Here is a 56,464-nt window from a genome sequence, read left to right on the forward strand (position 1 = left end):
TCAACACCTCCGGCCCTCTGACCGCTATGAAGTTCGCTTGGCTTTCGGTGGCCGCTGCCTTGGCTAGCAAGGTCTTGCCGGTCCCGGGCGGCCCGAAGAGGAGTATCCCCTTGGGGGGCTCTATGCCCATCTCTGTGAAGAACTCTGGGTGTTTTAACGGCCAGACGACCGCCTCTTTCAGTTGTTGTTTGACTTCCTCTAAGCCACCTATATCTTCCCAGTGTACTTCTGGTACCTCTATGTAGACCTCCCTCATTAGTGTTGGTTGGACCACTTTCATGGCAGCTAGGAAGTCGCGGAACGTGACCTTCAACTTCTCCAGCTCGCTGGCCGGCACCTTCTCTACCTTAGTTAGGTCTATTCCCTTCTCCTTGAAGAATCTCCTTAGTGCATTCATAGCGGCTTCCTTTACAAGCGCCGCTAAGTCAGCCCCGGTGTAGCCGTGAGTCATTTCGGCGAGCTTCTCCAAGTCTACGTCTTCCGCCAAGGGGACGTTCCTCGTGTGAACTTCTAAGATGGCCTTTCTGGCTCTCTTGTCCGGCGGCGGTATCTCTATCTCCCTGTCGAACCTTCCGGGCCTCCTCAAGGCGGGGTCTATGGCGTCCGGCCGGTTGGTCGCGCCTATTACGACCACCCTCCCCCTCTCTTGGAGGCCGTCCATCAAGGTCAACAACTGGGCGACTACCCTCTTTTCGACCTCTCCGGTGACCTCATCCCTCTTGGGGGCTATCGCGTCTATCTCGTCTATGAATATTATGCTTGGGGCGTTTTTGCGAGCCTCCTCGAATATCTCCCTGAGCCTCTGCTCGCTCTCTCCGTAATACTTGCTCATTATCTCTGGTCCATTTATGGCAATGAAGTAAGCACCTATTTCGTTGGCCAGCGCCTTAGCTAACATAGTTTTGCCCGTGCCAGGGGGGCCGTAGAGGAGCACCCCCTTGGGGGGCTCTATGCCCAAGTGCCTGAATATCTCTGGGTGTTTCATGGGTAGTTCTACTATTTCTCTCAACCTTTCTTTTGCCTCCTCGAGGTCGCCTATGTCCTCCCACGTTACTTTGGGCACGCCCCGAACGGCCTCTTCCTTGACTGGTTTCTTGCTTATTTCAATTTCCGTCTTATCGGTCACGTATACTTTCGCGCCGGGCTGGGTGGCAGTAACTATTAGTTCTATGGTGCTCCCGAAGAACGGGATCTGTACCTTCTCTCCCCTCATCAGGGGCTTACCCATCAGTATCCTCTTCACATAGTCGACGAAATCGGGGCCGAACTCTAAGGGCTCCGTCGGAGCCAGGACCACTCTGGCGGCCTCTTCTACTTTAGTCTTCCTTACAGTTACGTAATCTCCCACGCTGACGCCTATCTGGTTTCTGGCGTAACCGTCCATCCTGATTATGTCCTTACCCTCGTCTTGGGGGTAGGCTGGCCAAACTTGGAGTACTACGCTTCCCTTAGGGCCCTCTACCTCGACGAAATCGCCAGTGACTACATCCAGTTCCTTCATGTTCTTCCTACTGATCCTAGCTATCTTCCTCCCCACATCCCTTTGTTTCGCCTCAGCGACTCTCAGCCGGAGTTCTTTCGCCAAGACTCTTACCGAGAGTGGGGCCAAAAGGTGAAGTTAAGAGTTAGGACACTGTCTTAGCTCCTCTCTAGCTATGAGGAGGCGACCTACTCTCGACAGCGCCCGTTCAATTTTGGTGAAAACGGGGTCTAAGTTACCAGGAGCCCCTGGAGCTCTCCTGGCGGCCACTGCCTCCCTCTCAACGGACTTCCACTCGTCCCCAACCAACTCCTCTGCTGTGGCCGTCAAGTCGTCTCCATGCTTCTTTAGAGTCTTTGCCACAGCAGCGTAGGCATCTCTAAAGGTAAACCCTTTGTTCTTAGCTAAGTATTCAGCGAGGTCTGCCGCGAGTAACGGATACTTTAAGAATTCCCTCGCGCGCGTTTCGTTCACTTCCATTTTCCACACGAAGTCTGCTATCACCATTATTGATTTTCTAAAAGTCTTGAAGGCTGGCCATAGCAGCGGCGTGAGTTGCTGCAAGTCGAGGTTATAACCAGAAGTCAGTCCTTTCAATACACTAAAGGTGGAAACGTAATACCCTATGAGCTTCGACAGCTCGGCTCTAGCTACTTCGAGCGTCGCTGGGTTCTTCTTATGAGGCATGATCGATGAAGTTCCGGCGTGTTCCAATGGAACCATTATTAAGCTGAAGGGAGGGGTTGTATAGACGAACATGTCTTCTACGAAGCGTAGCAAAGGCGTGGAAAGACTTACCAACGCGCCCAGCGAGGCTAACGCGAAGTTCCTCGTGGTCGTTGCGTAAAGCGTGTTGAACGCCAAGTCTTTAAAACAGAGTTCCTTACACCTCTCATAACGGCCTAGATCCACCGTACTTCCGGCAGCAGCCGCAGCCCCTAGGGGACACTTGTCGGCGATCTCTAATGCAGATTCCAATAGCTCTAGACCGTCTACAAACTCTTCGGCGAAACTAGTCAAGAACAGTCCGAAGTTGGCGGGTTGTGCTGGCTGTAGGTGGGTGAAGGTAGGGAAGAAGACATCTTTGTGAAGTCTGGCCTTCACGTACAGAGCCTTTAAGAGGTGGTACACGGCTGCAGCAGTCTCAAGTAGCTCCTCTCTGACCCTCAGCCTTATGGCGGTCGCAACTTGGTCATTCCTGCTCTTACCGAGGTTTATCTGTTTTGCAGCATCAATCTTTCCGATTAGGTAATATTCGATGACCTCGTGAACGTCTTCGTAACCGCTGTAAGTAGCTGAGCAGTCGAAGCTGTGCAGCATTTCCTTCAACGCTTCGGCATCCTTATGAGAGACGTAACCCTTCTTTTCCAATTCATTAATGTGAACCACCAACACGTCTACGACGTAAGGACAAATCTCCTTATCAAACTTAAGAGAGCTGATAAAGTCGTTGAGCCACTGGGGCTGCGAACCCAAGGCGTAGCCTCGATACCCCAAGCCTTCACTCCTCGGGCAGAGTTTTTGGGTACCTAATGTCGGCAACTAAAGGGGTGTGTAGATCAAGTGAACCCTTGGATCAAGTCGGCTGAAGACTTCTTGTGGACTGCAGAAATACTAATGACAATGGGACGTTATGCACAAGCACTCGTGTTAGCGTGTCACGCCTTAAACTTGTGTAAGAAGGGAAAGACTCCCTTTGAAAAGACCCCCAAAGAGTGTGTCGAACTGATATTCCCGCAAGACGACAGCACGCCGGAAGACTTAGTGACGCAAGAACTCGTCGAGAAGATAATAAACGAAGTAAAAAGGTGTCTAGGTCTATGAAGAGGAATCCGGGAGCCGAGCGGCCAAAGGCCGCAGTGAAGATTTGTGCTCGCATCTGAGCGTGGAAGCTTTGGTATCGGGGATAATCATAGAGGCCTCGTTCGTTATATTCATACCCTTGGTAATCTTCTTCGATTATTTGTACCTCGTCGGGCTCAGGGCGTGGTTGGAGGGGCTCGGCAAGGGAGCACGACTGGCGGTGTTGAGCGGGGTTGCGTTGTTCTGGATAGCCTTCGTCCCCGGTCCCCTAACCTTCGTCGGGGCGTTCGTCGTATCACTAGTATTGGGCATTTTAGCCTTCTTCCGGAACGTAAAGGACGGAATAAAGACCCTACTAGCTATGATCTCGCTTACGAGCTTGCGTACTATTCTTACTGAGGGCTGCGAGAGCGAACGAGGGTGTTTTGCTAGGTACTTGTTCGCGTGGCCGGCTTTAGCTGCCTTGGCTGCGACTGCTGAGGCCGTGATGGGTCCTATTACAATGTTCGTTATAGGATTAATGACTAAGCCCCCGTCTCTGAAAGGGAAGTTAGCTGTACTTAACAAATTCATATCAATAGTTATGGTTATAATAGCTTGGATATATGCGCTCATAAATATAATCAAGAACATGATCTTGCCCCACTGGTTGTTGATTCAAGAATACGCCGTGACCGGAGAGACGTCAAAGTTACCTCTCACCGCTCGCTTATTAGCTAAGGTCTTAGGAAAGGAGGCTGCATACGTCTACATAGCGATGTTGGTAGCCCTAGCTGCCTATACGGCGTTAAGAGTACACAGTGTCTTAGACCCCAGGCTTAGGAGGGAAGTAATGGCGGCCGCGTCCCCTTTCGTAGCCTACGCAGTATCAATGAACAAGCTGGGGGAACCCCTGACCTCCGTTGCCTACGCAATGGGCGTTACTTTGGCACATTTTATGAAATCTAGAGATATAGATATCCCAGTAAAGGTGATTGACAAGGTCCTACTGGTCTTCGCCAAACTTGGGAGGGCCATCCTTGATTATTCGGTGCCGTTAGGGCCTCTGCGGAGGCTGTTGGCTTGAACGAAGAGGAACTAAGGGCGTTAGAGAGGGTTGCCGAAATACTCAGGGAGATCAGCTCGTGTCGCAACTCTTACTTGGCCAAGGCCCTAACTGCCTTAACGCTCTCTTTGGGAGGAACGCTGACGGCTTTTACTACTGCGTTTTTTTCTAAAATTTTAATTACTGATTTCAAACTCGGCTCTGTTTTTACGATGTTGTTTATCTTGACGTACAGTATAATCATGTTCTACACATTTAAGAAGACGTTCAAGTACACTTTTAAGATAGTTACACTTAGAGAGGAGAACTCTCGAGCTCCGGACTTCTTGTTGTTTCCCGTGTTGGTAGTGATTACGCTAGCAATGCCCAAATGGCCAGTCCCTGTCAACGTGGCTATGGCCTTTCCGTTTCTTATACTTTCTTTAATTAAGATATTCATGTTTAGGCGCGAAAAACTCGTGAGCGGGGTTGTGTTGGCGAGCTTGAGCATGTTAAGTGCGGCGACTCACCCCATCGTTGTACCGTTTGTACTTTCTGTTTCATATAGTATAAGTACACTCATCGAAGTGTTGATAAACCTAGAGGAGGCTGAAAAATGTGTCGAAAGTAAAGGACATAGACATAATTAAGGAATTAGTTAACAAGAAGTTGAATTTGACCAAGATAGCTATAATGGCATATTTACTTAGTAGAGGATCAGTGACTTTCAAGGAGTTGTACGAAGACTTGGGACTAACTGCGGGCAACGCGTGGTCGCATTTGGAAAAGTTAAGGAAGGACGGGTTGGTAAGTATAAAGAAGGAGTTAGGGGAGAAAAGGCCAAGAGTAGTAGTGGAGCTCACACCGAAGGGCCTCAAGGAGATAGAGTCTCTCTTAGAGGTTTTTGACGTACTTTCCGGGCTTAGGAAGCTTCTCCCGAGCGCTCGCGAGGGTTCCGAAAGCTCTGAGTGAGATGAGGTTAACCTTGGTTTTGCATGCTTCTTCAACGTAGAGTAGTGAGGACGAAAGTATCTTGACCCCTTCCAAGCTCGTCCTAAATATAGCTACCTTAAGGTCTGGATCGAAGTAGACTAGCTTGGGGTCAGCAACGGCTAACCCAACGACCCCGTAAGCTCTCTTCACGGATTCCAAGGCGGCGTCTTCTATACACTTTTCTCCGACCTTATCGGGGTCTTCAGACAAGACCAAAACGACGACATATCTCCTCATTTTCTTTCTAATTTTTTTGGCGAGCTTCATATCTATTACTTCTATTTCTAAGCTATTCGTCTTGTAAAGGGCCACGAGAGATACGACCAGCGCTGCGGCTGCTAGGACCTCGCAGATCAAGGCTCTTCCTCGACACACACGGGCGGAGGGGCTTCAAGACCTAGGAGCTCACGCGCCTTTACGAAGTATTCTTCGGGTCTACTTGCCCTTTCTGTACAGAACTTTACAAAAATGGCCTCCCCCATAATCGATTGAACTTCAGCGCCCTCCAGCCGCTCTAACAAAAGGTTTGGGGGTCCTCGGAGAACAAGTTCGCCATCGCTATCCCTTTTATAAACGTCGACCACTACTAGGTCACACTCCTCGCCCTCTAAAATGAGGACTCTCCAATGGCCGTTGCATAAAAACTTCTTCAAAGCTATCACTCGTTGAGGGATATCACTGGGACTAGCTTGCTCCTACAGTAGGGGCATCGTCCGCCCAGCTCTCTGTACTCCTCGGCGCAGAAGTAGACGTTGTACTTGGGGGTACACTTGGGACACTTGTACACCGGTTCTTTGCTTACGTCCGCGTAGCGGGCGTGGATTGCGCACCTAACCGTTATCCAGCCCTTGTGGCCTTGGGCATTAACTCCGTGCATTCCGCCGTACGACAATGTGCTCCCCGACTGCCGCGAGCCTCAAAAGACTTTATAACAATTAGGAGGTGGGCCTGGAACTGCAATGAAGAACGCTAGATGTAGTGTCTCTACTTCTGACGAGAGGACGACCGTATGTCTGATAGCTAAGAATTCTGATAATCCGAGAATTCTGCCTTTGTTAGCGGTGAAGGTCTCTACGGGAAAGGCTCAAGAGAAGGGAATAGAGCATTACCTCACGGGCGAGTGGAAAGAGGGCTGGAGCGACTGGCTCAAAGAGGCTAAGAAAAGTTTCCCGAGCGTGCTGGAACACGCAGTCTTCACTTTTTTCATTGAAGGGTGCTCCAGAGTCTGTTCCCATCAGTTGGTAAGGCACCGCTTGCTGAGCGTGACTCAAGAGAGTCAACGCTACTCAGAGACGAGGATACTCAAGGCGTTCGAAAGAGCTTTCGGAAAGGTGCTCGGCTGGGATGAAATAATTAAGTTGTTAAACGTAGGGTCACAAGACTTAAACGAATTTGAAGAGAGGTTAATTATAAAAGACTTAGAGGAAAGGGGCATAGGTTGCAGGGAGCTATCTAAAAAACTCGAGGAAGTCGTAAGCGAGCTCTTCGTTGTGCCTAAAAGCGTGAATAAGACGACTGCTGCACTTTCAATGATGCATTCCCTCTACTCATACGCGCTGTGCCGCTCCTCGGCGCCCATGGAAGACTGTCGCTTCTTGCTTCCACAAGCCATAAGGACGTCGATGTTGGTAACGGCGAACTTGAGAGAGTGGCTTCACATAATAGAGTTGAGGGATAATCCAAAGGCTCAGTGGGAAATAAGGGGGGTCGCTAGGGCGATAAGAGAGCTCTTGAGAGGAGAGGTTCCAGAGGTGTTCTGAGCGTTTTAGGGATGCAGGAAGCCGAAGTTTACTGCAGTTAAGTAGATCGACGTCAGCAGAGACACTGTGGCCAGAGGAAGCACCACCCTCTTAGGATCTACTACGACTCCGCGGTCGAGCATGACGAACACCGCGCTCGGCACGGTAGCGTATATTGCCGCGTACGCAGCCCACACGCTTAGGTTGCTGCCCGCCAGCGAAGCGGCGCTCAAGAACGCTCCCAACACGCACGGCGACGTTCCCACGCTCCCCGCCAAGAGGCCTAGAATGATGGGCGATGTCCTCTTGACGACAAGGGAGCTGATCACAGTAGATGCCCAACTAGTTAATAATTTGAGTTTTCTACTTGGCCTTACAAGGGATATAATAACCATCGAGCTCACGAAAATTCCAACAACCGGGTAGTAAGGTGAGGCAGGCAGTAATGAGAGCGACATGCCTAGTGCCACGTGTGCAAAGGTATAGGCAACTATGAACGAGGCCGCGTTGCGGACGCAGTTCTTCTTAATATTTTTGCAGCTCAATATATAGAACGTGAAGACGGTCAATCCTATTGGGTTTAGAGAATCGATTAAGGCCAAGACGAATATGTGGTATTCAAGTGGACCGGGCGAGGACCTCCACGCCCCCAAGAATTTTTGACCTTTGAAGACTTGGGTCTCATTAGTACATCTCATAACTTCGTCTAACCAAAAGGTCTCGTTCTCGACGTCACCCACCACCACGGCGACCAGTCTGTTCCTACAGTAGACGCCAGTTATCGGCACGTATGACAAGCCGAAGGCCTCGGCTACCCTTACTGCAGTAGCGTTCCGCGGCGTCCCCCCGCGCAAGGGAACCCAGACCACCTTGAAACCGTACAAGCTTGAAAGGTACTCGAGGAACGACCTTAGCTTAGCACAAGGAATCCCCTCGTTGATGCCATATATAATTAGAGTGTAATTAGAGTAATCCTTCAGCAGGGTTTGTACGAACGGCGAAGGGAGGCCCGACGGTACAGTTATGTTGCTGCACGTCAGAGCCAGGAACAACTCTATCATACCGTCCCCCGGAGGCGCCTTAACGCGTAGGTGATATAATTAACCAACCAGACAATAAAGTGTAAGTCTACGAAGAGTGATAGGATGAACGTGAGAGCAAAGGATAAATGCATCGCCAATATTAAACCATCCTTGACATAGTGGTAAACTATACCAGATATAAATGAACACAACATCAAAAATTTCCTTAAGCCGAAGCCAAAAATGATGGAAATAAGGGCTGCGACTAACGCAAACGTTCCCCATACGATGTCTTCCTTAGCTAGGTAGTTTGGCAACGCAAGGATCCAATTGTTAAATGTCAGTGATGTAGTTGTGAAGTAATAGAGGAGGAACGCAAAGTAATAGTTCTCATATCGCTTGGGGATCAAGCTCGAGAGCGCTGCAAACGCTAGTAACTCTAGCAAGTGCGAGCCTAAGACGTACGGGTTCGTCTTGTGGATAACGTGGAATATTATGAACGAAACCATGATGATGTGTGTCACGGCCCATGCAGCTAACTTACTGACCAAACAGTACCCCTTAGGTCGTAGTACGTCGCACTTTCTACTTTAACTGTTATTTCCTCCCCTAGAGAACTTTCCTCCTTCAGAACCACTGGCATGTAGTTCCATAGCCTCGCAATGAAAGTTTTATGTTTGGGGTCGTATTCGTCTACAAATGCTTTGAACTTTCCACCCACGTACCTCTTATGGACTTCGACACCTATGGCCTCTATCACCCTCATTGCTTCCTTAACGCGCCTCGACTTCACGTCCTCTCTAACTTGGGACATCCGAGCCCCCAATGTCAAAGGCCTCGGGGTATAGGCAGCTAAGTGTACCCTCTCGAATGCCAACTCTTTCAATGACTCTATAGTCTTCTTGAAGTCTTCATTTTCTTCGCCAGGAAAACCAATCATTATGTCTGTAGCTATCGTAGGGTCATTGAATACCTTTCGCACCTTATGGACTATTTCCACGTACTCGGAATAGGTGTACCTCCTTCCCATCATTTTTAACACCTTGTCGCTTGCACTCTGAAGCGGTAGGTGGAAGAACTTAAAGATTCTCGGATCTCTCATAATGTCTAACATTCTATCTATTATTTCGTTGAACGTGTCGGGACTCATCATGCCTATCCTGACGCGTACATCTTCTGGCAAGACGTTCAACAACCTTTCTAGCAAATCGGGCAATTCTAAGCCTATGTCCTTACCGTAAGCCGCTGCGTCGGGTGCGGTCAACCAGATCTCTCTGGCGCCCCTCTTAACGCCTTTGAGAGCGTATTCTACTATCGACTCTGGGTACTGACTCACCAGCCGTGGTCTGGCCACCTTGGTTATACAGAATGTACAATTACCTAGGCATCCGTCAGCTATAGGTATTATAACCTTAAACCCCTTGGGAGGGGCGGCGTTCAGCCAATCCCTTGGCCTGCGTCCTTTAAGCAAGTATTTCTTCTCTCCTTTCAGAGCCGATTCTATCTCATGTAGGGACGAGTTGGAGACCACCGCTGCCCTGGGACAAACCATCTTCACTAATCCCGGCTGAGCGCTGGCGAGACAGCCCGCCACGACGAGCCTCTTGCTAGTCTTACAAAGCTCCTTTATGCGCCACGTCATTCTTTGTTCTGTTTCGGACCTCACGGTACACGTAAATATTATGGAGGCGTCCGCGTCCTCAGTGCTCTTCACAATCTCGTGTCCTTTGCTCTTGAGCTCTTCTACTGTTCTCTCAGCCTCGCCGAGCATTACTGCACAGCCGTAGGTTTCGTAGTATATTTTCATTGCACGCCTACAAAATAAGGTTGTAATTAAAAGTTAGCGTACGGAGAGCTCCGGTCTCGCCTCGACGCCTATAGTCAGCGGGATCTTTCCCTTCAAAACCTTCACGTTCTCTACGACCTCTAGAACGAGCTTATATCCTCTGGTGTTCCACTGCTTCTCCGAAATAAAGCTTACACACACCTTGAATGGTAACCTATTTATCACGAAGTTCTTTTTCGCCACAACCTCGTCGGGGGCAAAGCTCAAGTCTTCTACTACTTTTAACGAGGCTTCGAGCGGGGGAACCTTCGTCCTGGGCACGATGTCGGGCAACACAACGCATCCGGTGACAGTTTCGCCTTTACCCACCGCCTTGACCGCCCTACCGTTAGAATACCACGATGCTTTGACGTTTGGTTTTATATAATAAGTAAAGTAATCATACACTGGGATGTAGTATATCGTAGTCCCGTTTGCAGACACGTAGAGACCGCGAACCGCCACGGTCGGACCGCCGAAGAGGCCCAATAGATTCACGGCCACCAACTTGGGGACGGCAACTTCAATTTCTTTTCTTCCACCTTGACTTAGAACCAACTTCGCGAGTTCGAAGTCCGCAAAGTTCTCGATATCTGCCTTAATTTCAATAATCAGAGGAGCAGTGCAAGAGTTGGAAGCCGAGAACTTCACGCGCTCTCCTATGAACGGATGCGTGACGTTGGAGGTAACTTTTACGCAGCCGCCTAGATTAGAGCCTTTGGAACCCAGCACTCTCAAGTAGCCTAGTTTCTCCAGCTTTACACCGTTTACCTCTATGTCTGCGTATATTCCGTTAGTATTCTTGGCATTTATAATGATGTCGTACGACCTTTCGGTATTGATATGTTTCTTATCAAAGTAGATTAGTACGTCCTTACAAACGCGACCGTGAGTAATCCTCAGAATAGTTTCGTAGTATTTAGGTGTGCCAAAGGAGTCGCCTCTTAAGGTCAAGTGGGCTAATACGTCGCTCGAGCTCGACAAGCATAGCTTGAGCGGATAGTAACCTTTCGAGTTATCTACAAATGTTACTGTGTCGTTCTCATTGTCTGTCCAGTAAACGTGGAGAGTCGTGACCGCGTTTAGTACGGTTACGAGAGTTAAGAGTGAAACTAAGATGTACCTCAAGCCCTCCATCTCCTGGAGTCCTCGTTACAAAAATGGTGTATTAGTATTAACGCAAAACTTTAAAAGAGGCATCAGCCCTCCGAGACCTCGGGGTTGTTTGGGGGGCCGTCGTCTAGCCCGGAAGGACGCCGCCCTCACACGGCGGTAGTCCGGGGTTCAAATCCCCGCGGCCCCACCACGCGTCCCCCTCGTGCACCTTACCCTCCATTGAGCATTATCTAAGGCTTTACGTGTGAGCCTCCGAGAGCTCCGACAGATGGGCCCTTGGAGTTTTTATACCATAAGTCACATCGCTGCGGGGGCTAGAAAGGGCATGCCAATTGAGGTCGTTAACGTTTACGAGCACCCCCAATACAAGAACGTATACGTAGTAGAGTTGGAGGACGGCAGCGTACGTCTTGCGACGAAAAACCTGACGCCCGGACACAGAGTCTATGGCGAGAAGCTCTTCCAGTGGCAGGGCGAAGAGTATCGTGAGTGGAACGTGCAGCGATCCAAGTTGGCAGCAGCTTTGGTTAAAGGAATAGAAGAACTTCCAATAAAGCCCGGGGACTCAATACTCTACTTGGGCGCGGCCACCGGCACAACTCCGAGCCACGTTTCCGACATTATAGGTGAAAAGGGCAGGTTGTACGGAGTCGAGTTCGCCCCCAGAGTCATGAGGGAGTTCGTTAACTTAGCTGAGATAAGGAAAAACATATTCCCAATATTGGGCGACGCGAGGAAGCCGCGCGAATATCGCCACCTAGTGGAGCTGGTCGACGGCTTGTACGCGGACGTGGCCCAGCCCAACCAGGCGGAGATCGTCGCGGACAATGCCGATTTCTTCTTGAAGGAAGGAGGTTACATGTTAATGGCAATAAAGGCCAGGAGCGTAGACGTGACAAAGAGTCCGGAAGAGGTGTTCAGGAGGGAAATAGGCGTGTTGAAGTCTAGAGGTTTCGAAATTCTCGACATAGTCCACCTAGACCCATTTGACAAGGACCACGCCATGATATACGCGAGGTTCCACAAGAGGAGTGGTGAAGGCAAAGAGGCGATCCCTCAAGCCCACCGTGCCTAACACTTGGTTACTTTTAGGAACCCGGCTGCCCTCCTCACCTTCTCCAATGCTTCTTCCACTGTGGAACCAGTTGCCAGTAGAACCCCCATCCTCCTCTCTTTGTAACTGCGCGGTTTGGCAAACCACCTCAATTGGACTCCCTTCACCTTGAGGGCTTCGTTTACCCCCCTTAAGCAAGGGGGCTCCAAGGCCTCATTGGCCAGTATGACTCGGGAGGCCGCGGACGTCAACAGCTCGGGCTGCGGGACTGGGAGGCCCATGACTGCACGGGCATGGATGGCGAACTCGCTCAGCTCCATGCTAGCTAAGGTAACCAAGCCCGTATCGTGAGGACGGGGGGATACCTCGCTGAACAAGACTCTCCCATCCTTCGTAACTAGTATTTCGACTCCGAAGATACCTAACCCGCCTAGCTCGTCTACTACTTTTACCGCCATGTCTTTGGCCTTTTCCACGATTTTGTCATTGATCGTGGCTGGATGCCAAGACTCGTAGTAATAGTATATACCCTTAGGTCTCTTATGCTCCACGGGAGGAAGGGGGACTGTTTCTATTCCATTACCTGTTTCATGTCTGTACGTTAAGACGGTTAGTTCTCTGTCTATCTCCACGAATTCCTCGACTATAACCTTTTCGCTCTTGCCGCGCGCTTCAGTTAAGGCATTCTTGAACCCCTTCTGGGCCTCTTCTGGAGTAGAAGCTAAAGTGTGACCGTGGCCCGAGGAGCTCATCTCCGGCTTTATCAAACAAGGATAACCGACCTTTTCACATGCTTCTACTGCTTCGTCTTCATTACTAGCGAACGCGTAGCGGGTGGTGGGAACGCCTACTTTTTCCGCTGCGAGCTTCCTAAGCTCAATCCTATTCATCGTTATTTTTACTGATCTCGCGTTGGGGGCTACGAAGTAGCCTTCCCTTTCTAGGTCCATGAGGGCATCGGTGTTTATTGCTTCAACCTCTGGTATTATCACGTCTGGGTTTTCCCTACGAACTACGTCGACCACTTGGTCGTAGTCCAACATATTGATGACATATCTCCTGTGGGCTACGTGCATCGCTGGAGCGCGGTCGTAGCGGTCGACCGCTACGACCTCCACGCCCAGCCTCTGAAGCTCTATGACGACTTCCTTACCGAGCTCTCCCGAACCTAACAATAAGGCCTTCTGGGAGGACGAGGTGAGGGCCGTACCCAAGATATCTCTCAAGGTTCTCCGACGAGGAAGGCAACCATAAGGATAATATTTTCCCTCACTTCGACTCTGCGTCCTTTTTCACTTCCTCTTAGACTTCTCGGACCCCTTCGCTTGAACAACGACTTTTACTATCTTACTCTTTCCAGGCACCCTCTCCATGATTTCCTCTTCTCTGAGACCCTCTATAGTTCCCTTGAGCTTCGGGTCCCTCAGCTTGCTGATCCATTGCTTCTTTAGTTTCTGGGCAACCTTCCTCTTATCAGATTCTCCCGGAACTAAGACAGCATATGCGAAGCTCCTCTCCCTTACTAGTTCTTCGGGCCCTACGATCACGCGCGGTCCTCCTTCCGTTAGTTCTACGCCCAACGCCAACCTCAAGGGGACATCTTTGATGTAGCCTCTTTTACCCTTTATTATAAAGGCTCCTTTAGCCACGTACTGACCCGGAGGAGGGCTTTTGCTCACTTGTGACCCCCTAACGTAGAAGACGTCCACCGACCCCCTCCCGTCCTTCCATGCCTTGGAGTAACATGCTGTCAAGAACGCAGCTTCCCTCAACTCCTTCTCTGTCACTTCTCTCCCTTCGGTCTTTAGGACTACCGCTGGGGCACCTTGGACCTCTGCGTGCATGAAAATGTCATCGTCTCCTAGGTATTTTCTCACTACTGCCTCGTTTTGATTCGCGTCCTTACCCCCTATCGCAAGCAAGCCTGAGCTCGTCACTAGCCAGTGGTACTTCTCATACCACTCTTTTCTTCTAAGTTTAGCTACCTCTCGGGCAACCTCTTCTTTCACTTTCTCCTCGACTTTCTCTAGTTCCTCCTTTAGCTCTTCGTATGCTTTCAAAGCTCTTTTATATTTCTTTTCGTACTCTTTAGACTTAGAGAATAACGACCTTATGTATTCATCCAAATTAGTACCGGGTTTCACTACGAGCTCTTTTTCTCTAAATTTCGTGACGTACTCTTTGCCGCTGTTTAAGAGTTCTTCTATCTCTGCGTAGTTGGAAGCCAACAAAGTAGCTAGCTTCTCGTAGTCCTCTGAAAGCTTTTTGTACTCTTCGGCTAAGTTGAGTTGCTCTTCCATTGCCTTCTTTAGCCTCTCAGCTTCCCTCTTAATCCTCTCTTCTACACTTTCTTCGAGCTCCTCGCTAGTTACCGTCGCAAAGTACTCGTCTAGTATTCGATCCAAGTCGCCTTCAGATACTTTATACCCTTGTGATAACAGCAGTTGCGGCTCGAACGGCTCGAAGGCCACGGGGCCGCCTTCGGATTCAACGAGGTAGCCCTTCCCGCTCAGTGCCTCCTCGTAGACGTTTCGAAGATTTTCCTTGATTCTCTCCAATTCCTCTCGGTTCAACTCGTTAGGCTTTTTGTTTTTGGCCACCCCGGCTCTGAAGAGTACTTCTTCCGCTACGTCGCTTGGTATCTTCTGGCCTATCACTAGCCCTCGGACGACGTCTTTCCCCTTCTTGACTCTTTCCTCCAAACCCTCTAGGTCATGAAACGGGTCGAATGCCGGGCATGGGGGAGGTTTATAAATTTCGCCCCTTTTTATGGACCTGTCTCTCATCTCTTTATATTCGTTTGCGTAGAGTATTTTGCCCTCAGAATCGAGAAGGGTTATTACCCCTCTAGGTACCAACTCCACTAACAGCCCGTAAGTTTCGTTCCCTTTAGAGAACTCCATCCTCACTACCCTGTCATGACCTACGATATCGATTGAGGTCAATTTGGCGGACTTCAGAAACTTACGCAAGCCTCCGGCAAAGGGGTGGAGTCTATCTGGAGCCTCCGGAGGTGAAGAAGTTAAATGAATCCTCTTTCCCGGCTCAGCCATCAACACCTTCGTGTCGCTTCCCTTCTTCTTTAACTTAATCCACATTAGGCCATCCTTATAATAGACGTTCTGGACCGTGGATCCTACTAGGTCTTTATTCTTATTCGTCCAGACCAAGACGTCGAGGTAGTTCATACTTCCCTTCTTTTTCATCTCGGAAAACCCGCCCTTAGCTGAACTTTTAGCTCAGATAGGCGTTTGTTGTGTCAAGAGAGCTTCCACTACGTCTCTTAAGCTTATTACGCCTAGGACTCGACCTTCTGGCGAGACTACTGGCAAGTGTCTTATTCCGTGTGACAACATTTTCTGTAGGGCGCTCTCCAGGCTTTCTTCGGGGTTAACGACTATGGGATTGCGGGTCATGAACTTGGAGATCGGGTCCTCCGGGTTTGCACCTTCGTCGAAGGCCCTTACCAAGTCCCTTTCGGTGAATATGCCTATGAGTTCATCCCCATTGAGGACTAGGACGCTGCCGACTTTATGCACCCTCATCTTGTGTACGGCGTCCTTCAAACTGACGTCAAGCTTACACCAAACTATCTCCTTTCCCACAAGGTCTAGTACTCTCAAGACGTTCGGGCCCGGGCTTTAGGGGTAGACGGAGATTTTTGTATAGAGGGGGCGACAAAAGATTAGTAAACGTACGCGATAGCTATCCCGCCCACTCTCTTCTGTATCGCTTCTTTATGCGTCATGAGGCCTTGGGAGGTACTTATTATCAAGACGCCTACGTCCTTGGACGGCAAGAACCTTCTTAAGTGTTCTGGCAAAACCAACAATTCTCTATAGCTCACGGGCACTCTGGGTTTTATGGCGCCACACTTGTTGATCCTACCCAGTAGCCTTACCCTTATTTTTCCCCACCGTCCGTCGTCTATGTACTCGAACTCGCCCACGTACCCTTCCTTCTGCATTATTCTCAATACATTGGCAATTAGCTTAGATGCAGGCATTATTATAGCTTCCTTGTTGCCCCTGACCTCGTTGTTGTATATGGTCGTGAGGGCATTCGCGAGTGTATCGAGCATCACCATGGTTCTCACCTGTACTTCTTAAAGCCTAGGGTAGGGGCGACCTCGCGGAAACATTGTCTACAAAGGTATAGTCCGTACTTCGTAATGATCGCGTCTCGACTCCCGCACCTCTGACACCTCCTTGCACCACGTCCAAACCTTCTATACTTTGGAGGCCTAAACTTAGCCATGCGTTACACCCCCTATCGCGCCTCCGAGTTCTTTTTTAACCCTCAACCTTCACGCCGAATTCCTTGGCTAAGAACACCATGCTCTCCTCTTTGGTGACCCTGTGCCTCCTGGGGATCTTGGATCTAGCCCTCCTCCTCCTAGCTACCCTGTAGCCCGGCCTTTCTATAGTGAGTATGACGTCCATGCCAAATATGCCCACTCTGGGGTCGTAGCGTGTACCGGGTATCTGTATGTGTTCTCTGATACCGAACCCTACGTTCCCGAACTCGTCAAAGCTGGAGGCCTTGATCTTCCACCCGATTGCTTCTAGCGCTTTCCTTAAGAACTCTGTTGCGCGTTGCCCCCTCAGGGTCACCATAACGGCTATGTTCTCGCCCCTCCTTATTCCGAACTGCCTTATGGTTTTCTTAGCCTTGCGCTTGACCGGTCTTTGGCCTGTCAATTCTTCGAGCAAGTTGTAGGCCTTCTCTAGGCGTTCTCCGCTCTCACCGAGAGCTATGTTGACGGTCAGCTTAGCCAGCTTGGGTTTTAGCATGGGCTGTTTTTCCCACTTCTTCAGTATTTCCTCGACCGTTTCGGGAGGTAAGGGGACGTCCAAGTGCTTAACTTCTAACTCGGTACTCATTTCCAAGCACCCTCCGGTAGCTTTATCAACGGTTCTTCTTTACCTATGGGGAACACATATTCAGCTACCGTGTAAAATACTTCGCCGTGTACGTCCCTCATTTTGACTAGCGTTTTCTTACGCCCCATCTCCTTCACGACCTCTTCTATCCTCCCGACCCTTCCCACGTTCCTTCCAGACTTCACGATAGCGATCGTGCCCTCCTCGAAAGGAACGTACTCCAAGATTTCTTGCTCTGGTATCGTTATTAGCAATCCGCCCAGGGTTTTGTACTCCTGAGCCTCGACGGGGTTGTGAGGGTCTTGGACCCTTATCAGTACGTTCCTACCGTCATGCAGGTTCAGCTGGACGTGACCTCCCTTAACCGTCACTTTGTTTTCTATTCTACACATTTTCTTTTTGGCTTCCTCGGCATCTATTTTCATTGGTATCAAGTACTTGACCGGATACGGGATCATGCGGTAGTACTCGTCGGCTCCAACGATCTCTATCACGTCCATAGCGCCCACGGGGAACTTGTAGTCCTTCCTTACTCTTCCATCTACCTTTATCCTTCCTTCTGCTATGAGCTTTCTGGCCTCCCGGGACGTCTCAGCGTAGCCTAGAACGTCTCTGACCAGTATTAGTAGTGGTACGCTTTCTTCCATAGGGTGGGGGCCCGGCCGGGGTTTTACTGCCCAGACCGCTTCTTTCCTATGAATCGGCCAAAAGGCCGGAGCCGCGAACCTCTTTAGGTGTCTCTTACCTCCACCTACCCTTGCCACTCTACCTCACCTCCCCTTTCTCCTCTCTATTATCTTTTGCCTTACCTTGTCGACTTCGCCCAGTTTGGTTATAATCACTTTTGAGGGGTGGATCGGGTAGAACCTCTGTTCGCCTCTCGAATTCTCAATAGTCGCTCCGTCAACATATATCCTTACCTTCTTTAAGTCTACCTTAGCGACGGTTCCTTCGTGACCCCTGAACTTTCCTCTAACTATCTTCACAGTATCGCCCTTCCTTATCGGCAGCCTCTTGACTCCGTACTTCTCTTTCAGCTCCTTGCTCAACGGAGCGTTTACGAACTTGTGTCTCAAGTGTAGGGGAGCGTTGTACAAGAACTTCCTCTGTTTACTCGGCTTCTTAGACTTGGGGATGGACATATCACTCACCTCACACGACTATACTAGCCACGTTTCCTATTCTCGGCCACCTCTCTATGGCTTCGCGCGCGACGGGCCCCCTTATCTCCGACCCCCTCGGCGTCCCGTCCTCGCTCACGATGACGACTGCGTTGTCTTCGAACGCGATCCAAGTACCGTCTGGTCTCCTGAAGGGCTTCCTTTGCCTAACTACTATCGCCCGGACCACTTGGTGCCTCATCTCCGGGGTTCCCTTCTTTACGGTCACCACGACCATGTCGCCTATACCCGCTGGGGGAATTCTCCTTAACCTGCCGTGATAGCCTGGGACACCAATTATCATTGCGAGTTTGGCGCCGCTGTTGTCAGTAACCTTCACGTAGCTCCCTACTTGGAGACCGGTCACTATCTTCCTTCGTGACTTATTGGCGGCCGCCTTTACCATTACTTTTCGCCTCCCACCTTTTTGCCTAGGACTACGAAGCTTATACTCTTAGCTAGGGGACGGGTTTCGCCTATTACGACTACGTCGCCCTCCTTGACTTCATCGGCCAGGCAAGGCGGCAAGCGTGCGTGTATGTTGCTCTTCCTCCTCTCGTACCTTTGGTACTTCCTATTATAGTACAAGTACTCGTGGCGTACTACGACGGCTTTGTTCATCTTCTTCTTAACCACTATGCCTTCGAGCACAGTACCCCTTACCTTCAAGTGTCCGTGCCAAGGGCATTCGGGGTCGTTACAAGTACCAAGCGGGGGCTTTACGCCTCGTATTCCCACGTGCCTGAAGTTTACCGACAAGGCCTCTGCTCCCCGCGCGGGGTCACGTGGACCATAATAAAGCTCGCTCGGAACGCCCTCCTTGGCGACGGAATGAGGGAGGAGTGGTAGCCGGGCGGGGATTCGAACCCCGGTCACGGGGGCCAAAGCCCCGCATCCTTGGCCGCTAGACGACCCGGCTCCAAGCCACCTTGCATGAAGCCTTATTAAAAGTTTATTGTGGAAGTGGTGCAACCGTCTTTTAAACTACCTTCAATCAGCACTGAGGTTATGGTGCGAATCAGTGGAACGTTATCCAGAGATAAGGGCGAAGAAAGTCATTTCGTGGATCGTTGATTCGACCGAATTCACCGGGATAAACAACGACGTCTATCTATGGCTCGAGCCGCACAAAGGCGTGAAAATAAACGATTTTATTGATGATAACTTGTTGAAGATTTCTAATAATGTACTTAATTTTGCTAAGTTCTTTGAAGATATAAAGTGGCCATTCGTCTCTGTGGCGGGAGATTACGAAGGTTACCTAAAATGGTTGTCCTCCAAGGTGCCGGCAGGAATTAAGGTTGTGTTGAACTTCTCAGGTGGCAAAGACAGTGTTGCCGCAGCCAAGGTCCTCACTGACCTAGGAGCTGACGTAACTCTTCTCTACTCTCACGTCAGCTACCTGGAGAACCCTAAAAACGTGGACTTCGTAGAAAAGGTAGCAAACAAGTTAGACTCAAAGCTGATTGTAGTTGAGGCGGATAGAGAAATTATGGAGAATATGCTAAAAAAGGGGATGCCGTTCAGGGGAAACCGATGGTGTACGACACAGAAGGTGAAGCCTATCAGAAGGATATTAAAAGAAATGAAGGACTATATGAGAGCCGACGGCGAGCGCATGTTTGAGTCAATTAAGAGGTTCAAGAGGTTATCGTTTCATTCTCCTACCACGCCCAAAGTGTTCGACTTCAAGAAGGTTAGACCAATATTTCTGTTGACCCTTATTGATGTGGTCAGGATAGTTAGGGGGCTTAATGCAGTCCATCCGGATTACTCGAAGGGACTCCCTCGAGTGGCATGCACATTCTGTCCATACAAGACTCTTCACGAATTGGATGAGAGCGTTTGGAGAGAGGTCGAAGACCCGGGCCTCATCGAGGAGGCTATAAGGACGTCCTACCGTCGCTTCGAGTATGAGGTACCTTGGGAGCACTTTCTCGAAAGGCATATGTGGAGGTTCTCGCCCAAACTGGCCAACGTGTTATACAATATTCAGAAAGAGCTGGAACGTAAGCTGGGGGAATTGGAGGTCGTAAAAACGGAGAGAGTAAGGAAAGCTTATTCGAGCGTGTGGACAGAAGAGCTACCGGCAGTCCCCGAACTCCCGCCGGAGTCGGCCTACAAGATCTTCGTAAAAGTGTTGATGAAAACCTACGAAAGGATGTTGGAGTCGGCGGAAGGGGGGTATTGACTCAAACTTAATAATCCTAGTTCCGGACCACCCCTGGAGCGGGGGTGCCCGAGCCAGGTCGAAGGGGGCGGGCTCAAGACCCGCTGGCGTAGGCCGGCGTGGGTTCAAATCCCACCCCCCGCACCACATCCCCTTGTTGCTGCTCTCACTGCCAATGAGGATCCATGCCCGGTAGCAGGACCTCAAAATGACTGTGGAAAAGCCGGCCGAGGTTATATACCCCAGACATATCACTCCGGGGCATAGCTGTGGAACTATGGGTAGCCGACGCTTACAGAACGGTATTGGCTTTAGCGGTCTTGACCTACGCATCATACCTCGACTGGAAGACTAGGGAAATACCGCCCAAGCTTTGGGCAGTCGCCATACTCCTAGCGCTCCCGTCCACCTTGTACGAAGTGATGATTCTAAGGTCTGTGGGGCTAGAGGAATATATCATCCTTTCGTTCTTGAGCGGAGCAATGATTATTATTGTGTTAATCTTCTTAATGTTAAAGAATATGATGGGTGGTGCTGACGTACTCGCTTTCTTATTCATAACAGTGGACATGCCTTGGTACCCTTTTGCATTAGGAGGACCTAGGGCGTTGTTACCAGTACCTTTACTAACTTTGGTTTATTCTACGATCCTCGCGGCTGTGTGGATTCCAATAAGACTAATCTCTAATTTAATGAGCGATGACTTCACGGTCCATGCGAAGGAGTTAAAAGTAAGAGGCGTAAAGCTCCTACGCTTAGCCACTTCGGCCAAAGTTGTTAAGGTGAAGGATTACCTTAAGATGAAATTCTGGTTCCCTTTGGAGATTATAGATTACAGAAATGGTAAGGTGGAACGCGTCCTCCGAACTACTTTCTCTATAGATGAGGAGTACGAAGAGCATCAAAGGAGGGTGAAAGAGTTAGTGGATAGCGGATTTTTGCACGAAGACGAGAAGATATTCGTCACGTATGGCGTACCGTTTATAATTTACATTACTAGCGGATTTCTCGTGACACTGGTGGTAGGAGATATACCTATTCGTTGGTTGCTAGCGAGGTGAGGTCGAATGTTCGATATATTGTGGACACCTTGGAGGATGCAGTACGTAGAGAAGGTCAGTAAAGAAGAAGGGAAGTGTGTGTTCTGCGAGATTCCAAATATGGATGACGAAGATGCGCTGATATTGTACAAGGGGAAACACAATTACGTGGTGTTGAACGCATTTCCCTACAATACGGGTCATCTCATGATAGTTCCCTACCGCCACGTAAGCGATATAACGGAAATGGACGACTCAGAGATAGTCGAGATGGTCAAATTATTTAAATTGTCGGTAAAGGTCCTTAGAAAGGAGTACAAACCCGAAGGTATAAATGCGGGTTGGAACTTGGGGAGGGCCGCCGGTGCCGGCATACCCGGTCACTTACACCTACACGTGGTCCCTCGTTGGTGCGGGGACGCGAACTTCATGACTATAATATCAAGAACTAAGGTCCTTCCCGAGGCCTTGAACGAGACGTGGAGGAGACTTAGGAAGAGTTTTGAGGAACTTGGAACTCCCTGAGTTCTATTAGATTAAAAATTTCGGCCGTCACGTGAAGTTGGGGTGGGCCTACCTCTTAATTCTTTCGTAGACATACTTAGCTATCTCATCACCCACGTTGATACCCGTGGCTTTCATGAATCCCTTGAACTCTTGTACCCCGTTTACTTCGTTTACTAGATAGCCTTCCTCCCCCTCAAATATGTCTATTGATACTACCTCCCCTCTTAAGGCCTCTGCTGCCTTTACTGCTAGCTCACACGGTTCTGCGGAGTCTTCTAGAGCCCTTACCTTCCCTCCTAGGGCTACGTTTGACCTCCACTCGCCCTCGCTGGGTACGCGATATATGCAACCCAAGCACCTCCCTCCGATAACGAAGCACCTTATGTCTCTGTTCTCTGGCATCTTCACGTACTCTTGAACTATATGTACTTTCAACTGAGGACTGTTCATCATCGACCTGTGCTCTATTACAATCTTAGCCTCGTGCCAGTCTCTAACCAAGCTTACCAGTCTGCCCCAGCTACCTATAGGAGGTTTGTCGACCAAGGGGAACCCTACGCTGGCATACGCCTTCTCTGTAGAGTCCCCGTTCAAGGCAACTACAGTCTTGGGAATGGGTATTCCGTGAGATGCTAGGGCGGAATAGGTTAAGACCTTGTCTCCGGAGAACATAATTGTAAATGCGCTGTTTATCGGCTTCATGCCATTTGCTTCTAATACTGCCGACGTGTAGGTGGACCGAAACATGCTCACTGCTCGTATCACGGGCACGTGCTCTTCTATGCCTTGTAGGGGTAAAGGCTCCTTGGTTACGTTGACTGGGACGGTCTCGAGCCCGTGTGACTCCAACGCCTTTATTATTAACTTCTCCTCGACACGAGGCATGTCATAATAGACCTTTACAACGAGGTGGAACCACCTCACCTCCACCTCCTACTGCTCGTTATTAGCCCCAATCTTCTCCCACTTCCTCGGCTACTTTTAGTTCAACCTTATCTCCGCTCTTCTTAACTTCCAACGTAGCACCGCAGTGGGGACACTCCACTATTTCCCCGTCCATAACGTCGTCGGGAAGATCTATCTCGGCGCCGCAGACGGGACACTTCGCCTTCAAGGCTTCTCTCCGGTACACGGACGGGAGATTCTATTTAAATACTTTATTTCCAGTGTCAAGGGATCCTTAGTTAGAGCGGGACTTCTGCTAAGGATACTTTAACGAGACCGCGGGTATTGAGAGGACCATCTTAAAATACTTCAATGGCAACCGTACTTCCGCCTCCGGTTCCGTGACACAGCGTCGCAACCCCCCTGTTCTTGTTGTACGTCTTTAGAGCGTTGATTAACGTCACCACTATTCTAGCTCCAGAGGCGCCCAAAGGATGGCCTATAGCTATAGCCCCGCCGTGGACGTTAATCCTTTCGTATGGTATTCCCAAGAGATGGTTAGGTAACCACAAGCTTATCGCAAACGCCTCGTTTATCTCGTAGAGGTCCCAGTCGTCCGGCTTTACGCCGACCTTTTCCGAAATCCTCTTTATTCCGGGAACCGGCGCCTCCACGAAGTCTTCGGGTTTGAGTCCAACTATGTCGTAAGCTAAGATCCTAGCTATCGGCTTTAGTCCGTACTCATTTACAACTTCCTCCGGGGCCATTATCAGCGCGGCCGCACCGTCGCTCAACTGGGAGCTGTTACCGGCCGTATGCACTCCGTCGGGGGTGAAGGCCGGGGGTAGCTTAGCTAACTTCTCTGGGCTGGTGTCTCTCCTTATCCCCTCATCGTTCTTTACAATCACTGTACCCTTCTTACTCTTAACTTCAACCGGAACTATCTCTTTCTCAAAAATTCCTTCGTCGGTCGCCTTGGCTGCCCTCATGTGACTTTGGTACGCTATCCAATCCAATTCCTCCCTCTTTGCCCCGTACTTCTTGGCAGTCATGTCGGCTTCCACACCCATCAGTTGCCAATTCCAAGAGTCGGTCAGTCCGTCTAACACCATCGTGTCAATGAGTTTCGCCTCCCTTCCTACTAAGTGTTTTATTCCAGTTCTGGTTTCGGGGGGCAAGCAGAGGGGCGCCCTGCTCATACTCTCCATTCCGCCTACTAGCGCTATTTTCGCGTCTCCGGCCTTGAACGCCCTTATAGCGTCTATCATAGCCATCATTCCGGACGAGCAGACCAAGTTGACCGTGTGGCCGTCGACCTCGTAAGGGACACCGACTAACAGTGCAGTTCTACGGGCAGGGTTCTGTCCAACGGCCGCGCCTATTACGTTGCCGAACGCGTAGAAGTCGACGTCCTTGGGTTCGATTCTAGCCCTCTTTATTGCCTCTTTCGCGGCCACGGCAGCCAAGTCAGGAGCTGGGATGCCGCTAAGCGAGCCGAGGAACTTACCAATTGGCGTCCTCACGGCTGAAACTATGTATATCTCGCTCACTGGGGCCACCCCTAGCCGGGGCGCCCGAGTACATATATTGTTTATGCATGTTTAGACAGACGGTTAAGGAGGTTTCAATTATACTATATAAACCCCCCTCGGGAACCTCAGAAGCGGGTCTTATTGAAGTGCCGAGGAAATAAGGCATTTTTAGTGTTGGAAGACCTAAGTATATTCGAGGGTTGCGGCTTCGGTGCCTCGACCGTTAGGGTCGGAGAGGTAGTATTCACTACTGCGATGAACGGTTATCCTGAAAGCCTCACCGATCCGTCTTACAAGGGACAGATATTGATCATGACACACCCTATGGTTGGTAACTACGGCGTGCCTGACCCCAGAATCCTAGATCCGCGCAGTAAGCTACCTCTTCACTACGAATCCGACGGTATAAAGGTAGAAGGGTTCGTGATAGCTAGACTAACTAAACCAAATCATTGGGCTTCGGTTAAGGACCTAGATGTTTGGCTTAAGGAGGAGGGAGTTCCTGGCATCCAAGGAATAGACACGAGGATGCTGGTCAAAAAGATAAGGGAGAGAGGTGTAATGATGGGCGCTATAGCCACAACGGGTGACGTGGAGGACGCGATAAAGGCGTTGGAAGAGGCTCCTAGATACGACGAGGTCGACTACGTGTCTTCGGTGCGTCCGTCTAGGGTGATAGAGCACGGCTCTGGCGACCCGGTAGCCCTCTTGGACTGTGGAGTCAAGTACGGAATAGTGAGGGAGCTCGTGGCCCGGGGACTTAAAGTAGTTAGGGTTCCTTGTGGAGAAATGATAAACCTCCTCGATGAAGTTAAGGGTATAGTATTGGCTAACGGTCCCGGGAGTCCGATGACAGTAATGAAGAAGTATTATGTCCACAAGTTTGTGGAAGCAGCATACGAGTTAGGACTACCAATTTTGGCAATATGCTTAGGTCACCAAATCTTAAATATGACCTTTGGTGCTCACGTCTACAAGATGAAATACGGTCACAGGGGAGTGAACAAGCCCGTTAAGGATTCACACGGAAGGTGTTACATAGTGAGCGAAAACCATGGATATGCGGTGGACCCAAAGACGATAGACAACGTCAAGTTCAAGAAGTGGTTCGTAAATCCTGACGATAAAACTCTCGAGGGAGTGATTGGTAGAACCAGAAATAGAATCGTCTTTAGCGTACAGTTCCATCCAGAGTCGTCTCCTGGTCCTCATGACACTTTGTGGATATTCGATAGGTTTGCTGCAGAGGTGAAATCGCGATGATCGACTTGAGGAGTGTACTGATAATCGGCTCTGGCGGAATCAAAATAGGTGAGGCTGCCGAGTTCGACTACAGTACAAGCCAAGCTCTGAAGGCCCTCCGAGAGGAAGGAATCGAAACGGTATTGGTTAATCCCAATGTGGCGACCGTTCAAACTACAAAAGAAATAGCCAACAAGCTGTATTTTGCTCCATTGAGAATTGATATCTTGGAGAAAATAATAGAGACTGAAAGACCTGACGGCATAATGATAGGCTTCGGCGGTCAGACTGCCCTCACGTTGGGAGTTGAACTCTGGGAGAGGGGGGTTCTACAGAAGTACGGCGTAAGGGTACTGGGGACCCCCATAGAGGGGATAAAGAAGGCTACTGATAAGACCTTATTCGCAAAAACTATGAGGGAAAACGGTATTTCAATGCCCCCAAGCGAGGGGGCGAGCAGCGTTGAGGAGGCCTTAGAGGTGGCAGAAAGGTTAGGCTACCCCGTTATAGTAAGAATAGCCTTCACGCTCGGCGGGAAGGGAAGTTTCATAGCGTGGAATAGAGATGAACTCGAAAAGTGGGTCGTCAGGGCACTCGCCCAAAGCGTCGTTGGGCGGGTATTAGTTGAAAAGTACTTACACCACTGGAAGGAGATAGAGTTCGAGGTAGTTAGAGATGCATACAACAATTCGGTCGCTATAGCATGCTTGGAAAACTTGGACCCCATGGGGGTTCACACCGGCGATTCTGTGGTAATAGCTCCTTGCCAGACGTTGACTAATAGAGAATACCATATACTGAGAGACGCCGCTATAAGAGTAGCTGAAGTAATAGGCCTTATCGGAGAAGGGAACGTCCAGCTGGCCCTCGATCCGCGCGGAGAGACCTACTACGTCATAGAAACAAACCCTAGAATGAGTAGGTCGAGCGCTTTGGCCAGTAAGGCAACTGGCTACCCGCTGGCCTACGTTGCTGCTAAGTTAGCGCTGGGTTACAAGCTTTGGGAGATATTGAACAAAGTCACCGGTGCTACGTGTGCGTGCTTCGAGCCTAGTTTGGATTACGTAGTAATTAAGGTCCCGAGATGGGACTTAGATAAGTTCGATGGTGTCAGAAAAAGCCTCGATAGTGAGATGAAAAGCGTAGGTGAAGTGATGGCTATAGGTAGGAACGTAGCAGAAGCTCTCCAAAAGGCCTTCAGAATGTTGGATATTGGAGTAGACGGAGTAACAGACTTCAAGTCATTAAGGATAAAGAGTAAGGAGGAGGCAATAGAAAAACTTCGGAAAAGGGAACCGTACTGGCCCTTGTACGCAGCGAAGGCGATATACGAAGGAGCTACTCTAGACGAGGTGCACGATGCATACGGAGTGGACAAGTATTTCCTATACTGGATAAAAGAAGTGGTCGAGCAGAAGAGGGAGATCGAAAAGGGTACTGCCGACTACGAATATTCGAAGATACTTGGCTTTAGTGACAACGAATTGAAAGTCAACATAAAGGCTGCTCCCTTGCCCAAGGTTAAAAGGATAGATACCTTGGCTGCTGAGTGGCCTGCAGTAACAAACTACTTGTACTTGACGTACGATGGTACAGAAGACGATGTAAGTTTTGCCGATAAAAGGTACAAAACCATGGTACTTGGGGCAGGCGTCTTTAAGATAGGAGTTTCCGTAGAATTCGACTGGGCCGTGGTCTCGCTAGTTAGAGCACTAAAGAGATATGGCTCAGAAGAGGTAATAACGATTAACTACAACCCGGAGACCGTGTCGACTGACTGGGACGAGAGCGACAAGCTCTATTTTGAGGAAATAAGCGAGGAGATCGTTTACAAGGTGGCGGAAAAGGAAAGGCCTTGGGGCGTAATAGCGTTCGCTGGTGGTCAGATCACCAACAAGATATACAAGAAGTTAGAGGCGCTTGGCCTTCCTTTATTGGGAACGCCCGGAAGAAGCGTTGATACTGCCGAGGACCGGAGTAAGTTTAGTGATTTGTTAGACAAACTCAATATAAGACAGCCGAGGTGGCACAGTGCCACAAGCTTGGAGGAGCTTAAGAAGTTCATTGACGAGGTCGGTTTCCCCGTGATAGTTAGACCCAGCTACGTCTTGAGCGGCTCAGCTATGAGGATTGTGTGGAGCTGGGAAGAGCTCGTGGAGTTCGTAAAGAAGGCGAGCGAAGTGAGTAAGGAACATCCGGTGGTAGTTTCGGAATTTTTCGTAGGAGCGAGAGAGGCCGAGATAGACGCAGTTTCCGATTCCGTGGGGATGGTGGCAGTACCTTTGAGCCACATAGAACCCGCCGGCGTCCACTCTGGTGATTCTACGATGGTCACACCAACTAGACTTGAAAAGAATATAGTAAATAAGATGTTAGACATATCATTAACATTGGCCAACGAACTGGAAATAAAGGGACCATTAAACATACAGTTCTTAATCAAGAATAACGAGCCTTATGTAATAGAACTCAATTTGAGAGCCAGCAGAAGCATGCCCTTTTCGAGTAAGTCTAGGGACGTCAACTTGATGGAATTATCTGCGAAGGTCATAATAGAAGGTACCCTAGGAATAGGAGACGGCGCCTACGTCCCGCCAGCTAAGGCTTGGGGCGTCAAGTCGCCCCAGTTCAGTTGGACTCAGCTGAAGGGCGCTTACCCAGACTTGGGCCCGGAGATGCGCTCTACGGGAGAGGTGGCAGCGTTCTCGACAAGTTATGAGGACGCGTTGCTCCTATCGTGGTTATCTGCCACGCCTAACGATATACCTGAGATAGACAAGAAGATACTGGTTTACTCTCTCGAAGTTTTTGAAGGAGACAAGAGAAAAGCTAAAGAGGCAGCAGACATTCTGTCGAAGTTAGGCTACCACGTAATAACAATGGAAGGTGTCGAGGTTGAGGGATATGAACCTTATGAAAAAACCAAAATAAAGGACATGTTACTGAAAAAGGAGATAGGGCTAGTGATCACGTCTGGAAGTAACAGAAGCTTGGACTACCTCGTCCGGAGGACAGCGGTTGACATGAACGTACCCTTAGTGCTCAACTCTTACTTAGGCGCTGAGTTATCGAAAGCCTTCTTTGAGGTTTACAAGAAGTACGGCAGTCTCGACCCCGCTCGCCTCAATTTGAGGGAGTACGGCGAACTGATGAGGTCCTAACCCGAAACCTTCATCACCGCTTCAGCCAATCTAGCTTAAGGTCATCCCTCAGAGACCTCTACGGTATTAGCCCTCTACCCAAAAAACTCTTCGCCAAGATGTCTATGGCAAACAATATCAATAACGCGGCTAACACATAGTTTAATGCCACGAAGTTTGTAATTCCGCTACCCAATACTGCTAGCGCGGCCAGCCATGCGTAGTCCATCCACACGTGCGACAAGTACATGATGGCGAGGTTAGTGAGACTCGTGGAGGCCGCCTCTATTAAGGGGAGGCCTACTGTTACCCACCACAATAAAAAGTAAGCGTTAAACGCCGTAAATATAAACCCCGCTGCGAGCGCGTCGTTGACGGTAACTTTCGGCGTGCTTGACATATCCAAGAGTCCCTTTGCGAAAAACAAGGCAAAAGCAAATACTAACAGAGCCAGCAGTTTGTGGTACTTATCCAAGATCCCTTTAATCATCCCGAGAGCTCTTGTTAACAAGAAGACGTAAGGAAGCTCGAACAGCACATGCCCCGTTGCGACAGCGATTCCCCCTAGGACGCCGCTCCCCGTTCCGGCGGCTACTGCGCTGGCTGACAGGAGGCCGGGGCTGAAAGCCCCGCTAGGCGTTACCATCAGAGTCATTAAAGCTATCTCACGAGCGCTTGCCCTCTTCAAGGGACCTATCCCCTCTTGGGAATCTCTAATCTAAGCTTCTCCACATTGTCGTAAATTATTATCATAGCTTCTCTAGTAACTTTGTCAACTCTTTCGGCGGGCAAGTAGTAAACTATGTAAGTGCCATCTTCCAACTGTTCTTCCTTTGCAACAGCATATTCCTTGCCTAGTACGTCGCTCAACTCAAAAGCTAAGTCTTCGAAGTAGTCGTAGGCACCGCATGTAAAGCAGATGTGACCCTTGACGTGGATCACGATCTCATCGTCCTTTATCTCAATTAATTCGCTTTCGGCGCCGTACTTTTCATTAAACCTTCTTATGGCTTCTCGGACCTTATTGATATCTACCATGGGACTCGTACCCCACGTCTTCGCTACTTCATCAATCCTTTATGAGTGACACCAAACCGCATTACAATAAAACAGAGGCTCGCGCAAGCGCTGGGAAAAGCGGAAATGGTACGGAGAAGTAGGAAAAAGAAAGACCCTTATATATGTCCAAAGTGCGGCACCAGGGTTGACGAGCCCAAGAAGACTTGGCAACTGGTCTCGCCCCTTCCTGATTCCAAAGGTCGGATAACGATAACTATAATGGGTTCTTTCGAATGCCCTAACTGCGGATACAAGTGGAGAGGTGTGGTGTCCAAGATCAAAGTCGGGGGCGATGAGGTTGAAGTGGAGGCCCGGGGCAAGAAGAAGGAAATAAAGGGCGAGGTTGCGAAGACAAAGGAACAGGAGGACCGAGAAGCTGAAGTAATAGAATTGGATCTAGACGAGATAGAGAAAGAGTTCGAGGGGGACGCTATATAAACATAATAATATAAACTCCCCTTATGGTGATTTCATTACGATAGCATGACCGACGTCAGTAGAATAGTGAAAAAGGTTATCGAAGAACTCAACTCCGCAAACCAGAGCGTGCCTCAAGAAAGGATCTTGTTAAAGGCTGCCGCTGAAGGGAGACGACTCGTAAGGTTGAGAGACGGTAGCGAGCACTTAATGGACTCTGAAGAGTTGAAGGAGATGATGAACTTATTACCCTCTTGGATGAAGTGGGTTGTGAGAGTACCCCTGCTCTTAGCCTACGAGCCCTTTACGGGCGTAGTGAAGGTGCTGGGCTCCGAGTGGGACGAGAGGGCCGTAAAGAACCTCGTCGGAATAGACAAGGACGAGCCCTTGAGGCTATATCACTTGGAAAGGTTGATATCGCGTTTCTCCAGTTTAGTTTTCATAATATTCGAAATTGATATGGGTACTCTAGTGGGGGTTGAGAGAGATGTCCCTTCGAAGGGATTTGGTTAAGATAGTAGAAAAGTATAGGTATATAGAGAATGGGAAAGTAAGCGACGTAATAGTGAAGACGAACAACCACTTATTTGCAGTGTTGAGCGTAGACGACAGCGTCAAGGTAAACAAGAAAAAGGTGGGCGCGTTGACTATGTTGGCCAAGGGTATTGGCGCAAAGCCCTTGTTGGTAGCCAAGAAATCCGGCGACGAGGAGCTCTTAGATGACGTCGTTTACGAGAAGTACGGCGTTGCTTTAGTCAATCTAGAAACCTTCGAGAACATACTAAAGGGAGACAAGATATACATACGGAAGAAAAAGTCGGTATTCACCGTATCGATAGATAGCAAAAAGTTGAAGAAGCTATGTGAAGAGATGGGTATAAGCATAGGTGAATTGGCAAATTATTTAGGGGTTAGCCGAAAATCAGTATACGACTATATGAGAGGTAATAAAGACGTGAGCGTGGACACAGCCATAAAGTTGGCGGAGCTCGTCGGAGACGAAGTACTTAAACCGGTAGACATCGGCGGGTTCCAATGCGTTGAACTAAAGATCGAGCCCCACACCCCCTTAGAGAAGGAGGTAATGGAACTGACGAGCTCAGTTCACGTCCCCAAGGGTAACGTGAGTGTGGGCGGCAAGGCTGGGGAGGTGAAGTTCGCCGCGGTCGTCCCTCACGGTGACGAGGAGCTGGAGTGGTTCGCCGAACTGAGCGAAATAATTGACAGGATGTCGGTTGCCGTGGGCTACAGCGACGTTCCGAAAACCCTAGAAAATTCCAAGGTGATGGTTACAGAAAATTTACAACAATTCTTGGAGTTGTTGTTCGGGGATAAAATTGGGTCTGAAGGAAATTTATGCGCAGTTGACAGAAGACGACATAAGGGTTTTAAAGGCGGTTGAAAGAAGGCTCAAAACGCACGAGTTCGTTCCAATAGAAATAATTGAAAAGGATACAAAGCTCCCCCTCCACCGCTTGGAGAGGAGCGTTTACCACCTTAACAAACTAAAACTCTTGAAGAGGATGAGCGGGAGCAGTTTAGGGTATCGACTAACCGTTCTGGCGTACGACATCTTAGCGATTCATACTCTAATGAAGAGAGGCGTCTTAGCAGAGATAGGAGATAAGATAGGGGTTGGAAAGGAGAGTGACGTCTACTTGGGAATAGCCTCCAGCGGAAAGAAGCTGGCAGTTAAGTTCCACAGAGTAGGCAGGAAGAGCTTTAGACACGTTGCTAGGAACAGACCGTACAAGCTGGAGGATAGCTGGCTTCTTCAGTCTAAAGTATCGGCTAGCAGAGAGTTCGCCGCCCTCAAGGAGTTATACCCCAGGGGCGCGAAGGTGCCTAAACCGGTGGACAAATCCAGACACGTAGTAGTCACAGAACTGATAGAGGGCGCAGTAGAGCTCTACACCAAGCCAGATATCGCAGATCCCTTGAAAGCCCTCGAGGACGTTTTGGTTACGATTGAGATAGCCTACAAGGACGTAGGCATAGTCCACGGTGACTTGAGTGAATATAACGTAATAGTAATTCCATCAACCTCAGAAGCCTTCATAATAGACTGGCCTCAATATGTAGAGAAAGATAGTCCACTCGCCGAGAGCTTGTTGAGGAGGGACGTGGAGTACGTAGTAAGATTTTTTAGGAAAGCATATGGCATCCCCTTAGATGTTGATGAAGTGGTCAGAAGGCTTAAAGAATTGCCCGGTAGCAGCCGTTGATTTAGAGCCTGGCTCCCCGCCCGGAATCAAAGGGAAGTTTCACCTCATAGTCATTGATTGCGAGGGAAAAGTAGTAATAGACAAGAGGGTTGATACCAAGAAACTTATACGCCTGCTCTGGGAGTTCAGACCGAAACTAATAGCAGTCGACAACTTGATGGAACTGGGAGACAACTGGAGAGACTTAACTAAGTTTCTAAACTTGATCCCGCCAGAGACTGAGGTCGTTCAAGTAACCAGGGTTAACGGAGAGTTTGTAGACTTGAGAGAGCTCTTGAAGGAACACGGGATACGGCTCTCAGTAGAGAAACTAACTCCGCGAGAAACCGCGCTCGCGTTAGCATTCTTAGCCCTCAAGGGTATAGGCACCAAGGTCAAAGTGTTTGAAGAAAAAACAAAGATCATCGTGACCAAGGGACGAACGCCCAGAGCCGGCGGAAGCAGTATGAACCGATTTGTCAGAGCTACCAAAAACGCTGTTATTGAGACTATGAACGAAATAAAGTCTACGTTGGAAAAGGAAGGACTCGATTACGACCTTTTCGTAAGGAAGAGCGACGGGTCTATAGATTCAGCAACCTTCGTGGTATATGCTCCCCGGAAGTCGCTCGAAGGGTTGGTAAGACCAGTCAACAGCAGCGTTGTTCGAGTAAAGGTCCGACCGGTCGTTACTCGGAGGTTCATGTTCGAGGATGAGGGTCAAAAACCGAAAGAACTGTTGGTAGTAGGGGTAGACCCGGGAATAAAGACTGGACTTGCCATATTGAACGTTGAGGGCGATGTCCTCTTCCTCGGGTCCTTCAAAAATGTTGACAGAGGGGAACTCGTCTCATTAATAAATAAGTTTGGGTTGCCCGTAGTGGTGGCTACAGACACTAGCCCTCCGTCCCACATGGCGAAGAAGCTCGCGGCGACGCTTAATGCGGAACTTTACTACCCTAAGAGTTCCTTAAGCATCAAGGAGAAGGAAAGGATCGCAGAGGAGTACAAGAGCAAAGGGATCAACGTAGAGGATAGTCACCAGAGAGACGCGTTAGCTGCAGCCCATAAGGCCCTCAACTCAATAAGAGACAAGGTCGAGAAAGTAGAAACCTACTTGGAAAAGATAGGATTGGACCTCGACAAGGAGAGGATACGTTTCAGTGTCTTAAAGGAAGGACGATCGATTGCCGAAGTAGTTGAGGAAGAGATAGGCGAGCTCCTAAAAGAGGAGAGGGGCGAGGATGAGGTTTACATAGCTCGTCAACAATCTAAGAGTAATACCTTACATGAGAGTAGAGTAAAAAATGCGTTAAAGCTAGCCTATTTGGAGGCAGAAAACGTAAGTTTAAAACTAAAGATAAAGGAACTCGAAGACACTATAGAAAAACTCAACTTGGAACTAAGCTTGATCAAGAAGCAGATAGATGACGAAGTCGAGAGGAGGGTGGCCTCGATAAAAGAAAGCCATTCGCAGCTTGCCCGCAAGGTGGAGGAACTCCAAAAGGCCAACGAGGTTCTCTCATACTTGTTGGAGGAGGCTGGAGAAACTGCGTTACAAGTAGAGAAGGGCGAGGCTTTCGTAGCCCTATATCTCAATGAAATTACTTTTACTTCTAAGTTCCCGGACGCTGAGATAGAACAATTATACACTAAGGCGATATACGCAAACAACGTAGAAGCTCTCAACGAGAGTTTCATAGAAAGTCTTCTAGAGAACGGTGTGATGCTGTTCGTATCTAACATAAATCAAAAAGCCAAAGAAGATCTTGAAGAAAGAGGCGTCCCAGTCATACAAGCTTCGGCAAAGGTCTACGGGAAGTACGCGGTGTTGCCAAGCGACCTCAAGGACCTATGGATTAAGAAATCAAAAGAGTTGAGGTCTAAGAGACAAATGCTCGCGGAAGACCTCGAAAGACTCCTACAAGAATATAGGGCCTCTCGATGGAAGTGAACTTTATATCGATACCGGTTACGAGAGGATTCGGTCACGAGAATGGGTATACCGGATCTGGACTGGGAACATGTACGCCGAAAGATAGTTAACTGGCTTAAGGACTTCTTTGAGAGAACCGGAAGGGTTGCCGTAATAGGGCTCAGCGGTGGCGTCGACTCAGCAACTACAGCCGCATTACTGAGTGAGGCCCTGGGTCCCGAGAAGGTTCAGGCACTAATATTGCCCTCGGCCTCTACGCCGGAAAAGGACGTGGAGGACGCAAAACGCGTCGCCAAGCTGCTCGGTATAGAAAACGTAAGAATAATAGACGTAGAGCCGGTGCTCCGGGCTTTTGATGAAACGTTGAAGATTAACGACAAGGTAGTGAGAGGGAACACCCTAGCTAGGATAAGGATGACAATACTCTACGCAGTAGCTCACAAAGACGGCCTAGTCGTAGGCACCGGCGACAAAAGTGAATTCTTGCTGGGTTATTTTACAAAATACGGTGACGGAGGGGCGGACCTCTTCCCCATAGGCGACCTCTACAAAACTTGGGTAAGGAAGCTAGCTTTACACATGGGTCTGCCAGAGGAAGTTGCGTCGAAGCCCTCAAGCCCTCGCCTTTGGCCAGGGCAGTTAGCTGAAGAAGAACTGGGCTTCAGTTACGACGTCGCCGACGTAGTTCTCTACCACCTAGTTGAGAAGGATATGAGACCACAAGAGATAGTGGAGAAATTAGGGGTGAGTAAGGAGATAGTTGACAAAATAGTACAAAGGATAAAAGCTAACAGACACAAGTTGCTACCTCCTCCGATAGTTAAGGTGAGTAATAGGACGGCCCCCGAGTTCGTCAAGGAGGCGGACACAATACTAACTTAATAAGGGTGATCTGGAAAGAGCCCCTGCCGGGGTGCCCGAGCGGCCCAAGGGGGTGGGCTCGAGACCCCTACTGCTCGAGTGGCGCCGAGAGACCCACTGCCCCTCAGCGGGGCGCGCGGGTTCGAATCCCGCCCCCGGCGCCAAGACGAATAATCAATCCTCAAGGACTTCTGAGATCAACTCCACCTCGACCTCAGTACCCACATCATAGCCCGTTTCGCCTTTGAGGCCGGCCACTAAGATCCCGTTCCCCTTTAAGAGGGAGGAGAGTATCCCAGACCCCGTAAGCCTCAGGGGTTCGACGACGAGCTCTTCCCCAACCCTCTTCACAATAACTCTATACACATGGACCATGTTAGGCTGGACTGGCAACCTTCTCGCCAACTTGGCTCTAACCTTAGGCCTTGGAGGCTCTTTTAGGTTCCATGCCTTCTTTATAATGTTCCAAACCACGACCTCCAGCTCGCTGAGGGCAGCAACGGGGTACCCGGATAAGGCGACGAGCAGCTTGCCGCACTCCGTTACTCCTACGGCGAGGGGTCTGCCCGGCGTGAGGGCGACGCCGTGAAGACTGAAACGAGCGACTTCTTTCAGCGCAGAAGAGGTGAAGTCGACGCGACCGACGGAGGTCCCCCCGGTGGTTATTACGATATCATAACCTTCGCTTACCCTCTTCTCTAAGAACTCGCGTATAGCTTCTTTATCGTCTTCAATTATGCCGAAGTAATCGGCGTCGACGCCCATCCTTTCCTTAAAGAACGTATAAGCCAACCAAGCCGTGGTGTTTTTAACCCCTTCCTCTTCTTGCCAAGGTTCAACTAGCTCCGATCCCGTCGCGGCGAGGGCTATCTTGGGCGATACTACATCTATCTCGACTACTCCTTGGGACAGCAGAGCGGCGACGTGCCAAGGCCTGAGGTAAGTCCCCTTTGTTATTATTATGTCGCCAGCTCTCAAGTCCTCTCCTTTCTTCGCTACAGCGTTTCCTGGAGGGAACGGCCTGAAGACGTACACAACATCTCCTTCGAGCTTGCAAGCTTCGATGGGTACTACGGTATCAGCTCCTGGCGGTAACGGGTTGCCGGTGTTCACCGGTACTGCGCACCCTCTCTCCGCGTCTTCACACAACTTCAGCTTGCACGGCGAAGTTTCATTACACTCTTCTACGAACTCGCTATTCACGGCGAATCCGTCCAAGACTGCCTTATCCTCTGGAGGAACGTCGCGAGAGGCCCTCACGTCAGCGCCCGAGTACATGCCGACCGAGCTAACGGTCTTAACCTTCTTGAGCGGAACTCGTTCCAACCTCTTACTTATCTCATTGATGACGTAGGGCACCGGGTTTAGTTTCTTCAAACCGGGCAAGGCTCCTCTTCCCGCTCTGAGGTTACTGGCGTGCAGGGTTTAGTGGGCCCGGGGGGATTTGAACCCCCGGCCTCCCGGTTATCAGCCGGGCGCTCTGCCGGGCTAAGCTACGGGCCCGTCGGAGGGACCAGCAATCACCTTATAAATTTTGGGAGCTATGCCTTTATCGAGCGATGAAGTCCGCAGGGTTGGCTGAGAGAGTGATGAAGAAAAGCCGAGCCGAGTTCGTCCTGCCCGTGTGGCTGGAGCGGTCTAAGAGCAAAACTGGCAAACACGCATTCTTGAGATTGGCATTTGTGGTAGATCACTCTGGAAGGGTGACGGCAGAGTACCAACCCCCAGAGGGCGAACCCGAGGTCTACTCACGGGGTCGAGGTGGCGAGATCAGCGTTCCATACAAGGGGGAGGAAGTGGTGGTAGTCCTGGAGCTCAAGAAAAACGCAAAGGGCCGTGTCTCCGGTTTCGTGGAAGTCTACGACAGGGGAAGGTTGGTTTACAAAGCCTCATACAGGAAGCTCAAGTTAAGGTCCTCTTACGGAGACCCCGCCTACCATTACTTCGTCAGCAGCGTCTTCAAATACTTAAACATACCAGTCAAGAGGGAGAACCCATTTGCTCACCTCGGCGGGAATAGACGTAGGGACGAGAGGGATACGGGTAGCTTACGGTAGGTGTCCCTACGTTTCGGGGTACTTCGAGTTCTCCAAAGGTGATATCGAAGAGGTCCTAAGGTTTTTAAAGGGAATGGGGGTGAAAGAGCTCTGCATAGCGGGAGGATATCAATGGAGGGAAATTAAGGGAGACGAGATCCTTTCGAAACTATACGACGAGGTAGTGCCCAACGCCGGAGAGGAAGAGACCCACGGCTTCAGAAGGTTGTTGGCGAACGCACTCTTGTACTTCGAAGTGAGATTGCTCCCCTCTGCGGGCGCTTCCGGCGAAGTTCCCGAAGGTCTACTAATAAATGCCTTGGATACGGGGACTCCCGACAAGGTGGCTAAGGTAAACTATCTAATATACAACGGCATCAATACTTTCACGCTGATAGATAAGGGCTGCTTCGTGAGCATACTGTATGTTGAGGACAGAGCTATTACGAAGTTCGTAAGCGCGACCAGAGGCATGCCGGGGCGCTGCTCTCCGGGACTGGTGGACGTGGAAATGCTGCTACTCTTCAGACGTTGGCCTGAGAACAAGATGTCTATCTTGCGGTCAGGCGTCGAGGATAAGATCGTGGAGACGTGGATGGACTTCTACAGACCGACCTTCGTGGGAGAGGAGGTGGTCTGTCCCAGCGAGCGTTGTGGGAAGTATTCGGGGGCGTTGGGCGCCTTCATGTGGTGTTGTGGCTACAAGCCTAAGCACTTGTTCTCCGATTACTTCATTCGATGGATAACGTTGAGGGATTAGGGTACCAAAAGGGCCAAGACGGCTCTTTGGGCGTGAAGCTTGTTTTCCGCTTGGTCCCATACCACGCTCCTGCTCGATTCCAAGACCTCTTCGGTAACCTCTTCGCCTCTGTGCGCTGGCAGACAATGCATAAATATGTAGTCTTTTCCGACACACTTAAGCAAGTTCGAGTTAACTTGGTAAGGGCTTAAGTCTTTGATTCTCTTCTCCCTCTCCGATTCAAGCCCCATACTGACCCATACGTCCGTGTATATAACGTCAGCTCCCTTCACCCCCTTACAGGGGTCGTAAACCAATTTGAAGGAACCTCCACTCCGTTTGGCCCTCTCCTCTGCGCTCGCAATGACCGCGTCGAGCGGTTCATATCCGGGAGCTGTGACGACCCTCACCTCGGCACCCAAGCTAGTGGCGGCCAAGATCAAGCTGTGGGCCACGTTGTCTGCCCCGTCTCCCACGAAGGCTATCTTCACCCCCTTAACCCTACCTATCTTTTCTAATATCGTCATTACATCAGCTATGGCTTGCGTCGGATGAAACTTGTCGCTCAGAGCGTTTATTACTGGAACGCCCGAGTACTTGGTTAAAGTTATTAAATCATCATGCTTCCTTACCCTGGCTGCTATGGCGTCGACGTAGCGTCCTAGCACTCTGGCAGCATCTTTAAGGGGCTCCCCCCTCGAGAGTTGACTGTCTGACTTGGTTACGTAACTGACACTCATGCCCAGTTGACTTGCTGCTACTTCAAACGCCACCCGGGTTCTCGTACTGGGTTTCTCGAATAGCAAAGCTAGGTGGCGCCCCTCGAGCAATCCCCAGTATCGCTTTCCAGAATAGTTCTCTCTCTTCATCTGCAGGGCCGTCTCAACAATTAACCTTATCTCGTCCTCTTCGAACTCTAGCAAGGACAACATGCTGCGACCTTTTAGATTCAAACTGCGCCTTCCCACTCTGAAGTCCTATTTCCGAGACCCTTAACACTTTCGTCTAGCTACCCTCTCCCGGTACAGAGTGTACCTACTTGTTAATTACTTTTTACAGAAACATTTGGTCGGAGATCGTCATGAAGCTAGTATGGGACTATGAGAACGGAGTGGTAGTAGATTTGGAAACCGGTGAAGTAATTGAACGCATTGTAGACTTTCACGTCTCAGAACCGCGCTTTGCCGATAAGAAAATTGGCGGTAAAATGAGCGAAGACGAGAAGGTACTTATCAAAGGGACAGAGATAGTGAGAGACCTCAGCGAGAAAGGATACAAGGACGCGCGCGGCACCTTCGTTCAGTACAAGTTAGGCCTCACGAACAAGACCGTGAAGAGTTTGGAAAGAGTGGAACCCTTGCCGGAGATACCGGCCGAACTGAAGAACGACTTCCAGTACTACCTTAGTTTGATAGAGAAGGATCCGATCTTGTCTTCTAGGCCGAAGAGGAGTAAGTACCTAATGGCATTGGTATGTGCGTACGTGATTAATGGAAAGGACGTTAGGGAGGTGAGCAGAATATATAAGGTGAAGGAAAAAGCTCTCCGGAGGTTGCTCGTCCTCGCGCGGGAAAGGATTATTCGCACGTGATTACGGAGCCTCTGGGAGTCCTTTTAACTTGGCACGCCGAGTCGGCTATGTCTATCATTTCCTTATCGTGTGTTACCACAATCATTTGAGATAAGGAAGGTCCAATCGCGTAGGAGATTATCTTCTTTAACGCTTGCCTCCTCTCAGAATCTAAGTACGCAGTGGGTTCGTCCAAGATTAGGAAAGATATCCTCCCTTTGGACAAGAGTTTTGCGAGCGCCAACCTGAGTGCCAAGGCCACGCCGACCTTCTCGCCACCTGAGAGCGAGTCCACGTTTACGGTTGCCCCACCGTCAAGTACGGCCCTTATCGTCCACCCTCTCTTCCTTCTTTCGACGACTTCTTTGATCTCTACCTTTTTTACATTGAGATCGAACATATCCAATATTTTGTTTGCTTCCTCCTCCCACGCCCTTCTAAAGTTTTCTGTCAGTTTGTCTATTATTATGCTCGAGAAGGTCTTTCTGAACTCCTCGAGGAATAATGCGTACTGTTCGTACGACTTGAGCTTTTCTACCTCTTTTTGATACCTATTTACATCTTCGTTAAGCCTCTCTATGTTCCTTTTCGTTTCCTCTATTTTAGCCTTGGTCTCCGATAGTTTGCGGAGAAGTGCGTCTCTCTCGCTCTCCAAGTTTTCTACCTCTCGCGTGAGACTTTTTAGGATGGCCTCGTCGAATTCGAGCGAATTTAGTTCCCTCTCCAGTTCCTCCTTTTCACGTCTCTTGAGTTCTAGAGCAGCACTCAGTTCCCTCTTTTTAGCCGTTAACCTCTCGGCCTCAGCTATCCATCTCTCTAACTCCTCTGGCGAACCTAGCTCTTCCATCTCTTTCGTTAATCTTTTCAAAGCTTTCTCCACTTCTTCTTTCTTACTTACGTCGACGTCACGTAAACTCTCCAGCTGGTTTTCTATCTGTCTTATCATCCCTTCTTTGCGTTTGAGCTCCTCTATACGAGCCGTCATGGCGTTCAATTCTTTTTTTAGATCCTTAATCGTTTTCTCGTAACGCTCGAGTAACTCCCTCTTATTCTTCAAGCTGGAATTCAGCTCATCGAACTTCTTCCTTAAGTCGACCAAGTACAGACCCAGCGCGTCGACGTCCTCAAAACCTAGGCTCTCTAGGCGGGCGTGGGCTCTTTCTGACGTCCTTCGAAGCTCTTCCAGCTTGCCTTCTAGATGTTTTACTTCAACTTCTAACTTCCTCTCTATAAAGTTCAATTCTGCCAACTTCTTCTCGAGTTCTGCTATTTCTTCCGTATAGCGCTTGATTAACGACTCGCGCTTCTTCGCCGTTAAGGGAGACCCACACACCGGACACGACTCTCGTCCTCTCAACATCTCGATCGCGCGGCGCTTCTCCTCGAGCATCACTTCGACGCGTTTTTTCTCACTTTTGATTGTTTCAAGTTCGCCCTTTACTGAGTTGTACTTCTTTTCAAGCTCTTTGATTTGATTGTCTATCTCACTGACGGTAAGACCCTTTAACTCTCTCTCTAATATTGCATAATTCCTCTCTACCTTTTCGACTTCCTTTTTGAGCCCTTCTACCTCTTTTTCGATGACCCCTATTTCCTTGTGGAGTAACCGGTACCTCTCTAAGGTTTCGTCGAGCTTGTGCGTCAACTCGTCCCTCCTCTCTTCCAGTTTTCGGAGCTCTCGTAACTCGATTAACGCGGCGTTCCTCTTTTTCAAGAGCTCGATTTTACCATCTATAGCAGCCAGCTCTTTTTCAAGCCTCTCCTTGGCCAAGCTTAAGTCTTTGACCTTAATTAGTTTGAACCTTAGGGTTTTTATCTCACTTTCGTCAATTTCTTTGAGTTTGTCAAGTTCTTCAATTATATTCTTTATCTCTCCTTGAAGTCTTATCAATTTATTCTTGATTTCGTAGTACTTGGTCTTCTTCTCATTAATCTCGACAAGCTCGGTCTTCAATCTGTTCAGCTCTGTCTCTATTCGTTGAAGCTCTTCTTCGAGCGAGGGTAACTTCTCTCGTAGTTCTTTAAGCCTCGTCTTCTCTCTATTCAACTCATTTCTGTACTTCTCGTAAATCCGCTGGACGTTCGTTAAGCCAGAAGCGGAGCCCTTGTAATAATTTATCAGCTCCCTCAACGAGGCCTCAACCAGCTCTTTATCTTTGATCCCGAGCAACTCTAGCGCTTTGTTCTTCAAATCAGACGGCCCCAGCTCTACCAGCTCGGTTAACTTGCCTTGGGGGACGAAAACCGTTTCTCGCAGTCCTTTGATGTCGGTGAACCCCAACAAGGAGGCTATTGTTTTGTTCACTGATTGGGAGCCGGACGCATAGATCTTGCCGTTCTCCTTTAGCACAGCCTGTGTGGCCTCACCGAAGCTGATTACTCTCTTTACCTCGTATACTTTGTTCGAAATGACAAACGTGAGCACTACTTCGGCGCTCTTGGCTCCGTAGTTTATTAGGTCCTTATTGGCGGCTTTCCTGCTTACCGCGGCGCTAGTCAGAGCGTAGGCTATTGCGTCAACGAAGCTACTCTTGCCCGCTCCGTTCGGACCTACCACGACAACTACTCCTTCTGGGATCGCAACCTCTAAATTCTCATATGAGAGAAAATTTTTAAGTTCAAGTTTTAGCAATTGGACCTTCATGGCGATCTACCAGCGGCTTCAGTCCTTAGTAGTGGTCGTGGCGCCGGGGGCGGGATTCGAACCCGCGCGGGGTTTCCCCCACCGGCTCTCAAGGCCGGCCCCTTGGGCCGCTCGGGCACCCCGGCGTTTGTGAGGGCCTCCTACGTTCCTTTTAAGGTTTGAGACTACGGATACGGTCAGTTAATCGTTGACGTTTAAAATTTCGGTGAGTTCAGCCCATTTTTGAGAGTCTACTACGATCAAATATAAACCTCCTCTTAATATTGAATGTATGGGGACGTACCAAAAGTGTTGGTGCTGGTAACGCCGTCATGCAGAGGTTCCGGTAGTAAGGTGCTGACGCTAGAGTTGGCGACACACCTAAACGTAGAAACCGGGAAGCCCGTAGTCCTCATAGACTTGTCTACCGACTTCACATCTTTTGACATGGAGACTAACTGCTTAGCTGCATACTTTAACAATATAATTAACGCTGCCCAAGCTACGAAGAGGTTCAAGAAGGCCCCAGAAGTCTTGATAACCAAGATAGTAACAGAAGAGTGCCTCAAGCTTATAGACGAGAGGAAACTTTTGAAGAGCTTGTTCGGGGGAGTGCTGACGGCACAGGTAGCTGAGTTCGTGAACTACTTACTACATAAGGATTTCGGAGTAGTAGTTTACGTACCACCAGATATGATAGGAGAATACTTCTTAAGGAGATCGTTTATTGAAACGGGCCTTCTGAGCAAAGCCAAAATTGTGATCACTAGTAACGAAAAGAAAGCTTGCATAGACAGGCCACATCCGGTAGTGAACGAGGGCGCTGCCTCAAGGAGGATATCGTCGATAATAATAAACAAAATACCCATGGGCGTTCTGGACGGAGTCAAAGAGGACGTAAAGGTCGGACTGTTGAGAAAGTGGAGACCCGCCTTTAGAAATTCCGTCCTCCTCGTAGGCTTGATACCGCTGACTATGCAGCTGTACTATCGCGACATAAACACTTACCTCCCCTTGCTCATGAAAGCTGAGTATAATGAGCACGCTAAGAGTATAAGTAAGCTAGTTAGCACGGTCATCAGAAATATGCTAGGATACGAGAAGGAGTCTAAGATATTAACAGTGGTTAGGGGGATGATTTCCGAACAGCGCCTCAGCAGTTTGGCCCGTTAGACTCCATACCTTTTATAACTCCTTACCCCTAGACGCGCCGGGTACGAGTATGCCAAAGTACAAGCACGTAGAAGATATTTTGAAGATAATGAGAAATGTAGAGCAAGTAAGGAACATAGGCATCATAGCCCACGTGGACCACGGTAAAACAACTACAAGCGACGCGCTGCTGGCCCACGCGGGAATCCTCAGCCCCAAGCTAGCCGGTGAGGCCAGAGCCCTCGACTACTTAGATGTAGAACAACAGAGAGGAATAACCGTAAAGGCGGCTAACGTAAGCTTGTACCACGAGTACAAGGGCAAACCCTACGTAATAAACTTGATAGACACGCCGGGACACGTAGACTTCAGCGGTAAGGTTACTAGAAGCTTGAGGGTTTTGGACGGGGCCATATTGGTCGTGGACGCGGTAGAGGGCGTCATGACCCAAACCGAAACCGTCCTCAGACAAGCTCTGGAGGAACTGGTAAGGCCACTTCTGTTCATCAACAAGGTTGATCGTTTGATAAAGGAGCTTAAGCTCAGCCCCCAAGAAATTCAACAGAGGATAGTCCAAATCATAAAGGAAGTGAACGAACGAATTTTGATGTTTGCGCCAGATCCGGAGATAGCTAAGAGGTGGTTGTTGGACCCCGCTAAGGGCCACGTAGCCTTAGGCAGTGCCAAGGACAAGTGGGGTATTACGATACCTATGGCACAAGAAAAAGGAATAAAGTTCAGCGACATAGTTGAGGCATATTCCAAGGGAACCAAAGAAGCTGTGGAAGAACTTTTCAACAAGGCCCCCTTACACGAGACCTTGCTGGATATGGTAGTCCGTTGGGTGCCCAATCCCAGAGAGGCCCAGAAGTACAGGGTCCCCAGACTGTGGAAAGGTGATATAAACAGCGAGCTGGGTAAGGCCATGCTCAACTGCGACCCCGACGGACCTCTGGTCGTGTTCATAAATGACATGAGGTTAGACCCCCACACCAAGAGACTCGTCGCCACCGGCAGAGTTTGGGCCGGCACGGCTACTGCAGGCAAGGAAGTCTGGTTGGTTAACGCACAGAAACCGGGCAAGGTACTACAAGTTTCGATATACATGGGGCCTGACAGAGAAATAGTGGACTACGTGACTGCTGGCAACATAGTAGCTATGCTGGGCCTAGACGAGGCCAGGGCGGGCGAGACTGTAGTAGACGTAAACTACAAGGACCAAGCGGCGCCCTTCGAGCAGCTCCACTACGTCAGTGAGCCGGTAGTAACCGTAGCGATAGAGCCCAAGAACCCTAGGGATTTGCCGAAGCTCATTGAAGCCTTGAGGACGTTGAGCATAGAGGATCCCAACCTAAAGGTAACTATAAACCAAGAGACAGGCGAATACTTGCTAAGCGGTATGGGAATGCTACACATAGAAATAGCGTTAACACAACTCAAGGAAGTTTACGGCTTAGAGGTAAAGGTTAGCCCGCCGGTAATAACCTACCGCGAGACGGTTAGGAAGTCCGGAGAAAAGGTGGAAGGCAAGAGTCCCAACAAGCACAACAAGCTCTACATAACAGTAGAGCCGTTAGAAAATGAAGTGATCGAGATGATTCAGAAGGGTGAAATAACCGACGACCAGGATCCGAGGGAAAGGGCGAAGATTCTCAGAGACAAAGTCAACTGGGACGCCGACACCGCCAGAAGAATATGGGCAGTGGACGAGGAGAACTTTAACATATTCATCGACAAGACTGTCGGTGTCCAGCACTTAAGGGAGGTCAAGGACACCATATTGGCTGGCTGGAGGCTCGCCATGAAGGAAGGACCGTTAGCCAAGGAACCAGTAAGAGGGGTTAAAGTGATACTCTGGGATGCGATAATACACGAAGACCCGGCCCACAGAGGCCCCGCCCAGCTCTATCCTGCAGTTAGGAACGCAGTATACGCCAGCATGTTGACCGATAGCCCAACCCTACTCGAGCCTTGGCAGAAGCTGGACATAAGGGTCCCCAACGAGTACATCGGCTCAATAACCGGCGTCATAACGAAACACAGAGGGAAAATACTGGAAATCATTGACATGGGCGGTCAAGCTAGAGTAGTGGCGGCAGTGCCCATAGCAGAGAGCTTCGACCTCCCCATGGAGCTGAGGAGTGTGACGGCCGGTAGGGCGTTCTGGGGCACCGAGTTCTACGGGTGGGAACCAGTGCCCGACCAGCTCTTGCCTGAGCTCATAAGGAAGATCAGGGAGAGAAAGGGATTACCCCCAGAGCCCCCCAAGGCAGAAGACTTCTTAGGGCCTTAAAACGCTGGAAGCACCGGGCTCAAACTTTCTTTACGGTCGCTTCCCAGCTCTGTCTCGACTGAGCGTTGCTGGCATTCCTTCCGACCCCCGTTAACACCGAAGTTATAACTTTACGAAACCTCGAGGGTGTTCGCGGCCCCTTACCTTTAACAGCGCGCAAGTCGATGCCTAACAAAGAACAAAAAATGCTTAGTAGTAGTACCATATACTCTTGTAGTCTTCTAAGTCCTCCCCGAACACCTCGTTTAACTTGTCTAAGTACATTCTGATGGAGATCATGTCAGTGTAGATGTAAGGCGCTACTAACTGGATGTTCTTTTCCCACGGGTGCCACAAGTACACCCTCCTGCCGTCAGGCCTTATCATTATTAACTCGTGGTCTTGCCATGACCTTAAGTGGTTCTTCCCCAATCTGGGGACGTTGAAGACGGGTTCTTCCGTCCTAAATGTGCCCGGCAATAGTCTCGCTTCTTCCTTCCTCTCTTGTAGTATTCTGGCTACGGGTACCAAGTAGTCCTTAGTTTCCCACTTCCCCTTCGGGTAGAACGTGTAGTACGGGTCTATGCCTATGCTCTTTAGCGCTATCCTAAGGGCAGAGGTCTCGAAGCGTCTACTGTTCCAGAACGTGAACACTTGTTGATTGTAAACGTATATCTTATTCTTGCGTAAGTTGGTAACGGCCTCAGCCATCTCTGGGGTTACCTCGTAAGCGTGTTCTACGTGGGTTACTACATGGATATTTCTCCTCCCGGGTTCTATGTAAGATCCAAGCATCTCGGCGAACTCCGGTGTTATCCTCATGGGGACGGTGACTGGAGTTCTGGTGCCGAACCTAATCATCTTGACGTGGTCTAGCTCGCTCAACCTCTTCACTATGTGCTCAATGTCTTGGTCCCTTAGTATGAATGGATCCCCGCCAGTCACGAGGACGTCAATGATGTTGGGATGTTCGGCGAACCAGTCTATAGCCTCATCTATGGTCATTCTCGTAGGGATAGCTTCTTTGTCCATCGCAGTCATTATTTCCCAGTTCCTTTGACAATAGACACATATTTGGGGACACGTATGAGCGGCCTTGAGTATAGCCACCATGGGGTACCTCCTGGTTATCAGCGGGTGAGGGCTGGTGTCGTGTTCGCCCATGAAGTCAAAGTAGTATTCCCTCTCGTCCAAATGCGCTACCATCTCTTTAACGTAGTGAAGGGGCGGGAGCACTTGTCTCCTCACAGCGTAGTCGTGCTTCCACCCCTCCTCGAAGTCGAAGAGGTGTAAGTAGTAGGGAGTTATCCCGAAGGGGACGTTATACTTAGCTGCGTCTTCTAGGGCTTTCCAGTCCTCCTCGCTTAAACCCTTTACAAGCTCTCTCAATATCTTTATGGCTCTCTTACCTCTCAAGGCGTTTTTGTAGTGCCACTTGTAATCCTTCCAGTCGTCCTCAGTTCCTCCTATTACCTCTAATATCTTTTTTCTGTTTTCCTTCCTCTTCTCTATGACCTTCGGGTCGAGACCGCTGGGGTAGCGCTTTATGTATTCCCACACGCGCGTGGCCAGCCTATCTAGGTACTCGCTCCTGGCTATGCCCGCCTGGCGTCCCTTTAGTTTGGAGAAGTCGAAGTACCCCAGACCCTCTGCGTACTTTGCTGGGTATATGTCCGGGTTGCCGTAGATCGCTTTGAACAAGTGTATGAATTCTAGCACGAAACCTTCGTCGACTTCTTCCAGGCCTTCGTACCTAGCTAATTTGTACAAGTGCTTTAACGCCGAGTAGCCGGTTAACCTTTCGTTCAAGGGAGCGATGACGTTCTTGAACACCCTTATGGCTTCGAGTGCTTGGGCCCTTATTAGGGGATGTACTTCCACCTCACCGTACATGTACTTGGTTTCCCTTTCGTTCAACCACTGATATAAGGCCCTGCGGGCCTCCTCTACGTTCCTGGACTCCACGAGGATGTATTTAACTTCCTCCGCCACTTCCCACAGCTTATCGATTAGCTCTCTGTTCGCTGGTTTTTCTATTTGCAACGGCACATCGGTCTTCTGTAGGACAACTGTCAAGGTTATCTGCCCCGAAGAGGTCTAAATATTACTAATATGTCAGGACGTTCAAAAGTCTAACCAGATACAGACTTTTCATTCGAGTTTCCAACCCATTAGACTTTCGTGACGTTCAACACAAAATTTATAGTCCTTCCCGCTACTTTCGAGCGCTTCCAACACTTCATGGGGATCGCTTACCTCGACGTCCTTGAGCTCCGGCACTAGAACTCCAAGCAAAGCCTTGACCTTGTCTTCTTTGCCCTCGAGGACGGAGAGCAAGGTAGAGGGGACTATAGCTTCAACCACTACGTTACGTCCGTCTGTCCTGAATGCTACGTAGCTCTTCTGTGAGCTCGCGGGACGCACCCTCACTCTGTTGTTCTCTATGATTACCTTGACTAACTTGAGACCGGACGTAGAGAGTTTAAGGGTCATGCTTTCACAGTATTCTTCGTTATCCTTACGTTCGAACTTACAGTCGAAACCTCTCGTCCTTAATTCGTTACACACCGTCTCCAAGTCCTCTCCAAAGACCTCTATACCCAAAACTGCCAACAATGAATCCGGCAGCTCTCCCTCGAGGGCCTTCTTTGCCTCTTCTACGAGCTCGTCCTCCAGCGTCGCTTCCAACCGAATGCCAGTGCTGCACTCTTCGTAGAACAAATAAGGCTGACCTTCGAACTCATCTACTTCAAGCTTAACATTAGGATAGGTTTCATATCTCAGTAGTTTCATCTCTCGCCCTGGGCAGCCGGCCGGTTACTATTTAATGAGTTTTGGAGAGTTGTTCGACGGTGTGAGACAAGTGCCCTTTGCAACGGGTTTCTTCTTGATCGCCCCTAACTACAGGGAGGCTGACGATCACGCCAGGATAACGTCCCAGCTCAGACAGCTAGGCTTTGAGATATACGAGACCGACAATCCGGCCTACCTAATATTCTACGTTGAAGCACCTGATGTAAAGAGTTTAGAGAAAGTGATAAAGACGGGAGAATCTATTGAAGGAGTTGCTAAGGCCTTCGTCGTTTGGGGATTCTTGGCAGACGATGAGGCTAGGAAGGAATTAGAGGAAATGTTGGAAAGGGGCGAGATATCATTAACCGAGGAGGCGCGTAAGTACTTTGAACAGATCTTACGCTCCCTTTAGGACAGACACTTAACTCCATTATATGTTCTACTCCGTTTCACACCTCTTGATCCGAATATCCGGATAGTAAGAATTACAGGGAGAGGGGTGACCACGCGACTTTCAAGCCTCCCATATACAGAGAGCGTATATTAGGGCTTCGGAAAGAGCAACTGTTGGGTGCAGTGTCTACCTTGCCGAGCTCTACCAGAAGGAGCTTACTCAAGGCTCTAGCCTTAGGCGCAGCTATGGCGACCGCCAGTAAAGCAGCAAGGGTGCTCAACAAGGACTTGGAGGGCGAGGTAAAGGCTTCGATAAACTCTGTACTAAACATGCAAGGTCCTAGAAGGATGACCATAGTCCCCATAGGACCTTGCCGCTTCTGTGGAACAGGGTGTGGAGTACAAGCGATGGCCGTAGTGGACCCAGAGAGCGGGGTCAGCAGCTTCGGAAAGGTCTACGGAATTCTAGGAATGCCCGGCTACCCGGTAAACCACGGTGCTATGTGTACTAAGGCGTTCTACATACATAAAGCCATGGGATGGGCGGAACCCAACGCTTGGAAGAGAAGGCTTAGGAAGCCCATGGTTAATAAGGACTGGATAATACCGGATCTGAACAGACCGCCTATCAAGCCAGAAGAGATACCCTTAGCTCCCAGGGTCAAGAACAAGCAAGTTAACAAGAACGTAGACGCGAAGATACCCATCGACGACTGGGTTTACGGAGGTAATTATGTAGAAGTGGACTGGGACACCGCAGTCAAGTTCTTCACTGCTATAATGAAGTACGCTCTACAGAAGTACGGCCCTCACAGCTTCGCCTACTACGGAAGCGGACAACTGGGAACCGAGGAGAGCTATGTTATAAACAAGTTGACCAAGGGTGGTATACACACTAACAACCTAGACGGAAACCCGAGGATGTGTATGGTCTCCGCGGTAGGCGGCTACATAACCAGCTTCGGCGCGGACGAGCCTGAGACGAGTTACGACTTAATAGACGTCCCTGAGCCCAACACGGGCGCTCATGCGGATACTTTCCTACTGATCGGTACCAACACCGCTGAGGCACACCCAATAGTCTTCGGTAGAATAGCTAAGGTCAAGGAGAGGTTAGGCGATAAGGGCAAGATCATCCTCGCCGACCCTAGAAAGACGAGGACCGGTGTTGTGAGCGACCTCTGGCTGCCTCTCAGGTGGTCGATGGACGTTGCTTTCATGAACACCCTAATACACATATTGCTTTTCCGATTGGCCAAGTGTAAGGCAGACCCAGAAGCAGGTAAGGTAGAATGTGAGAATCCAGAGTACATCGACATAGAATGGCTCAAGAGGCATGCTGACTTTGCCGTGATAAAGCAGTCCCAGAAAACTTGGGCCCTAAAGGATTACAACACGAAGTACAACAACTTGGGCGATGTGAACAAAGTATGGGACATGGGTACTACTGCCAGCGTGAACACAAACTACGCCTTATATCCAAGCGTAGGAAAGGAGTACAACAGCGAGGAAGAGGTTGATAGGGACTGGTGGAAAGGGTTCGCATTGTTTGTCAAGTTCTTCGAAACCTACAAACCCGAAGTAATGGTAAAGCTCCTATTCGGCGACGAGAAGCCACTAATTAAGAGGAGCTTAGCAAAGAAACTCATAGAGGAGGGCGAGCTGGAGCCCACCCAAGTTAACATGAGTGGCGACGACCCCTTCGTTGAAATAGAGCCAGTAAAGGCAATGGAGCTAGCCACAAAGTGGCTGGCCGAAGGGAAGCCGTTGGTCTTATGGACGATGGGTATAAACCAGAAGATCCAGGGCGTTCACAGTATCAACGCCATAATAGACTTCTTAGCCCTTGCTGGCAAGATAGGTAAATACGGCAGCGGTACTCTCAGCCTGACCGGACAACCCAACGCGTGTGGCGGAATAAGGGACCAAGGAGGTCTAGCTCACGTCCTTCCTTATGGGAGGCTTATAGCGAAGAAGGCAGCGAGAGAGGAAGTCGAGAACATCTGGAGGAACGTAACGGCAGAACTCATGAGGAACCTGGGCTATTCTGAGTCGGAGATACAAGATACTATGAAGAAGATCTATGTACACCCAGTCCCCGGCCCGCACGTAATAGAGATGTTCCGTAGGGTCAACGCCGGTCAGATAAAGGTAGTGTGGATAGCCGAGACCAACCCCGGCCAGAGCTTGCCTAACTTGTACAAGTTCAGGCTGGGTATGGCTAAGCCCCACGACGACGACCCAGCGTTCCCCTTCGTCGTTGTTAGCGACATCTACCCGACCAGGACGACCGACTTGGCTGATCTGATACTGCCAGCCGCCGCTTACGGCGAGAAGGAGTTCTTCTACGGCTGTACTGAGAGGAGGTACTCCGTCGCTCGCTACCTCGTCAAGCCGCCAGGGGAGGCGGTGGGCGACCACATAATCTTTGCCATGTTGGGCAAAGCGTGGGAGGACGAGGGCCTAGTACCAAAGGGTATAGTGAGCGTGTTCTTCCCGGAGAGGGTAGACGAGGCGGCAAAGAAGACGGGAACCACTTGGGTAGACTACGTAGTAAAGAAGAGCCACGATCCAAAGTGGCACATGAAAGTGTTGGACAGAATATGGAACTACGACATCAGGTCGCTATCGAAGAACACTTACTACGACTTCAGCTATCCCGACAGAGAGACTTTCCGCAAGAGGACTTGGGAGCAACAGCGCGCGTTCCGCTGGCCGTGGCCATGGACTTACGCTTACAACCCGAGCGTGAAGAGGAGGTACGACACCTACGAGAGCGCTATGAGGTATGTCTACCCGTACGACCCGTTGATGCCAGACCCAGAGGTAATCAAGGATATATACAACAAGGTTAAGGATGTGGACGATCCCGAGGAGATACATAAACTAATAATGAACTATGACGATACGAAACTCCACCCGATACACAAGAAGAAGTGGCTCGGAAAGTTATGGCACAACCCGCCGTTGCTCAAGTGGGTATTAAAGAAGATCGTTGAAGAGATAGATGACAAAGAGTACAAGAGGAAGAAGAACTTGCCAGAGGAGTGGTACAACATAGTCTATCCGAAACCTACTGGAAGGCTTACGCTGTGGACCAGGCCGTGGTTACCGGTGAACATTGACCACAAGACCGGAAAGGTCACTATAAACAAGACCGTGATAATAACCGAGGAGAAGCTCGATGCGGACGCGGCGTTCAATGGCAAGATAAGCGTGTTCTCCGAGCCGAAAGGGCCATTCAAGGTGTTGAAGAAGTACGAGGCCGAACCGGCTGACGGCGATCCCGAGAGGGGTCTGCAGATACTGGAAGAGATGAGCTGGGGCGAGGCACTCAATGCCTACAAGGGCGACGTAAGCGCAATCTTCCAGATAGCGCTGGCTCCTGCCGAGGCCCCTGGATTCAACTTGAGGTACAGGACCAGGGACGGCAACATAATATCTGTGAGGAACAGCAGCGACTATCCGCTAGTAGCTACCACCGGAAGGGTGATAGAGCACTGGCACACTTGTACCATGACCTGTAGGGTGCCGGAACTGTTCCGTGTCAAGCCTACCGCGTACGTTGAGATAAACTACGAACTAGCGAAGGAGCTAGGCATAAAGCCCGGCGACTGGGTGACCGTGGAGAGCCCCAGAGGAAAACTCGTAGCCCCGGCGAGGATACTCAACCCCAAGACCGGCTTAGGAGGTCCGAGAAAGGACTACGTCTTCATACCGTGGTTCGATCCCAATAAGTTAGCTAACGCTATAACGCTCGACAACTACGACGTTCAACCGTACTTCTTCCAGCCCGATTTCAAGACGTGCGCTGCCAAGATCAGGAAGGCTAGACCCGAGGAGATTCCGACGTCAGTCACTGCACCGGTACAGACCTCCGCTCCGAAGTATAACGTACAACTGAAGGATTACTGTCCCGACTGTAAGACGAAGTTAGTCTAACGGGATTTTTATTTTTACTCCTAGCTCACGAGATCTTGTGTCAGCATCCAGCTGCTTCTCGCTTTTCGGCCTCGTTATGTTAATGCCTCTGTTATTATTTTCCGCTTCAAGCAAGCATTCTGGGTCACAAGGCTGTGAACCCGCCCAGGCGTAACCTAATCAAGGGATTATTGGTATCGAGTGTGATCTTACCCGCTATAGCTAAGACCGTTCCTATGGCAGAGAAGGCGCTAAAGGAGTTAGAGGCTAATGGGAAGGAAGAGCAAAACGGCGGGTGTTATAGTTACTACTACGAGCCGTGGGTACTCAAGAGCGAAGAGAAGATAAATTATTATAAGGCGTTAAACCTAGTTGAAAAGGTAAATGGAAAGTACTTAGTCAAGAACCCTCTCATCCCCGAAAAGTGCCAAACCTATACAAAGGAATATAAATATGACAACTACGAACTGTTGCCTCCCGGGGCCGACGAGAACTTCTACTCGAAGTGTGTTAGGTGTGGGCTCTGTTACACTGCATGTACCCACATGAAGTACCACACTTTAAAGTTACGAGGCTTAGAAAAGGGACTCAAGTACGCTGGCACACCTGTGGTATATGACGTAATGAACTACCCTTGTGAGCTGTGTATGCGTTGTACCGAGGTCTGTCCTACAGATGCCCTCAAGGAAGTTAAGCCTTCCGAGGTTAAGATGGGGGTAGCTCTCATAGACCCGGACTTATGCTGGGCGTGGAACAGCGGCGACTGTAAGAGCTGCGCTTCGGCGTGCCCCAGAGGCTCTGAGGTGTTCGACTTCCACTTCAACGAGTGGGGCGTACATACGCGAGTAAAGGGGGAGGAGTGCAACGGCTGCGGACTCTGCGTCAGGGCTTGCCCCGTTCCGGGGGCAGCTATTCACGTCTTGCCGAAGGAAGAGTACGAAAAGAGGATAAAGAACTTCAAAAATACTGGTATGAGCTACGACGAGTACTTAGAACTAATAAAGAAGGCGGAAGAGACTGATCCCTTTACTGCGACCATTAGGGCTTCTCTCAATGCTGATTACTTACTTAACGTCCGCAAAGCAAAACCATTGAAGAGTGGTCTAGGGTGAATGAAGTTGAAGATCTTCGGCAAGATGAAGAAGTGGTTGAGGGGAAGGCCCCCAAGAGGGAAGTGGACCTTTCTGAGGCGCTCGCTCCAGCTTTTCATCTTGGTCATGTTCTCCATACAACTGTTCACGGGAGGGGTTCTCTTCAACGGAAGTTTGGCTTCTAGCAGACCGATAGACCTTGTACTCAACCAGACCATCAATCTGTCCGGGCTCAAGATAAAAGAAATCTACGTTCCTATGCTAGACCCAATAGCTTTCTTGGAAGCGGTCGCAGCGACCCACTACGCAACGATAGAAAGTTTGACGGCAGTGTTGGTGGTCGTCGCGCTGTACTCCCTCTTGGGGAGGTTCTTCTGCGGCTGGGTGTGCCCGATGGACCTCCTCTTCAGTATATTCGAAAAGAAGTTGAACTTGCCCAACCAACCGAAGCACTCTACCTTCCACACTCCAACCAAGGTTGAGAAGGCAATACCGGTGGCGGCTCTGCTGGCCTACATCTTGCTCTCTTGGGCCTTGGGCTATCCCTTCTACACAACGATATCTCCAACGTCCAACGCGTCCAAGCTCGGCAGCGCGATACTCGGAGTCTTGGCCAACGTGCCGGGGGCGACGGTGGGCACTGTCTTAGCCTACGGGATCTTCGTCGTATTCGCGCTAGTACTAAACATAGTGGCCGAGAAGGTTTTCGGTATAAAGAGGGTCTGGTGTAGGTTCGTCTGTCCCATAGGGGCTCTCTACGGCTTCATTATGAACAAGTATGACCCGCTGAAAATAAAAATAAACGACGTGAGTAAATGCACTAAGTGTAAGCTGTGTAGCATGGTCTGTCCCTTGGGGATTGACGTCATGGGCGACTACGTTTTAAAGAACAAGGACGTCACCGACTACAGGTGCTTTAGGTGCGGGCGTTGTGTAGAGGTGTGCCCTACCAACGTGATCTCTTTGGGCTTTAGGCTTAAGAGCCCTAAGTAGGACTCAAGGTTTTATTTACATCTTCCAAGATTTTTTTGATCCTTTTTATGTGGCTTCCCATCCAGTACGGTTGTCCACACAACTCGCACTTCCACAGCTCTCTGTCCCCTACTCTGCCTACGTACACCAGAGGGCCGTTACAGACCGAACACCTCAAAGGTCTCTCGGGGAGGGTTAGGGACAAGCCCAGTTCGAGCTTCAGTTGGGCCAACTGTTGTTTCAAGTCGCCAGAAGAGATGTAGACACACTTCGAGCCCGCTTTGGAACAGAGGCTTTTGTCTCTGGTGAGCAATATGCAGTCCCCCAGCTTCTTAAGTATTTTTTCGTCCTCTTCCACGCTGTACTCTGCTGAGTAGCCCATTATCCTTAGGTACCTGGCGAGTTTGCCTAACATAGCGTCGCACACAAAACAACTAGGGGTGGAGGACCTTTGCCGCGAGTCTCGGTAGCGGGACGACGCCGTAGCCTCCCCCGCGCTCCACGAGCACGTAGTCGACTTTAAGGGGGTCGATGCTCTCCAAGACCTCCCTTATGCTCACGTTATATTTAAACACCTCGTAGGGTTCCGTTAGCAAGTCCTCGAACCTAGTCCTTCCCACTTCCTCCGTCCTCTCCTCCCATATGCGCTTTGCCACGTCTCTAGCGTCCAATATCCTGTCCCCCACCAGTACGACGGGCAAGTCCTTGTTCTCCATTTCAATTAACGCCTCTCCTAAGCTACCCACCGAGGGAAGCGGCTCGGCGATTGAGCCTATGGGAGCTTCGACGCCCCCTCTGAGCAGAGCCTCTCTGACCCTCAAGACGCCCACTACCTTTTCCTCCTTGACTACCGGGGCTTCGTCAATCGACGGGGAACCGGAGACTAAGACCTCCGAGACCTCCTTGTCACCCATTCCGTCCAGTATGGGCTTTGTCTTCTCCTCAACCTTCTTAATGTTTTCTAGCAAGATCTTGTAAATGGGCGTCTCCCTCTCCCTCCAGAGCGCTATGGTCGCTGCCAGGCGGGGAAGCGTGACCACCCCCACATATTTGTCCCCGTCCGCCACGATTACGTTAATCCTGTGGGTGGTCAAAAACTCCAACAGTGCCGCACGGAACGTGGTGTTAGGAGAGTGTAGGGCCTCGGGAGGGTGTACGTAATCTAACCACTTGGTCTCTTTGTGTATTCTGGTCGTCTTGTCCGGCGTCCCGTCGGACCTCAGAAACCTAGGTCCCTCGGGAGTCCTGGGCCTCAAGCTCCTCTTCCGCCCTCCTCTCTGGACTAGAGGATAATAACACAGCGCCGAGCGTCTAACTCCCGGAGCGAGGACCTTGAAGCAGTTGAAGATGGTGCTAATCGTAGGGGACGGTATGGGCGACCGCCCCGTGCCCTCCTTAGGTTACAAGACTCCGTTGGAGGTGGCCAGCACCCCCAACATGGACGAGGCGGCTCGGAGGGGACAGGCTGGTTTGATTGACGTGATAGCTCCCGGCGTCCCCCCGGGGAGCGATACGGCTCACTTGGCTTTGTTTGGACTGAACCCCTTTGAATGGTACGAAGGGAGAGGGCCCTTCGAGGCCTTGGGCGTAGGGGCAGAGCTAGGCCCCGGGGACGTCGCCCTCAGGGGCAACTTGGCCACGGTGGAGGAGAGGGGAGGCCGCCTAATAGTAGTAGACCGGAGGGCCGGGAGGTACTTGCCGGAAGCGGAGGAACTGGTGAAAGCTCTGAACGAGGAGCTGAGCGAGGTAGAGGGAGTTAAAGTTAGGTTCTACCACGCGACTGAACACCGCGTGGCCGTGGTCTTGAGAG

58 protein-coding genes and 6 tRNA genes (1 of these 64 cut by a window edge) are annotated in these 56,464 nt (G+C 49.9%); 30 read left to right on the forward strand and 34 right to left on the reverse strand.

The window, feature by feature from the left end; genetic code table 11:
• Positions 1-1,585 (reverse strand): CDC48 family AAA ATPase (locus AC1HCZ_RS05730; protein ID WP_479462588.1); only part of this gene is annotated, 1,585 nt, incomplete at its 3' end.
• Positions 1,586-1,618: 33 nt separating this feature from the next.
• A complete protein-coding gene (gene argH / locus AC1HCZ_RS05735) occupies positions 1,619-2,977 on the reverse strand; it encodes an argininosuccinate lyase (RefSeq protein WP_479462589.1) in 1,359 nt (452 codons plus the stop codon).
• Positions 2,978-3,043: 66 nt separating this feature from the next.
• On the opposite strand from argH, the gene AC1HCZ_RS05740 reads away from it, so the two are divergent.
• Both AC1HCZ_RS05740 and AC1HCZ_RS05745 read left to right on the forward strand, forming a co-directional pair.
• Entirely contained in the window at positions 3,044-3,304 is a 261-nt protein-coding gene (locus AC1HCZ_RS05740) for a hypothetical protein (RefSeq protein WP_479462590.1), read from the forward strand.
• Between the two features lie 61 nt (positions 3,305-3,365).
• Positions 3,366-4,349 carry a hypothetical protein gene (locus AC1HCZ_RS05745; protein ID WP_479462591.1) on the forward strand — a complete coding sequence of 328 codons (984 nt, stop codon included), beginning with the start codon at positions 3,366-3,368 and terminating at the stop codon, positions 4,347-4,349.
• A 70-nt stretch (positions 4,350-4,419) separates the two neighbouring features.
• Here the strand turns inward: AC1HCZ_RS05745 and AC1HCZ_RS05750 are convergent, their stop codons facing one another.
• Positions 4,420-4,572: a hypothetical protein gene (locus AC1HCZ_RS05750; RefSeq protein ID WP_479462592.1), complete on the reverse strand. Its 153-nt coding sequence runs from the start codon at positions 4,570-4,572 to the stop codon at positions 4,420-4,422.
• Between AC1HCZ_RS05750 and AC1HCZ_RS05755 the strand changes: the two genes are divergently transcribed.
• Positions 4,553-4,957, forward strand: a complete 405-nt coding sequence (locus AC1HCZ_RS05755; RefSeq protein WP_479462593.1) for a hypothetical protein — start codon at positions 4,553-4,555, stop codon at positions 4,955-4,957. The two genes, AC1HCZ_RS05750 and AC1HCZ_RS05755, sit on opposite strands and share 20 nt — an antisense overlap.
• Entirely contained in the window at positions 4,926-5,279 is a 354-nt protein-coding gene (locus tag AC1HCZ_RS05760; RefSeq protein WP_479462594.1) for a transcriptional regulator, read from the forward strand. The genes AC1HCZ_RS05755 and AC1HCZ_RS05760 overlap by 32 nt, the downstream gene beginning before the upstream one ends.
• Here AC1HCZ_RS05760 and AC1HCZ_RS05765 read toward each other — a convergent pair.
• The 3 genes from AC1HCZ_RS05765 to AC1HCZ_RS05775 are packed head-to-tail and all read right to left on the reverse strand — an operon-like array spanning position 5,202 to position 6,192.
• Complete coding sequence (locus AC1HCZ_RS05765; protein ID WP_479462595.1) at positions 5,202-5,657, reverse strand: Rpp14/Pop5 family protein; 456 nt, start codon at positions 5,655-5,657, stop codon at positions 5,202-5,204. The two genes, AC1HCZ_RS05760 and AC1HCZ_RS05765, sit on opposite strands and share 78 nt — an antisense overlap.
• Positions 5,654-5,953, reverse strand: coding sequence for a hypothetical protein (locus AC1HCZ_RS05770; protein ID WP_479462596.1), 300 nt, complete (start codon positions 5,951-5,953; stop codon positions 5,654-5,656). Before AC1HCZ_RS05770 ends, AC1HCZ_RS05765 begins: the two co-directional genes overlap by 4 nt.
• A 5-nt stretch (positions 5,954-5,958) precedes the next feature.
• Positions 5,959-6,192, reverse strand: a complete 234-nt coding sequence (locus AC1HCZ_RS05775; RefSeq protein WP_479462597.1) for a hypothetical protein — start codon at positions 6,190-6,192, stop codon at positions 5,959-5,961.
• A gap of 67 nt (positions 6,193-6,259) precedes the next feature.
• Here AC1HCZ_RS05775 and thyX point away from each other — a divergent pair, with 67 nt between their 5' ends.
• Complete coding sequence (gene thyX / locus AC1HCZ_RS05780; protein ID WP_479462598.1) at positions 6,260-7,060, forward strand: FAD-dependent thymidylate synthase; 801 nt, start codon at positions 6,260-6,262, stop codon at positions 7,058-7,060.
• Between the two features lie 5 nt (positions 7,061-7,065).
• Here the strand turns inward: thyX and AC1HCZ_RS05785 are convergent, their stop codons facing one another.
• The 3 genes from AC1HCZ_RS05785 to AC1HCZ_RS05795 form a co-directional block, all read right to left on the reverse strand.
• On the reverse strand, positions 7,066-8,100 hold the full coding sequence (locus AC1HCZ_RS05785; protein WP_479462599.1) for a hypothetical protein: 1,035 nt from the start codon (positions 8,098-8,100) through the stop codon (positions 7,066-7,068).
• Positions 8,101-8,596: 496 nt separating this feature from the next.
• The gene (locus AC1HCZ_RS05790; RefSeq protein ID WP_479462600.1) at positions 8,597-9,868 is read right to left on the reverse strand and encodes a tRNA (N(6)-L-threonylcarbamoyladenosine(37)-C(2))-methylthiotransferase; all 1,272 of its coding nucleotides are present in this window, start codon (positions 9,866-9,868) and stop codon (positions 8,597-8,599) included.
• Positions 9,869-9,901: 33 nt separating this feature from the next.
• Positions 9,902-11,023, reverse strand: coding sequence for a hypothetical protein (locus AC1HCZ_RS05795; protein ID WP_479462601.1), 1,122 nt, complete (start codon positions 11,021-11,023; stop codon positions 9,902-9,904).
• A gap of 92 nt (positions 11,024-11,115) precedes the next feature.
• Between AC1HCZ_RS05795 and AC1HCZ_RS05800 the strand changes: the two genes are divergently transcribed.
• Positions 11,116-11,192: transfer RNA gene (locus AC1HCZ_RS05800), tRNA-Val, on the forward strand.
• 135 nt (positions 11,193-11,327) lie between these two features.
• Positions 11,328-12,077, forward strand: coding sequence for a fibrillarin-like rRNA/tRNA 2'-O-methyltransferase (locus AC1HCZ_RS05805; protein WP_479462686.1), 750 nt, complete (start codon positions 11,328-11,330; stop codon positions 12,075-12,077).
• On the opposite strand, the gene purT is transcribed toward AC1HCZ_RS05805, so the two are convergent.
• From purT to AC1HCZ_RS05860, 11 genes are all read right to left on the reverse strand, one after another.
• On the reverse strand, positions 12,074-13,282 hold the full coding sequence (purT, locus tag AC1HCZ_RS05810; protein WP_479462602.1) for a formate-dependent phosphoribosylglycinamide formyltransferase: 1,209 nt from the start codon (positions 13,280-13,282) through the stop codon (positions 12,074-12,076). The genes AC1HCZ_RS05805 and purT overlap by 4 nt on opposite strands.
• 66 nt (positions 13,283-13,348) lie before the next feature.
• Complete coding sequence (locus AC1HCZ_RS05815; protein ID WP_479462603.1) at positions 13,349-15,262, reverse strand: NFACT RNA binding domain-containing protein; 1,914 nt, start codon at positions 15,260-15,262, stop codon at positions 13,349-13,351.
• Positions 15,263-15,295: 33 nt separating this feature from the next.
• Positions 15,296-15,679, reverse strand: coding sequence for a CBS domain-containing protein (locus AC1HCZ_RS05820; protein WP_479462604.1), 384 nt, complete (start codon positions 15,677-15,679; stop codon positions 15,296-15,298).
• A gap of 62 nt (positions 15,680-15,741) precedes the next feature.
• Complete coding sequence (locus AC1HCZ_RS05825) at positions 15,742-16,143, reverse strand: 30S ribosomal protein S8 (protein WP_479462687.1); 402 nt, start codon at positions 16,141-16,143, stop codon at positions 15,742-15,744.
• 5 nt (positions 16,144-16,148) lie between these two features.
• Positions 16,149-16,313 carry a 30S ribosomal protein S14 gene (locus tag AC1HCZ_RS05830; RefSeq protein WP_479462605.1) on the reverse strand — a complete coding sequence of 55 codons (165 nt, stop codon included), beginning with the start codon at positions 16,311-16,313 and terminating at the stop codon, positions 16,149-16,151.
• 35 nt (positions 16,314-16,348) lie between these two features.
• Entirely contained in the window at positions 16,349-16,939 is a 591-nt protein-coding gene (locus AC1HCZ_RS05835) for a 50S ribosomal protein L5 (RefSeq protein WP_479462606.1), read from the reverse strand.
• A complete protein-coding gene (locus AC1HCZ_RS05840) occupies positions 16,936-17,703 on the reverse strand; it encodes a 30S ribosomal protein S4e (RefSeq protein WP_479462607.1) in 768 nt (255 codons plus the stop codon). Before AC1HCZ_RS05840 ends, AC1HCZ_RS05835 begins: the two co-directional genes overlap by 4 nt.
• A 6-nt stretch (positions 17,704-17,709) precedes the next feature.
• Complete coding sequence (gene rplX / locus AC1HCZ_RS05845; protein WP_479462608.1) at positions 17,710-18,081, reverse strand: 50S ribosomal protein L24; 372 nt, start codon at positions 18,079-18,081, stop codon at positions 17,710-17,712.
• A gap of 10 nt (positions 18,082-18,091) precedes the next feature.
• Positions 18,092-18,505, reverse strand: a complete 414-nt coding sequence (locus AC1HCZ_RS05850) for a 50S ribosomal protein L14 (RefSeq protein WP_479462609.1) — start codon at positions 18,503-18,505, stop codon at positions 18,092-18,094.
• Positions 18,505-18,858 carry a 30S ribosomal protein S17 gene (locus tag AC1HCZ_RS05855; protein ID WP_479462610.1) on the reverse strand — a complete coding sequence of 118 codons (354 nt, stop codon included), beginning with the start codon at positions 18,856-18,858 and terminating at the stop codon, positions 18,505-18,507. Before AC1HCZ_RS05855 ends, AC1HCZ_RS05850 begins: the two co-directional genes overlap by 1 nt.
• Before the next feature lie 84 nt (positions 18,859-18,942).
• Positions 18,943-19,018, reverse strand: a tRNA-Gln gene (locus AC1HCZ_RS05860).
• A gap of 102 nt (positions 19,019-19,120) precedes the next feature.
• Between AC1HCZ_RS05860 and AC1HCZ_RS05865 the strand changes: the two genes are divergently transcribed.
• From AC1HCZ_RS05865 to AC1HCZ_RS05880, 4 genes are all read left to right on the forward strand, one after another.
• Positions 19,121-20,290: a phosphoadenosine phosphosulfate reductase family protein gene (locus AC1HCZ_RS05865; RefSeq protein ID WP_479462611.1), complete on the forward strand. Its 1,170-nt coding sequence runs from the start codon at positions 19,121-19,123 to the stop codon at positions 20,288-20,290.
• Between the two features lie 38 nt (positions 20,291-20,328).
• Positions 20,329-20,416: transfer RNA gene (locus tag AC1HCZ_RS05870), tRNA-Leu, on the forward strand.
• 122 nt (positions 20,417-20,538) lie between these two features.
• Positions 20,539-21,330: an A24 family peptidase C-terminal domain-containing protein gene (locus AC1HCZ_RS05875; protein ID WP_479462612.1), complete on the forward strand. Its 792-nt coding sequence runs from the start codon at positions 20,539-20,541 to the stop codon at positions 21,328-21,330.
• Positions 21,331-21,336: 6 nt separating this feature from the next.
• Complete coding sequence (locus tag AC1HCZ_RS05880) at positions 21,337-21,834, forward strand: HIT family protein (protein ID WP_479462613.1); 498 nt, start codon at positions 21,337-21,339, stop codon at positions 21,832-21,834.
• 48 nt (positions 21,835-21,882) lie between these two features.
• Here AC1HCZ_RS05880 and lysX read toward each other — a convergent pair whose 3' ends face one another.
• The 3 genes from lysX to AC1HCZ_RS05895 form a co-directional block, all read right to left on the reverse strand.
• Entirely contained in the window at positions 21,883-22,740 is an 858-nt protein-coding gene (gene lysX, locus AC1HCZ_RS05885; RefSeq protein ID WP_479462614.1) for a lysine biosynthesis protein LysX, read from the reverse strand.
• Between the two features lie 22 nt (positions 22,741-22,762).
• A complete protein-coding gene (gene lysW/argW, locus AC1HCZ_RS05890; RefSeq protein ID WP_479462615.1) occupies positions 22,763-22,930 on the reverse strand; it encodes an alpha-aminoadipate/glutamate carrier protein LysW/ArgW in 168 nt (55 codons plus the stop codon).
• A gap of 130 nt (positions 22,931-23,060) precedes the next feature.
• The gene (locus AC1HCZ_RS05895; RefSeq protein WP_479462616.1) at positions 23,061-24,251 is read right to left on the reverse strand and encodes a thiolase family protein; all 1,191 of its coding nucleotides are present in this window, start codon (positions 24,249-24,251) and stop codon (positions 23,061-23,063) included.
• A 123-nt stretch (positions 24,252-24,374) separates the two neighbouring features.
• Here AC1HCZ_RS05895 and carA point away from each other — a divergent pair, with 123 nt between their 5' ends.
• Both carA and carB read left to right on the forward strand, forming a co-directional pair.
• Positions 24,375-25,496 (forward strand): glutamine-hydrolyzing carbamoyl-phosphate synthase small subunit, encoded by a 1,122-nt coding sequence (gene carA, locus AC1HCZ_RS05900; protein ID WP_479462617.1) that lies wholly within the window; start codon positions 24,375-24,377, stop codon positions 25,494-25,496.
• A complete protein-coding gene (gene carB / locus AC1HCZ_RS05905; protein WP_479462618.1) occupies positions 25,493-28,636 on the forward strand; it encodes a carbamoyl-phosphate synthase (glutamine-hydrolyzing) large subunit in 3,144 nt (1,047 codons plus the stop codon). Before carA ends, carB begins: the two co-directional genes overlap by 4 nt.
• A 58-nt stretch (positions 28,637-28,694) precedes the next feature.
• Here the strand turns inward: carB and AC1HCZ_RS05910 are convergent, their stop codons facing one another.
• A complete protein-coding gene (locus AC1HCZ_RS05910; protein WP_479462619.1) occupies positions 28,695-29,303 on the reverse strand; it encodes a LysE family transporter in 609 nt (202 codons plus the stop codon).
• Positions 29,304-29,308: 5 nt separating this feature from the next.
• Positions 29,309-29,653: a hypothetical protein gene (locus AC1HCZ_RS05915; RefSeq protein WP_479462620.1), complete on the reverse strand. Its 345-nt coding sequence runs from the start codon at positions 29,651-29,653 to the stop codon at positions 29,309-29,311.
• Between the two features lie 105 nt (positions 29,654-29,758).
• Here AC1HCZ_RS05915 and AC1HCZ_RS05920 point away from each other — a divergent pair, with 105 nt between their 5' ends.
• The 7 genes from AC1HCZ_RS05920 (at position 29,759) to AC1HCZ_RS05950 (ending at position 35,256) form a co-directional block, all read left to right on the forward strand.
• Positions 29,759-30,112 carry a chromatin protein Cren7 gene (locus AC1HCZ_RS05920; protein ID WP_479462621.1) on the forward strand — a complete coding sequence of 118 codons (354 nt, stop codon included), beginning with the start codon at positions 29,759-29,761 and terminating at the stop codon, positions 30,110-30,112.
• A gap of 45 nt (positions 30,113-30,157) precedes the next feature.
• Entirely contained in the window at positions 30,158-30,604 is a 447-nt protein-coding gene (locus AC1HCZ_RS05925) for a DUF61 family protein (protein WP_479462622.1), read from the forward strand.
• The gene (locus tag AC1HCZ_RS05930; RefSeq protein WP_479462688.1) at positions 30,579-31,493 is read left to right on the forward strand and encodes a helix-turn-helix domain-containing protein; all 915 of its coding nucleotides are present in this window, start codon (positions 30,579-30,581) and stop codon (positions 31,491-31,493) included. Before AC1HCZ_RS05925 ends, AC1HCZ_RS05930 begins: the two co-directional genes overlap by 26 nt.
• Positions 31,429-32,316 (forward strand): RIO1 family regulatory kinase/ATPase domain-containing protein, encoded by an 888-nt coding sequence (locus tag AC1HCZ_RS05935; protein ID WP_479462623.1) that lies wholly within the window; start codon positions 31,429-31,431, stop codon positions 32,314-32,316. Before AC1HCZ_RS05930 ends, AC1HCZ_RS05935 begins: the two co-directional genes overlap by 65 nt.
• Positions 32,270-34,249, forward strand: a complete 1,980-nt coding sequence (locus tag AC1HCZ_RS05940; protein ID WP_479462624.1) for a DUF460 domain-containing protein — start codon at positions 32,270-32,272, stop codon at positions 34,247-34,249. Before AC1HCZ_RS05935 ends, AC1HCZ_RS05940 begins: the two co-directional genes overlap by 47 nt.
• Positions 34,250-34,291: 42 nt before the next feature.
• Entirely contained in the window at positions 34,292-35,113 is an 822-nt protein-coding gene (locus AC1HCZ_RS05945) for an NAD+ synthase (RefSeq protein WP_479462625.1), read from the forward strand.
• Positions 35,114-35,138: 25 nt separating this feature from the next.
• Positions 35,139-35,256 (forward strand) — tRNA-Ser (locus AC1HCZ_RS05950).
• 10 nt (positions 35,257-35,266) lie between these two features.
• Here AC1HCZ_RS05950 and AC1HCZ_RS05955 read toward each other — a convergent pair.
• Both AC1HCZ_RS05955 and AC1HCZ_RS05960 read right to left on the reverse strand, forming a co-directional pair.
• A complete protein-coding gene (locus AC1HCZ_RS05955) occupies positions 35,267-36,478 on the reverse strand; it encodes a molybdopterin molybdotransferase MoeA (protein ID WP_479462626.1) in 1,212 nt (403 codons plus the stop codon).
• A gap of 43 nt (positions 36,479-36,521) precedes the next feature.
• A tRNA-Ile gene (locus AC1HCZ_RS05960) sits at positions 36,522-36,595 on the reverse strand.
• A gap of 56 nt (positions 36,596-36,651) precedes the next feature.
• On the opposite strand from AC1HCZ_RS05960, the gene AC1HCZ_RS05965 reads away from it, so the two are divergent.
• Together AC1HCZ_RS05965 and AC1HCZ_RS05970 are read left to right on the forward strand one after the other, a co-directional pair.
• Complete coding sequence (locus tag AC1HCZ_RS05965) at positions 36,652-37,149, forward strand: hypothetical protein (protein ID WP_479462627.1); 498 nt, start codon at positions 36,652-36,654, stop codon at positions 37,147-37,149.
• A complete protein-coding gene (locus AC1HCZ_RS05970; protein WP_479462628.1) occupies positions 37,091-37,888 on the forward strand; it encodes a DUF1464 family protein in 798 nt (265 codons plus the stop codon). The genes AC1HCZ_RS05965 and AC1HCZ_RS05970 overlap by 59 nt, the downstream gene beginning before the upstream one ends.
• Here AC1HCZ_RS05970 and argF read toward each other — a convergent pair.
• Entirely contained in the window at positions 37,885-38,820 is a 936-nt protein-coding gene (gene argF, locus AC1HCZ_RS05975) for an ornithine carbamoyltransferase (RefSeq protein WP_479462629.1), read from the reverse strand. The two genes, AC1HCZ_RS05970 and argF, sit on opposite strands and share 4 nt — an antisense overlap.
• A gap of 128 nt (positions 38,821-38,948) precedes the next feature.
• Here argF and AC1HCZ_RS05980 point away from each other — a divergent pair, with 128 nt between their 5' ends.
• On the forward strand, positions 38,949-39,458 hold the full coding sequence (locus AC1HCZ_RS05980) for a hypothetical protein (protein ID WP_479462630.1): 510 nt from the start codon (positions 38,949-38,951) through the stop codon (positions 39,456-39,458).
• Here AC1HCZ_RS05980 and AC1HCZ_RS05985 read toward each other — a convergent pair.
• Both AC1HCZ_RS05985 and AC1HCZ_RS05990 read right to left on the reverse strand, forming a co-directional pair.
• Complete coding sequence (locus AC1HCZ_RS05985; protein ID WP_479462631.1) at positions 39,445-42,081, reverse strand: AAA family ATPase; 2,637 nt, start codon at positions 42,079-42,081, stop codon at positions 39,445-39,447. The two genes, AC1HCZ_RS05980 and AC1HCZ_RS05985, sit on opposite strands and share 14 nt — an antisense overlap.
• Positions 42,082-42,119: 38 nt before the next feature.
• Positions 42,120-42,206: transfer RNA gene (locus tag AC1HCZ_RS05990), tRNA-Ser, on the reverse strand.
• Positions 42,207-42,348: 142 nt separating this feature from the next.
• Here AC1HCZ_RS05990 and AC1HCZ_RS05995 point away from each other — a divergent pair.
• A complete protein-coding gene (locus AC1HCZ_RS05995) occupies positions 42,349-43,233 on the forward strand; it encodes a hypothetical protein (protein WP_479462632.1) in 885 nt (294 codons plus the stop codon).
• Positions 43,234-43,282: 49 nt separating this feature from the next.
• On the forward strand, positions 43,283-45,505 hold the full coding sequence (locus AC1HCZ_RS06000) for an elongation factor EF-2 (RefSeq protein ID WP_479462633.1): 2,223 nt from the start codon (positions 43,283-43,285) through the stop codon (positions 45,503-45,505).
• A gap of 189 nt (positions 45,506-45,694) precedes the next feature.
• Here the strand turns inward: AC1HCZ_RS06000 and AC1HCZ_RS06005 are convergent, their stop codons facing one another.
• Both AC1HCZ_RS06005 and AC1HCZ_RS06010 read right to left on the reverse strand, forming a co-directional pair.
• Positions 45,695-47,560 carry a KamA family radical SAM protein gene (locus AC1HCZ_RS06005; RefSeq protein ID WP_479462634.1) on the reverse strand — a complete coding sequence of 622 codons (1,866 nt, stop codon included), beginning with the start codon at positions 47,558-47,560 and terminating at the stop codon, positions 45,695-45,697.
• A 75-nt stretch (positions 47,561-47,635) separates the two neighbouring features.
• Complete coding sequence (locus AC1HCZ_RS06010) at positions 47,636-48,277, reverse strand: hypothetical protein (protein WP_479462635.1); 642 nt, start codon at positions 48,275-48,277, stop codon at positions 47,636-47,638.
• A 34-nt stretch (positions 48,278-48,311) separates the two neighbouring features.
• Here AC1HCZ_RS06010 and AC1HCZ_RS06015 point away from each other — a divergent pair, with 34 nt between their 5' ends.
• The 4 genes from AC1HCZ_RS06015 (at position 48,312) to AC1HCZ_RS06030 (ending at position 54,675) form a co-directional block, all read left to right on the forward strand.
• On the forward strand, positions 48,312-48,689 hold the full coding sequence (locus AC1HCZ_RS06015; protein ID WP_479462636.1) for a hypothetical protein: 378 nt from the start codon (positions 48,312-48,314) through the stop codon (positions 48,687-48,689).
• Positions 48,690-48,853: 164 nt separating this feature from the next.
• A complete protein-coding gene (locus AC1HCZ_RS06020; RefSeq protein WP_479462689.1) occupies positions 48,854-52,612 on the forward strand; it encodes a molybdopterin oxidoreductase family protein in 3,759 nt (1,252 codons plus the stop codon).
• A 134-nt stretch (positions 52,613-52,746) separates the two neighbouring features.
• Positions 52,747-53,703: a 4Fe-4S dicluster domain-containing protein gene (locus AC1HCZ_RS06025; RefSeq protein ID WP_479462637.1), complete on the forward strand. Its 957-nt coding sequence runs from the start codon at positions 52,747-52,749 to the stop codon at positions 53,701-53,703.
• Entirely contained in the window at positions 53,704-54,675 is a 972-nt protein-coding gene (locus tag AC1HCZ_RS06030) for a 4Fe-4S binding protein (RefSeq protein WP_479462638.1), read from the forward strand.
• On the opposite strand, the gene AC1HCZ_RS06035 is transcribed toward AC1HCZ_RS06030, so the two are convergent.
• Together AC1HCZ_RS06035 and AC1HCZ_RS06040 are read right to left on the reverse strand one after the other, a co-directional pair.
• Positions 54,668-55,081 carry a Mut7-C RNAse domain-containing protein gene (locus AC1HCZ_RS06035; protein WP_479462639.1) on the reverse strand — a complete coding sequence of 138 codons (414 nt, stop codon included), beginning with the start codon at positions 55,079-55,081 and terminating at the stop codon, positions 54,668-54,670. The genes AC1HCZ_RS06030 and AC1HCZ_RS06035 overlap by 8 nt on opposite strands.
• Before the next feature lie 7 nt (positions 55,082-55,088).
• On the reverse strand, positions 55,089-55,910 hold the full coding sequence (locus tag AC1HCZ_RS06040; RefSeq protein ID WP_479462640.1) for a hypothetical protein: 822 nt from the start codon (positions 55,908-55,910) through the stop codon (positions 55,089-55,091).
• A gap of 76 nt (positions 55,911-55,986) precedes the next feature.
• Between AC1HCZ_RS06040 and AC1HCZ_RS06045 the strand changes: the two genes are divergently transcribed.
• A protein-coding gene (locus AC1HCZ_RS06045; RefSeq protein WP_479462641.1) for a 2,3-bisphosphoglycerate-independent phosphoglycerate mutase crosses the window boundary here: on the forward strand, positions 55,987-56,464 show its start. Its footprint extends 773 nt past the window's final position; only the first 478 of its 1,251 coding nucleotides appear in the window; its start codon is at positions 55,987-55,989; the stop codon falls past the right edge of the window.

Source organism: Ignicoccus sp. (genome assembly GCF_056435145.1).

Excerpts from the sequence above, each read along its gene's own strand:
- AC1HCZ_RS05750 (WP_479462592.1), bottom strand. The coding sequence starts at position 4,572 with ATGATTATACTGTACGTCAAGATAAACAACATCGTAAAAACAGAGCCG.
- thyX (WP_479462598.1), top strand. The coding sequence starts at position 6,260 with ATGAAGAACGCTAGATGTAGTGTCTCTACTTCTGACGAGAGGACGACC.
- AC1HCZ_RS05785 (WP_479462599.1), bottom strand. The coding sequence starts at position 8,100 with ATGATAGAGTTGTTCCTGGCTCTGACGTGCAGCAACATAACTGTACCG.
- AC1HCZ_RS05790 (WP_479462600.1), bottom strand. The coding sequence starts at position 9,868 with ATGAAAATATACTACGAAACCTACGGCTGTGCAGTAATGCTCGGCGAG.
- AC1HCZ_RS05795 (WP_479462601.1), bottom strand. The coding sequence starts at position 11,023 with ATGGAGGGCTTGAGGTACATCTTAGTTTCACTCTTAACTCTCGTAACC.
- AC1HCZ_RS05805 (WP_479462686.1), top strand. The coding sequence starts at position 11,328 with ATGCCAATTGAGGTCGTTAACGTTTACGAGCACCCCCAATACAAGAAC.
- AC1HCZ_RS05815 (WP_479462603.1), bottom strand. The coding sequence starts at position 15,262 with ATGAAAAAGAAGGGAAGTATGAACTACCTCGACGTCTTGGTCTGGACG.
- AC1HCZ_RS05825 (WP_479462687.1), bottom strand. The coding sequence starts at position 16,143 with ATGGTGATGCTCGATACACTCGCGAATGCCCTCACGACCATATACAAC.
- AC1HCZ_RS05830 (WP_479462605.1), bottom strand. The coding sequence starts at position 16,313 with ATGGCTAAGTTTAGGCCTCCAAAGTATAGAAGGTTTGGACGTGGTGCA.
- AC1HCZ_RS05835 (WP_479462606.1), bottom strand. The coding sequence starts at position 16,939 with ATGAGTACCGAGTTAGAAGTTAAGCACTTGGACGTCCCCTTACCTCCC.
- rplX (WP_479462608.1), bottom strand. The coding sequence starts at position 18,081 with ATGTCCATCCCCAAGTCTAAGAAGCCGAGTAAACAGAGGAAGTTCTTG.
- AC1HCZ_RS05850 (WP_479462609.1), bottom strand. The coding sequence starts at position 18,505 with ATGGTAAAGGCGGCCGCCAATAAGTCACGAAGGAAGATAGTGACCGGT.
- AC1HCZ_RS05880 (WP_479462613.1), top strand. The coding sequence starts at position 21,337 with ATGTTCGATATATTGTGGACACCTTGGAGGATGCAGTACGTAGAGAAG.
- carB (WP_479462618.1), top strand. The coding sequence starts at position 25,493 with ATGATCGACTTGAGGAGTGTACTGATAATCGGCTCTGGCGGAATCAAA.
- AC1HCZ_RS05915 (WP_479462620.1), bottom strand. The coding sequence starts at position 29,653 with ATGGTAGATATCAATAAGGTCCGAGAAGCCATAAGAAGGTTTAATGAA.
- AC1HCZ_RS05920 (WP_479462621.1), top strand. The coding sequence starts at position 29,759 with ATGGTACGGAGAAGTAGGAAAAAGAAAGACCCTTATATATGTCCAAAG.
- AC1HCZ_RS05925 (WP_479462622.1), top strand. The coding sequence starts at position 30,158 with ATGACCGACGTCAGTAGAATAGTGAAAAAGGTTATCGAAGAACTCAAC.
- AC1HCZ_RS05930 (WP_479462688.1), top strand. The coding sequence starts at position 30,579 with ATGTCCCTTCGAAGGGATTTGGTTAAGATAGTAGAAAAGTATAGGTAT.
- AC1HCZ_RS05940 (WP_479462624.1), top strand. The coding sequence starts at position 32,270 with ATGAAGTGGTCAGAAGGCTTAAAGAATTGCCCGGTAGCAGCCGTTGAT.
- AC1HCZ_RS05945 (WP_479462625.1), top strand. The coding sequence starts at position 34,292 with ATGGGTATACCGGATCTGGACTGGGAACATGTACGCCGAAAGATAGTT.
- AC1HCZ_RS05965 (WP_479462627.1), top strand. The coding sequence starts at position 36,652 with ATGAAGTCCGCAGGGTTGGCTGAGAGAGTGATGAAGAAAAGCCGAGCC.
- AC1HCZ_RS05980 (WP_479462630.1), top strand. The coding sequence starts at position 38,949 with ATGAAGCTAGTATGGGACTATGAGAACGGAGTGGTAGTAGATTTGGAA.
- AC1HCZ_RS05985 (WP_479462631.1), bottom strand. The coding sequence starts at position 42,081 with ATGAAGGTCCAATTGCTAAAACTTGAACTTAAAAATTTTCTCTCATAT.
- AC1HCZ_RS05995 (WP_479462632.1), top strand. The coding sequence starts at position 42,349 with ATGTATGGGGACGTACCAAAAGTGTTGGTGCTGGTAACGCCGTCATGC.
- AC1HCZ_RS06000 (WP_479462633.1), top strand. The coding sequence starts at position 43,283 with ATGCCAAAGTACAAGCACGTAGAAGATATTTTGAAGATAATGAGAAAT.
- AC1HCZ_RS06010 (WP_479462635.1), bottom strand. The coding sequence starts at position 48,277 with ATGAAACTACTGAGATATGAAACCTATCCTAATGTTAAGCTTGAAGTA.
- AC1HCZ_RS06015 (WP_479462636.1), top strand. The coding sequence starts at position 48,312 with ATGAGTTTTGGAGAGTTGTTCGACGGTGTGAGACAAGTGCCCTTTGCA.
- AC1HCZ_RS06030 (WP_479462638.1), top strand. The coding sequence starts at position 53,704 with ATGAAGTTGAAGATCTTCGGCAAGATGAAGAAGTGGTTGAGGGGAAGG.